Below are 57,074 nucleotides of genomic sequence, written 5' to 3' on the forward strand. Positions count from 1 at the left end.
CGGGAACGCCTTAAGCACCCATCTTATTACGCTAAGTTATTTTCCGTATGAATAATATCGGCGGCAAAAACATATCCGACTCCGCGTATTGTGCGGATTAACGTGGGCTGGTGAGGATTCACCTCTATTTTGCGCCGCAGCCGCATAATCAGCACATCAATGGTTCGGTCGAACACCTCAAGGCTTTCGCTATGGGTTAGCTCAAGCAGCTTTTCCCTGGAAAGTACCTTGCGGGCGTTCTGCACCAGCGACAGCAGTAGCCCATATTCGCCCTGGGTGAGATCAACCTGCTGCTGTTGAGCATTCATTAGCTGGCAGCGCACGGTGTCCAGCCGCCAGCCGTTAAATTGCAGGCCGCTGGTTTTAGCGCCGCTGCTTTCCAGCGCCAGCGCCCCGCTGCGCCTGAGTACCGCTTTTACACGGGCAACCACCACGCGGGCATTAAACGGTTTTGCGATGTAGTCGTCCGCGCCCATTTCCAGCCCTACCACCACATCCGACTCGCTTCCCATACCGGTAAGCATCACGACCGGCAGCGCCGGACGCAGTTTTTGTACTTGCTGGAGCACCAGCAGACCGTTGGTGTCCGGCAGCATCATATCCAGCAGGATAAGTGCGATGGCAGGCTGCCCGGCAACGGCTTCCACGGCCTCGTTTCCGGTGTGGCACACCAGCACATCAAAAACGTGCTCATTGAGCACGTCGCGCAGTACGTCGCAGATGGCCGTATCGTCATCCACCACCAGGATTGCAGGTTTCATTATTTTCTCCGGAGGTGAGCGTTCTTCTAAGTGTGAGCGATTGTTGATTGCGCGCCGGAGAAATAACACAGACGCATGTGGAAATTTCTATCACTGTCACAAATGCCGGGGGTTTCGACACGTCATTTCTGACGACGAGCCTGCTTTCGTCATATTTTTAACCCATCGGCCCCGAAACTGCCGCCCAAAAGCCCTTTACGTGTTGTGGCATAGATAATGCATTCAGAGGTGCACGGATGCGACGGCGTTCCCGTCGTCGTACTCAAATTACAGCACTGACTGGAGCAACATGATGGAAAAAGTCGTCACGGTTTGCCCCTATTGCGCCTCGGGTTGCAAAATAAACCTGGTGGTGGATAACGGCAAAATCGTCAGGGCGGAAGGCGCTCAGGGAAAAACTAACCGGGGAGATCTGTGCCTGAAAGGCTATTACGGTTGGGATTTTATCACTGACACCAAAATTCTTACTCCGCGCCTTAAAACACCTATGATTCGCCGCGAGCGCGGCGGCAAGCTGGAAGCCGTTTCCTGGGATGAAGCCCTGGATTACGTCAGCTCACGCCTGAGCGCAATCAAAGCAAAATACGGCCCAAATGCCATCCAGACGACCGGTTCGTCACGCGGCACCGGGAATGAAACCAACTATGTAATGCAAAAATTTGCGCGCGCCGTTATTGGAACCAATAACGTCGATTGCTGCGCACGTGTCTGACACGGCCCTTCGGTTGCAGGTCTGCACCAGTCGGTCGGAAATGGCGCGATGAGTAACTCAATCGTCGAGATTGAGGATACGGATTTAGTCTTTGTATTCGGGTATAACCCGGCAGTTTCACACCCTATCGTCGCCAATCGTGTGATTAAGGCGAAGCAGAAAGGGGCACAGATTATCGTTGTCGATCCGCGAAAAATCGAAACTTCGCGCATCGCCGATATGCATTTACGCTTGCGGAACGGCTCTAATATTGCGCTGCTCAACGCGATGGGCCACGTCATTATTGAAGAGAAGCTCTACGACAGCGCCTTTATCACTTCACGTACCGAAGGTTTTGATGAGTATTGCAAAATCGTCGAAGGCTATACGCCTGAGTCGGTAGAAGAGATAACCGGCATCAGCGCCGCAGACATTCGCGCTGCCGCGCGTATGTACGCTAAAGCTAAAACGGCCACCATCCTTTGGGGCATGGGCGTAACCCAGTTCTACCAGGGCGTGGAAACCGTCCGCTCGCTGACAAGCCTGGCATTAATGACCGGTAACCTCGGCAAGCCTAACGTTGGCGTTAACCCGGTTCGCGGCCAGAACAACGTTCAGGGCGCATGCGACATGGGCGCACTGCCGGACATGTACCCCGGCAACCAGTACGTCAGAGACCCGGAAACGCGCAGCAAATTTGCCGCCGCCTGGGGAGTGGATGCTCTGCCGGAACAGAACGGTTACCGCATCAGCGAGATGCCGCACAGGGTCGCCCACGGCGAAGTTCGCGCCGCCTATATTATGGGCGAAGATCCGCTGCAAACTGATGCCGAGCTTTCCGCCGTGCGCCAGGCTTTTGCCGACATGGAACTGGTGATTGTGCAGGATATCTTCATGACCAAAACCGCCTCCGAGGCCGACGTTATTTTACCGTCAACCTCATGGGGCGAGCATGAAGGCGTGTTCACCGCAGCCGACCGCGGCTTCCAGCGCTTCTTCAAAGCGGTTGAACCGAAGTGGGATCTGAAAACGGACTGGCAGATTATCAGCGAAATCGCTACCCGCATGGGTTACCCGATGAGCTATAGCAACACCCAGGAAATCTGGGATGAGCTGCGCCATCTGTGCCCGGACTTCTACGGCGCAACCTACGAGAAAATGGGCGAACTGGGCTACATCCAGTGGCCGTGCCGCGATACGTCCGAAGCGGATCAGGGAACCTCTTATCTGTATGAGAGCAAATTCGAGCGCCCTAACGGCCTGGGCCAGTTCTTCACCTGCGACTGGGCTCCGCCTATCGATCGCGTTAGCGAAGAATATCCGATGGTGCTCTCTACGGTGCGCGAAGTCGGCCACTACTCCTGCCGTTCGATGACCGGCAACTGTGCGGCTCTGGCGGCGCTGGCCGACGAACCGGGATACGCCCAAATCCACGCTGAAGATGCCGAAAGACTGGGCATTGAGGATCAGGCGCTGGTGTGGGTGAGTTCGCGCAAAGGTCGGGTTATCACCCGCGCAGAGGTCAGTGAACGCCCTAATAAAGGGGCCGTTTATATGACCTATCAATGGTGGATTGGCGCCTGTAACGAACTGGTGGCGGAAAACCTTAGCCCGATAACCAAAACGCCGGAGTACAAGTACTGCGCCGTGCGCGTTGAGCCGATTGCCGATCAGCAGGCCGCCGAGCAGTACGTGATAGATGAGTACAGCAAACTGAAGGCCCGTCTGCGCGAGAGCGCATTGGGTTAAAATGAAAAAACCTCTCCCGATAAAGGAGAGGGTTTGGACTTAGCTGTTGGCTTTACTGTCAAACTTACCAAAAAGCTCGCGCTCATAGGCCCGAGCTTTTTTACTGTCGAACTTGTGTTCCCATTTAGCAATAACCAGCACCGCCAGCGCATTCCCGACCACGTTCAGCGCGGTACGCGCCATGTCGAGAATTCGGTCAACACCGGCAATAAACGCCAGCCCTTCCAATGGAATACCTACGCTCCCAAGCGTTGCCAGCAGCACGACAAAAGAAACGCCCGGTACGCCAGCAATCCCTTTCGAAGTCACCATCAGCGTCAGCACCAGGATTATCTCCTGCCACAGCGACAGTTCAATGCCGTACAGCTGGGCGATAAAGATAGCCGCGATGCTCTGATAAAGCGTTGAGCCGTCGAGGTTAAACGAATAGCCGGTTGGCACCACAAAACTCGTTATCGACGCCGGAGCGCCATAGGCTTCCATCTTCTCAATAATGCGAGGCAGTACGCTTTCCGAGCTGGCGGTTGAGTAAGCCAGAATCAACTCATCCTTCAGAATGCGCATCAGGATAGTAATTTTCAGCCCGCAGAGACGCGCCACCGCACCCAGTATCACAAACGCGAAGAAGATAATGGCGACATAAACCAGCACCACCAACTTCAGCAGAGGCCAGAGCGAAGCGAACCCAAAGTTCGCCACGGTAACGGAAATCAGCGCAAAAACGCCGACCGGCGCATAGCGCATTACCATATGCGTGACTTTAAACATGGTTTCGGAAATAGAGCGGAATACGGTAACCAGCGGCTCGCGGTGGGTCGCCGGTAGCGATGACAGCCCCAGACCAAACAGCACCGAGAAGAAGATTATCGGCAGCATTTCACCCTTCGCCATCGAGGCGATGATATTGGTCGGCACCAGAGACAAAATGGTGCCCATCAGGCCGTGAGCGTGGCTTTGAACATCCTGGGCGGTGCTCTGGTATTTCGAAATATCCACGGTAGCAAGCTGCGACATATCAATGCCGTGACCCGGCTGGAACACATTCGCAAGCGTAATGCCCAGAATGATGGCAACCGTCGTGATCACTTCGAAATAAATGATGGTCTTCGCCCCAATTCGGCCAAGCTGTTTTGCGTCGCCAACGCCTGCGATACCTACCACCAGGGTAGAAATAACAATCGGCACGACGATCATTTTGATCAGGTGAATGAAGATATCACCCGCCGGTGACAGCAGGTTAGCAACCAGCCACTCTCGGCTATCACTTTGATAATGAAGAAAACTTCCTAGAATAATGCCCAACACCAGCGCGAGCAAAATTTGCCAGGCCAGGCTGATTTTAAAGTTTTTCATAACGACTACAGTTCCTCAAAAAAGCGCCATTCCCATGCTGTTGACCAAGGAGAACGTCACAAACTGAAAGGGGGTATGACAAACGTCAGGTGTTACGTGGGGTTTTTTAAAGCTCGGTATCAGTATCATCCCGATAGCATGCTATGCAACCATTCATTTTCAGAGCTATACACTCACATTCTTTACACAAACAGGATTTTCATCGAGCTTATCACCATAACCTATTGTTATGGAAAAAGTTTTACTATCAATTTTCGCAATAATCATCAAAAGCAATTATTTCTTACGATTCATCCGTTTGAACATTTTTTACGCAATAATTTTAATGCGTGATCTGCCGCCCAAAAAGTAAACAAAGCTGCCAACACCCCTACAATTAACGTTTGTGTGACATATTATTAACATCCTAAAGGAGAAAAAAAGCCATGAGCCAAGTACACAAACATGCTATTCCCGCAAACATTGCGGACCGTTGCCTGATAAATCCGGAGCAGTACAAAACGCTGTATCAGCAGTCGATACAGGAGCCTGATGAATTCTGGGGCCAGCAGGGTAAAATCCTCGACTGGATAAAGCCCTACAAAAAGGTGAAAAACACCTCTTTCGCGCCGGGAAACATCTCTATCAAGTGGTATGAGGACGGTTCGCTCAATTTAGCGGCGAACTGCCTCGACAGGCACCTGGAAGAACGAGGCGATCAAACTGCAATTATCTGGGAAGGTGATGACGCAACTCAGAGTAAAAACATCACCTATCGCGAACTACATCGCGATGTCTGCCGTTTTGCCAACACTCTGGTAGACCTGGGGATTAAAAAGGGTGACGTCGTTGCTATCTACATGCCAATGGTGCCTGAGGCAGCCGTAGCGATGCTGGCCTGCGCGCGTATTGGTGCGGTGCATTCCGTTATCTTCGGCGGTTTCTCACCTGAAGCGGTTGCCGGGCGTATTATCGACTCAAGCTCGAAGCTGGTTATCACCGCCGACGAAGGTGTTCGCGCGGGGCGTTCCATCCCGCTGAAAAAGAACGTCGACGACGCGCTGAAAAATCCAAACGTCAAAACCGTTGAGCACGTTGTGGTCCTGAAACGTACCGGCGGCAAAGTTGACTGGCACCAGGATCGCGACCTGTGGTGGAGCGACCTGGTCGCCAACGCCAGCGACCAGCATCAGCCGGTGGAGATGAATGCCGAAGATCCGCTGTTCATTCTCTACACCTCCGGCTCCACCGGTAAACCAAAAGGCGTACTGCACACCACCGGCGGCTATCTGGTTTACGCCGCAACCACCTTCAAATACGTTTTTGACTACCATCCGGGCGATGTGTACTGGTGTACCGCCGACGTGGGCTGGGTCACCGGGCACAGCTACCTGCTTTATGGCCCGCTGGCCTGCGGCGCAATTACGCTGATGTTTGAAGGCGTGCCGAACTGGCCGAAGCCAAACCGCATGGCCCAGGTGGTAGACAAGCACAAAGTGAATATTCTCTACACCGCGCCAACGGCTATCCGTGCCCTGATGGCCGAGGGTGATAAAGCAACCGAAGGCACCGACCGTTCCTCGCTGCGCATTCTTGGCTCGGTAGGCGAGCCGATTAACCCGGAAGCCTGGGAGTGGTACTGGAAGCACATCGGCAATGAAAAATGCCCGGTGATGGACACCTGGTGGCAGACGGAAACCGGCGGCTTCATGATTACCCCGCTGCCGGGCGCGACCGAGCTGAAAGCCGGTTCAGCAACCCAGCCGTTCTTTGGTGTTCAACCTGCGCTGGTGGACAACGAAGGTAACCCGCTGACTGGCGCGACCGAAGGCAACCTGGCGATTACCGACTCCTGGCCGGGCCAGGCCCGCACGCTGTTTGGCGATCATGAGCGCTTCGAGCAGACCTACTTCTCCACCTTCAAAAATATGTATTTCAGCGGAGATGGCGCACGCCGCGACGAAGACGGTTATTACTGGATAACCGGCCGCGTGGATGACGTGCTCAACGTTTCCGGCCACCGCCTCGGCACTGCGGAAATCGAATCTGCCCTGGTTTCGCACCCTAAAATTGCCGAAGCCGCCGTTGTCGGCATCCCGCATAACATTAAAGGCCAGGCGATTTACGCCTACGTCACGCTGAACCACGGCGAAGAGCCTACACCGGAGCTGTATACCGAAGTACGCAACTGGGTTCGCAAAGAGATTGGCCCGCTTGCCACGCCGGACGTACTGCACTGGACCGACTCGCTGCCAAAAACCCGCTCCGGCAAGATAATGCGCCGCATTCTGCGCAAAATTGCCTCCGGCGATACCAGCAACTTGGGAGACACCTCAACCCTCGCCGACCCTGGCGTGGTAGAGAAACTGCTGGAAGAAAAACAGGCTTTAACCATGCCTTCATAACTCCCCACCCTAACCCTCTCCCGCTCAGGGAGAGGGAATAATAATTACCTACCTTACCTCTGGAGACTCTGTGATGAATGACACCATTTATCAGCGGATAGAAAGCAGTGCGCATTTCAGGGAGCTGGTCACTAAAAGGCAACGGTTTGCCGCCATCCTGTCACTAATTATGTTAGTGATTTACGTTGGTTTTATTCTGCTGATCGCTTTTGCGCCAGCGTGGCTCGGTACGCCCTTGCATCCGGGCACCAGCGTGACGCGCGGCATCCCTATCGGGATAGGCGTTATCGTCATCTCTTTCCTGCTCACCGGTATTTACGTCTGGCGCGCTAACGGCGAATTTGACCGCCTGAACAAAGAAGTGCTGCGCGAAGCGGGGGTTAAATGAAACGTTTACTTGCGGTTTCTACCGCCCTGCTGCCCACCGGCGCTTTAGCCGCCGACGCCATAACCGGTGCCGTTCAGCGCCAGCCAACTAACTGGCAGGCGATTATTATGTTCCTGATATTCGTCGCTTTCACGCTGTACATTACCTACTGGGCTTCTAAACGCGTTCGCTCTCGCAGCGATTATTACACCGCTGGCGGGAACATCACCGGCTTCCAGAACGGACTGGCGATTGCCGGCGACTTTATGTCTGCGGCCTCGTTCCTCGGGATTTCGGCGCTGGTTTATACCTCCGGCTACGACGGGCTGATTTACTCGCTTGGTTTCCTGGTCGGCTGGCCCATTATTCTGTTTTTGATTGCCGAACGTCTGCGCAACCTCGGGCGCTATACCTTCGCTGATGTTGCCTCGTACCGCCTCAAACAGGGGCCTATCCGCACGCTTTCCGCCTGTGGTTCGCTGGTGGTCGTGGCGCTTTATCTCATTGCCCAGATGGTCGGCGCCGGTAAGCTTATCCAACTGCTGTTCGGCCTCAACTACCACATTGCGGTAGTGCTGGTTGGCGTCCTGATGGTGATGTATGTCCTGTTCGGCGGCATGCTGGCCACCACATGGGTACAGATTATCAAGGCGGTGCTGCTGCTGTTCGGCGCAAGTTTTATGGCCTTTATGGTGATGAAGCATGTCGGCTTTAGCTTTAATAACCTGTTCAACGAAGCCATGGCGGTTCACCCTAAAGGTGCGGCCATCATGAGCCCCGGCGGGCTGGTGAAAGACCCGATATCCGCCCTGTCTCTTGGCCTTGGCCTGATGTTCGGCACCGCCGGTTTGCCGCATATCCTGATGCGCTTCTTTACCGTGAGCGACGCTCGTGAAGCGCGTAAAAGCGTGTTTTATGCCACCGGTTTTATGGGTTACTTCTACATCCTGACCTTTATTATCGGTTTTGGCGCCATTATGTTAGTGGGCGCAAACCCGGCGTTCAAAGACGCCGCTGGCGCGCTGATTGGCGGTAACAATATGGCGGCGGTTCACCTCGCCGATGCGGTTGGCGGCAATCTGTTCCTCGGCTTTATTTCTGCCGTTGCCTTCGCCACTATTCTGGCGGTCGTTGCGGGTCTGACGCTTGCCGGTGCTTCTGCGGTTTCTCACGATCTTTACGCCAACGTGTTCCGCAAAGGTGCTTCAGAGCGCGACGAGCTGAAGGTGTCGAAAATTACCGTGCTGGTGCTCGGCGTGGTTGCCATTCTGCTGGGGATTTTGTTTGAAAATCAGAACATTGCCTTTATGGTCGGGCTGGCATTCTCGATTGCCGCAAGCTGTAACTTCCCGATTATCCTGCTGTCGATGTACTGGTCGAAGCTGACCACGCGCGGCGCGATGGTGGGTGGGTGGCTGGGTCTTCTGACCGCGGTGGTGCTGATGATCCTCGGCCCGACGATTTGGGTACAAATCCTCGGCCATGAGAAAGCGCTGTTCCCGTATGAATACCCGGCTCTGTTCTCTATTCTGGTGGCCTTCGTCGGGATCTGGTTGTTCTCAATCACCGACAATACGGCGGCAGGTAAGCTTGAGCGCGAGAAATTCCGTGCGCAGTTTATTCGTTCTCAGACCGGCATCGGCATCGATCAGGGCCGTGCCCATTAGTAAGTAAGCGCTTACCGGGGCAACTCGCCCCGGTAGGTTAAAACATCAGCAGGCTAACCAGCGGCGCAACCAGCACCGTCACCACGCCGGAAAGCATCATCACCAGGCTGGCAATCACCCCTTCCTGAGGGCCAAGCTCGTAAGAGCGTGCGGTTCCCGCCCCGTGAGAGGCCGCGCCAAACCCGGCACCTTTAGCAATCCCTTCCCGAATCGACAAGCGCAAAAACAGTACGTCTCCCACCGCCATGCCAAACACGCCGGTGATGACCACAAACAGCGCCACCAGCTCTGGCTCTCCGCCAATGGGTTTTGCCGCCGCCAGGGCAAAAGGCGTGGTAATAGAGCGCACAGCAAGACTGCGCTGAATGTCGTCCGGCAATGTCAGCAGTCTCGCCAGCCAGATTGAGCTGGTTACCGCCACAACCATCGCGGTCATCACCCCTGCGGTGAGCGACATCCAGTGGCGTTTAATCACCCTGAGGTTGTCATAGACCGGCACCGCGAAGGCGATAGTGGCAGGCCCCAGCAGCCACAGCAGCCAGTGCGCCTCCCCCATATAATTGCTGTAGGAGATATGCCCAAAAATCAGCATCGCCACCAGCAGCAGCGGGGTAAAAACCAGCGGCATCAGCGGCAATTTGCGAAAACGGCGGTAAAGGCGTTTGTTGGCAAAATAGAAAATGAGCGTCACCGCCAGGCACAGCAGGCTAAGCTGGAAATTAGTCATGTTTAGTCTGCCTGCGGGCTTCGCGCGCCAGTTCAAAGCGGTAAACTTTTTCCACCACCCATGCCGTGCTGCCGAGCACCAGCAGCGTGCTGACCGCAATCACCACGAAGATGCGCCAGCCGTCCACCATAAGCAGTTGGGCGTAGTTAACTACCGCGACGACCGCCGGTACAAAGAACAGCAGCATTTCCGCCAGCAGCCACTTTGAGCCTTCTCGTACCCATTTCAGCGGCACGATGCGGAAAATAATCAACGCCAGTAACAACAGCATGCCAACCAGGTTGGCGGGAAGCGGCAAGTGCCCCCAGGACACAAGCTGTTCGGCAAAAACAAAAAGCCCGGCGTACAGCGCGACCTGGACGGGAACCCGCAGGCTATGAATTACAGCAGGCGTAAAACGACCTAACGCCAGAGCCATGATATGCATTCTCCAAAAAATACCAGCCACGATTATAGATAGCGGTTAATCGCTACTGAAATGAATTAAAATCATTGCATGCATAGTCAACAGGAATAGTTATGGACATCAGAACGCTGCGTTACTTCGTTGAAGTGGTACGCCAGCAGAGCTTCACTCGCGCGGCGGAGAAAATGTTCGTCACGCAGCCGACCATCAGCAAGATGCTGCGTAATCTCGAAGATGAGCTGAACTGCACGCTGCTGATCCGCGACGGCCGCCGCCTGTTGCTTACCGATACCGGGCAGGTGGTATTCCAGCGCGGGCTGGCTATTCTGGCCGAGTTCCGCCAGCTGGAAGCCGAGCTTAACGACATCAAGCAGCTCACCAACGGCGTATTACGGCTGGGTATTCCGCCAATGGTCGGCACCCTGATGACCGGCCCGATTGGCGTTTATCAGCATCGTTATCCCGGCGTTGAATTTAAGATCTCCGAGTTTGGCGGCCTGACTGTCCAGCAGGCTGTACTTAACGGCGAGCTGGATTTAGCGGTCACCGCCATGCCGGTTGAGGACGAAAGCGTCTTCACCATGCTGCCGCTGTTTCGCCACCCGCTTTGCGTGCTGGTGCCCCGCTCAGGCCCGTGGCTGGGCCGCACCAGCGTTGACCCGGCGGAACTTGCCGAACACCCGCTGCTTATCTACAACGAAGATTTTTCCCTTAGCCGCCAGCTGATGCAGCTTTTTGAGTCCCACGGGTTTACGCCGCGCATCGCGGTACGCAGCGGGCAGTGGGATTTCCTGGCCGCAATGGTCCAGGGCGGCGTGGGCATCGCCATCCTTCCCGAGCCAATTTGCCAGAAGCTGGATCACACCACGCTGATGTGGCTCCCGCTGAACAGCGATTTAAGTTGGCAACTGGGCATGATTTGGCGTGAAGGGGTTTATATTTCGCAGAGCGCGCAGGCGTGGATAGATTGTTGCAGAGAGTTCTGGCCCGCACTTGAGGCAGGCCAGAACTAAGCGGTTTACTGACGTTCGATCAGCAGAGCTTCAAGCAGGTCGAGATCGTGCAGCAGCTTTTGCAGGGTCTCGTTGCTGATTTGCTGGGTAGCACGCAGATGGTAAAGCTCCGCGCGCTCCGAACGCAGCGCGGTGAGGCGGAAGCGGCGTTCAAGATTCTCTTCCAGCTCGCTGCTTTCAACATCATTACGCCCGTCGGCGCGGCGGCGTAAGTTGCCGATAACCCTTGAACTGACCTCTTTCAAAAGCTGGTCATCTATGTTCTCTTCGCTATCCGCTGCAAGGCGTTCTTCCATTTTCTGAATGGCAACGATCGCGACTTCAGCCGTTGCCGAACGCGCCAGCCGCTCTTCCTTACGCGCTACCGTTTTGTCCCCCACTTCGACGTTTCTCAGCAGGATAGGCAACATAATGACCCCGGCAAACAGCGAGAACAGGATAACGCCAGCGGAGAGGAAGATAAGCTCATAGCGAGCCGGGAACGGCGTACCGTCTCCCAGGAACAGCGGAATAGAGAGCACACCGGCGAGAGTAATTGCTCCGCGTACCCCGGCGAAAGAGGCGATGCACAGCTCACGCGTGGTAAACGAGCCAAACTCCAGCGGGCGCTTTTTCATAAAGCGAAGGCTAATGCGCTTCATCGACCACAGCCACAGGAAACGCACGGCAATCAGCGCGAAATAAATCATGCCCACGTCGAGGAACAGCATCCACAACTCTACGTTCGGGTCGGCATTTGCCGCCGCTACGGAGGTCTCAAGAATGCCGGGCAGTTGCAGGCCCAACAGCAGGAACACCATGCCGTTGAAGACAAATTCCAGCATCGCCCAGACGCTGTTTGCACGCAGGCGCATAGCGAGCGGTGCGCTGCGTAACACGCCGGACCGGGTAATGGTCATCCCCGCGGCAACCGCAGCCAGGATGCCCGAAACGCCAATATGTTCGGCAATCAGATAAGAGGCGAACGGTAACAGCAGCAGCAGCAGAATTTGAGTTGCCGGTTCATCGCCGCTCCAGCGGCTCATCAGGCGCAGCGACTTACCGTACAGCAGGCTGACGGCAATCCCCGCCAGCAGGCCGCCAATCGCTACCTTAAAGAACTCAAGCGATGCTCCGCCAACGGTGAACACCATTGTGCCCACGGCGACGGCGACCGCCATCTTCAGCGATACCAGGCCAGAGGCGTCGTTCATCAGCGCCTCGCCCTGCAAAATCCCCATGATTTTTTTCGGGATGCGCCCTTCGCCAACAATCCCAGACAGCGCCACGGCATCCGTCGGCGACAGCACCGCCGCCAGCGCAAAAGCAGGAATTAGCGGAATACCCGGCACCAGGAAGTAAATCAGGAAGCCGATCCCGACCACGGTGACCAGCACCAGCACCAGCGCAAGGCCGATAATCTCCCGCCCATGGTTAAGAAACTCATGGGTCGGCGTTTTCCAGCCGTCGGCAAACAGCAGCGGCGGGATAAACAGCACCAGGAACAGTTCCGGGTCAAATTCAACGTGCAGGCCAAAATGCGGCCACGCCAGCAGCGCGCCAATGGCGATTTGCATCAGAGGGAGCGGGATCTGGAAGGGCAACATGCGTGTTGCCACTCCGGAGAGCGAAACCACGAGGGTCATAATGAGGATGGTAAAGAAAATTTCCATGTTTTCCTTGTAAGCGATGTGTGAAGTGCCACCTTTGAAGGTTGTTTTAATAATAAAACAACTTTTTGCACCACATTGGAACCGGAAATGCCCGAAGAGAGGAAAAGCGGCGGGTTACAGAACGCAACCCGCACGAATTGAAAATCAGATTGCCCAGCCACCGGCGTAGAACGCCACCAGCGCCACGGCAATAACCACGGTGCCGATATTCAGCTTGCGCCATTCGCCGGACACTACGCGGCCGATAACCAGAGAAGCAAAGCCGATCATGATGCCGGTAACGATATTACAGGTCAGCACGATGAAGACCGCAGTTATCAGGCCAGCCATCGCATCTACGAAGTCGGCAAAGTCGATTTTTGCCACGTTGCTCAGCATCAGCAGGCCAACATACATCAGCGCCGGAGCGGTTGCGTAGGCAGGAACCAGATAGGAGAGCGGGGAGAGGAACAGGATAAGCAGGAACAGCACGCCAACGGTGATGGCTGTCAGGCCGGTTTTACCGCCCGCCGCCGTACCCGCTGCGGACTCGATGTAAACCGCAGCCGGAGCCGCACCCACCAGACCTGAGAACACGCTGCTCAGGGAGTCAGTTGTCAGCGCTTTGCCGCCGTCGATAATCTGGCCGTCTTTATCCAGCAGGTTTGCCTGACCGGCAACCGCGCGGATAGTGCCGGTTGCGTCAAATACCGCGGTCATGACCAGCGCCAGTACGCTTGGCAGCACAATCGGGTTCAGCGCGCCCATGATGTCGAGGCTGCCAATCAGCGAATTGCCTTTATCATCGCTCAGGGAAGGCATAGCGAAGATACCGGAGAAGTGAACATTCGGGTCAAAAATCAGGCCGATGATCGAAACCCCGATAATGGTCAGCAGAATACCGCCCGGTACTTTCAGTTTTTCCAGGCCGATAATCACCGCCAGGCCAATCAGCGACATGATTACCGGGAAGCTGGCAAAGTGGCCCAGCGCAACCGGCAGACCGTCCAGCGGGTTCTTGATAACCAGGCCCACGCCGTTAGCGGCAATCAACAGCAGGAACAGGCCGATGCCAATCCCGGTGCCGTGGGCAACGCCCATTGGCAGGTTGCGTAAAATCCAGCTACGAATGCCGGTGGCGGAGATAATGGTAAACAGCACGCCCATCAGGAATACCGCACCGAGTGCAACCGGCACGCTGATGTGCTGGCCGAGCACCAGGCTGAAAGCGGTGAATGCGGTCAGCGAGATGGCGCAGCCGATGGCCAGCGGCAGGTTTGCCCACAGTCCCATCACGATGGAGCCAACGCCCGCAACCAGACAGGTGGAGACGAAGACCGCCGCCGGAGGGAAACCGGCTTTGCCGAGCATGCCCGGGACCACTATCACGGAGTAAACCATGGCGAGGAAGGTTGTCAGACCGGCGACAACTTCCTGGCGCACGGTACTGCCACGTGCAGAAACTTTGAACCAGGCGTCGAGTGAGCCGCCGGCACGCGGAGAAGGTGTAGACATAGTGAAAAATCCCCTGAGATTTTTAGAATGACGTTTGCCCGGGCGGTGGACAACCCGCTGCCAGTTAAACGTTGTCTCCCTGCGCTACGATTGTGACAAAAGGGGTGTCACAAAAAAGCAAACGTTTAACTCCGCACAGACAAATCGGTGTATCAGAATTAAGGCAAACGATTATCCAGCCTTCCTTACGGGATTTTCAACCTAACTTTTGCGCTTTTCGTGGAAAATATGCCCAGCTGATGAATAAATCACCGCATCATGCGCAAACGTTATCGTCGATGCGCAATTTCGCAACAAAACAGCAAACTGTTGGCGCAGTTTTCACCCGATTCAAAAATTAGTCGCCGGGGATCTCAAACGGCCCACCCTGGTTCAGCGCCCGCTGCCACGCAGGCCGCATTTGCACGTTTTTCATCCATGCCTGGGTATGCGGCATATCATTCACCTCCCCGCGAGCAAGGAGCGCGGCAACCGGGAAGCTCATCTGGATGTCCGCCGCGCTGAACTGCTGCCCGGCAAACCACGGGAACTGGCTCAGGTGCCCTTCAACGTAGCGAGCATGGGTGGCAATTTGCTTATTGAGATACGCCTTTTGCACTCCCTGCCCCAGCGCTTTGCCGACCGGACGCAGCGGCCAGGGAACCGGCGCTTTACCCAGGCGACTAAAGACCAGCTTCAGCAACAACAGCGGCATGAGCGACCCTTCGGCATAATGCAGCCAGAATCGATATTGCAGCTTGTCGTTTATCTCTGCGGGCTTAAGGCGGCCCTCTTTGTCGTAACTTTCCTGCAAGTATTCGAGGATTGCGCCTGACTCCGCGAGGATGTGGCCGTTATCTTCCACTACCGGCGATTTACCCAGCGGGTGAATTTTCTTTAACGCCTCCGGCGCCAGCATGGTCGGTTCACGCTGATAGCGAATGATTTGATAAGGCAGCTCCAGCTCTTCGAGCATCCAGAGAACGCGTTGTGAGCGAGAGTTATTGAGATGATGAACCGTCAGCATTCGGTAACCTTTTGTTTAGCCTGATGGAGTAACTATAGGAAACACGCTCCCGAAAAGCCCGTCAAAAAATGTACAAAAAAAGAGCAAATTGACCTTGCGAAGTTCGGGGTGGGGCCTACACTTTAATTATCAACGCAGACCGGAACCTCCTGAGAAAGCGTAATTGAGGGGCGTTGACGTCGGGGGAAACCCTCCTGCCAGAGCGGGATAGAGCGAAAGACAAAGACCGGGAATAAAACTAAAGCGCCCTTGTGGCGCTTTAGTTTTTTATGCAGTGAGAGATTTAGTCTTCCAGCAGGCGGGCACCGGTGCCCTGCTCGCCGAGTTTGTCGCCAGGGTTACGCAGCGGACAGTCCACCCCGGACAGACAGCCGCACCCGATGCAGCCGTTTAGCTCATCACGCAGCGCGGTCAGCGTGGCAATGCGGTGATTCAGCTCCTCACGCCATTGCGAAGAGAGCTTCTTCCAGTCGTTTTTGTTGATCGAATGCCCGTCAGGCAGCACGCCAAAGGCGTCACCTACGGTGCTGAGCGGAATGCCGATGCGCTGGGCTATTTTGATTATCGCCACCGTTCGCAGCACATCGCGCTGATAGCGCCGCTGATTGCCCGCGTTCCGCGTACTTTTAATCAACCCTTTGCTTTCGTAAAAATGCAGCGCGGAAACCGCCACGCCGCTGCGCTTTGCTACTTCGCCCGGCGTTAACAACGTTTTTAGTCGAGAGATTTTCTTTTCCACAATGCTCTTTACCTCAAGTTAACTTGAGGAATTATACTCCGGCTCAACGAAACTTGCTAACCCGTAAATGAGGACGACTCATGGCTCACCAGGACATCATTTATACGCTGACTGAATGGATTGATGAACATATTGACCAGCCGCTTAACATCGACGTGGTGGCAAAAAAATCCGGTTATTCAAAGTGGTATTTGCAGCGAATGTTCCGCACCGTGATGCATCAAACGCTGGGCGACTATATTCGCCAGCGCCGCCTGCTGATGGCGGCTACCGAGCTAAGAACCACTCAGCGGCCAATTTTTGATATCGCTATGGACTACGGCTACGTCTCGCAGCAAACCTTCTCCCGCGTGTTTCGCCGTGAATTCGACCGCACGCCAACGGACTACCGCCATCAGGCCTGAGTGGCTCGCCCGGAAGCAAGGTTGATGCCGCCTGGCGTGTACAGCCAGGCAATAAATTCCTGAGGTGGAAGCGCCTTCGCAAAATACCAGCCCTGGCAGAACTCCACGCCGTGCTCCACCAGCCACGCAAGCTGTGCTTCGGTTTCCACGCCTTCGGCGATAGTCGTCAGGTTAAGGCTGTGGGCTATTTCAATAATATGTTCTACCAGTAAGTGGCTGGCTCGCTCGCTGGTGACCGAATCAATAAAGCTTTTATCGATTTTTAAGATATCGACGTTTAAATATTGCAGGTTGTGCAGGTTCGAATAACCGGTGCCAAAATCATCAATCGCTACTTTAAACCCGGCATTACGAAACTCCTGAATAACCGGCCTGGTTTTTTCAACATCAATAAATCCACGCTCGGTAACTTCAATTTTTATCTGCCCGGGCCTGATGTTATAGGTTTTAATGCGCTCGGAGAGAACATTAATCAGGCGTGAAGAGTGAAAATCCGCCGCCGAAAGATTTATCGAAACGTACAGCCCCGGATGGTCCGCCAGAAACTCACCAAAGTCTTTAAATACCGCATCCACCACATAGTCTGATATTTTGTGAATCAAGCCTTCAGATTCAGCCAGCGGAATAAATGTGCCGGGGCTGATGGTCTGCCCGTTAAAATTAACCCAGCGCAGTAGCGCCTCTGCCCCAACGCAGTGGCCGTTCTGAATATCAATTATCGGCTGGTAATGAAGCTTAAGCTGTTTTCTGGCCAGCGCTCTTTGCAGCATACGACGTGGTGAATTAAGCTGCTGTCGGGTTCGCGACCACATCATAAGAATTATAAGACTGCAAATAACACCCAGCGGCAAAGTCAGCGTCAGCTGGTGATACCACTGGCGGTTAAATAGCGTTTCTGAAGTCGAAACAATGACCGCTATCGGTCTTTTTGCCGAATAGTTAATGGTGTAAAAGCGGTTATCGTGGGTAAAGGTTTTCTCTCCACGCAGAATAAAGCCGTGCAGCAGATCGCTATCGGCGCCGGGGCTTAAAGAAAAGAAACTCCTGGTGACGGTATCAAACACGCCGTAGACCAAAGAATCGTCCTCAGACAAAACTTCCGACCAGGTAAGTGGATTAATTACCGCGATATAATTACCACGCCGCATATAAGTCATTTTATGACCGGCGTAAAAAGGCGTATCCAGATAATAGTTAATTGCCACATCTGGCTTGCGGGTATAGGTCGGCGGAGGGGCAGGAATGGGTTTTAACGGTTTATAGCTGGTAGAACAAAGCAGCTGATTGCCTTTAGCGTAAATTAAGTCGGCGACAAAAAGTTTACTGCGCACAATATCCAGCATGTTAGCCATATGTTCCGGGCTACATATATTTCCAGAAAAATTCTCGGCTTCGCTGCGGGCGTCATTAACGTGGCTGATGACAATTTCCGTCTTTTCCATCACCAGCTTGCCAAAAGAGTGCAGATGCTGCTGGGTGTCACTGGTTGCGCGCATATGCGCAAAATAGATAGCCAGCATAACCGGCAGGCAAACCATCAGGACAAATCCTGATGTGCGCAACACCTTTAAATAGACTCGTTTCACCATGATGCCCACATGTCCCTGCTATTAACCGCTCATTTTTTATGTCTTACCGGAACCACCTGATGACCGCCGATTACGTTGCATCATAAAGCCTGTTTTAGCAATAGGATTCAGGCGTTAACTCAGCGAAAATTAATTTGCGCAACAATAAGATAAGTTAAATCGGGAGACTGTTTAGCTTAAGATTTGACCTGCCGAGTGAATATGATTTTTTCTGGGGTTAAAGCAGCAGGGAATGATTATTTAAACGAAATTGCGGTAAACGTCAGATAAACAAAATGTTCACCGCTGCGCGGCTAATTCCAGCTTAAAAAGACGCCTTTCCGGCGATAAAAACGACGAAAAAACACGCTCAAAACTGGTGATTAAATGCCCAACAGTGATAGACTTCACATTATTGATGCAACAAACAAGAAAGTTGCAGTGATCGAGGAATAAGGTGAATGGCAACAATTACTACCGGCGTTTTTTTGCTGCGCTGGCCGCTGGTCAGTGCCGTTTTGATGTTTCTGGCAAGTAGCCTCAATATCCAGTTTCGCCGCTCCGACTACCGGATACTGGCATTTGCCTGCAGCGGGCTGGGCATCGCCGCGTCATGCTGGTTTGCTATGGGTTTATTGGGCCTGACGCTGGAGGATTTCCCGCTTATCTGGGCATCCTTTAAGCAACTGCTGGTGAACGTAATCTCACGCATGCCGGCAGAATGGCCAACCATGATGCCCTGACGGGGCCTCATAAAAGCCGCTGCTGCCAGCGGTTTTTTATTATTCAGGCGCTAAAACCACTCTGCAATAATATTCCCCGGGCGCTATCGGAGCCGAGAAATGCCCACAGCGGCCTTGCCCGTTCATCGCACAGTGCCACGCCGTAATTCGCTTCAATATTATAAGGCTGAGGAATTTCAAACACTCTCAGCTCCTTATGCTGTTTTAAAACACCGGCATAGCTACGATAGCCAATAAAGAGATCGGCCTGGCCGCTGCCGATTAACCACGCGGCGGCAAGCTCTCCCTGCGGAACCGGTTTGCTGTCCGGCCCGCCAACCAGCGGTATGGCCCGGTGGTGTAGCTCAACGCCAAATCGCGACTGCAACCCGGCAAATAGCTGCCAGGTGTAATCACCTGAAGGGTCGCTGCCGGGCGTGGAAGTGGCAATGCGAAGCGCGGGATTAGCCAGCAAGCTTAGCCAGTCGCTCTTCTCCTCCACCACTTGCGCCGCCGCCGTCACACAGAGCGTGTTCCCGGCAAAACGCTGAACCGCAGAAGCTATCCCCTGCTCCAGCAGCGCCTGAGGATGAGCCATATTCGCCGAGGCAAACAGGCTGCAATATTCACCAGCCTCAATACGTTCCCTCAGCATACCTGCCGGAGCAAACCGGGTATCAACATGGATGCCGGTTTCACGGCAGAACTGCGCCATCAGCGTCTGCCAGGCAAGGCGCAGGCTTCCCGCCGCCAGCACCTGCAAATCCATCACTCAACGCCCTCATAATGCGTACGATAAAAACGCTGATACCAACTGTCGGCGATTTTCTTCATATCAATGTCGCGGAATTTTTCCGGGTAGAGTTTTTTCGCCATCCATAGCTCGCCTATAGCCATCGCCTCCGGCATCGGGTAGCCCCAGGCCTTGGCGTACTCCGGCATAAGCCAGACGCGGTGGTTCTTCACCGCATCAATAGTCTGCCACTGCGGATCGTTTTTGATTTCATTCACTACTTTCGGGTAGCGATCCTGCACGAAGATCGTCTGTGGATCCCAGGCGATCACCTGCTCCATTGATACCTGTTTGAACCCTTTAACGGTGGCTGCTGCAACGTTTAGCGCCCCCGCATGGGCCATCATCAAGCCCGTGTATTTACCGGAACCGTAGGTCGTCAGGTCAGGGTTAGCCATATAGGCCCGAACGCGCTGGCTTTCAGGGATGTCTTTCAGCCGCTCGCTGACAAGCTTACGCTCGGCGAAAGTGGCCTCCACAAGCTCTTTAGCCTGCTGCCGTTTGTTGACCACTTCGCCAATCAGCGTGATGCCCTCTTTAAGACCCAGGTTATAGGCCTGCTCTTCATCGCCCATAGAAGGATTCAGCTTGTCCTGCTCGCCCGGCTTGTCGTGCCGCAGGGAGATCGCTATCACCGGAATGCCGAGCTTGCTGATGCTGTCGATCATCTCCTGCGGCGCGTAGTTGGTGACAAAGACCGCCTGCGGATGTAGCGCCACCAGTTTTTCCGCGTCAACGTGGGTCAAATCACCAAGCTGAGCCTTATGCTCAAGCTCAGGAGCCAACCGGGAGTAGCCGTCGCCCAGTTGCTGCTTCCAGTTAGCCAGAATGCCGACCACTTTGTCGGTGGCGTTCATCTGTACCAGCAGGTTGAGGGTTTGATGCTGCAACACCACCACGCGGTCAACCTCATCGGGAATAGTCACCTGGCGGCCAAGTTGATCGGTTATGGTGCGGTTCGCCAGCGCGGCGAGCGGGGAAAGCAGTAACAGAGCGCCTATAGTCAGGCGGCGAGTCAATAAATTCACGGCGGGAGTCCTGATAATCGTTGTGCATTGAAATATACAGCGATGACTCCCCCGCGCCCAGCGATTTTAAGGGGTAGAGGCTACGCCGGAACCAGGCTTGCCGTTCCGCCGCCAAAAGACCAGTCCTCAGGATTGTTATGCCGGATAACCACCATAACGTCATTGGGATGGATCCCTGGTTTGGCGGCCAGCCTCTCCGTAAGCACCTGGTAGAAGCGTTTTTTAGTTTCGATACTGCGCGGCTTTCCCGCCGTAATCTCAACCAGCAGCCATGCATTACTGCGCGGGCCAGCCATATAATGACGGTCAAAACGCAGTTCCGTTTCAGCCAGTTGATGAACAACCTGGAACAGGTCATCAGCAGGCACGTCAAAAGCTTCGACCAAAGCCTGCTGCACGCTGGCCGAAACCGCATCCAGATGTGCTGTCGTTTTCCCTTTAAGTAAGCTGAGATGAATAATCGGCATATTATTTCTCCTCGTTGCTATCGGCGATAATCAGCCGATCAAAAGCCAGTAATGCACTGTGCGCTGCGGGCCAGCCGGCATAAAAGGCGAGATGGGTAATCAGCTCGCTAATTTCCTCGTCACGAACACCATTTTGACGTGCCAGGCTCAGATGAAAAGGAAGCTGTTCAGGCCGGTAAAGCGCCAGCAATGCCGCCACGGTTATCAGGCTGCGGTCGCGTTTGTTAAGCTCCGGTCGCTCCCAGATATCTTTAAATAACAACTCGGTACTCAGGCTGGCAAGCTTAGGAGCCCTGCTCAAAACCCGCTGAATCTCTTGTATTTCCTCGCTCATGATGTCTCCTTATTGGCGTTGACAAACTGAGCATACTCATCAACTATCATTCCAAAAATCAGATAATTTTTTACTAACAATCCCGTTTTTTGGAACTATGGCGATGACTCATTTAGATCTCGATGTTCTGCAAACCTTTGTCTCAGGCATTGAACTGGGCTCGTTTTCACGGGCAGCGGACAGGCACGGGCGCTCCACCTCTGCGGTCAGCGCCCAGCTCAAAAAACTGGAGGAGCAGGTTGGTGCCCCGGTTGTTAAAAAGGCGGGCCGCGGCCTGGCGCTGACGCCGACAGGTGAAATCGTTTTTAGCTATGCAAAACGCCTTCTGGCGCTCAATGATGCCGCAATAGTCGCCGCCAGCGGCGCACGGCTGGGCGGCAAAGTGCGAGTGGGTTTTCAGGAGGATTTTGGCGAAGGTGTTTTAACCGACATACTGGGCGACTTTACCCGGGCTCAAAGCGCCGTGATTGTTGAAGCCAGAATTGCGCGCAATGCGGAGCTGGAATCGGCCGTTCAGCGTTCACAGCTGGATATGGCTTTACTTTGGCAAACGAATACCGGCTCCCTTCAGAACGAGTTGGGAAAAATCCCTCTGCACTGGATAGGTTCCGCCGAACGAGTAGCAGAGTGCCTTGCCGCCGGACAACCGCTTCCCCTTGCGCTCTTTGACGCCCCCTGCATACTTCGTACCCGCGCCCTCGAAGCCCTGGACGCAGCCGGTATTAGCTGGCGGATTGCATTCACCAGCAGCAGTCTTAATGGCCTCTGGTCGGCAGCCCGTGCCGGGTTAGGGATTACCGCACGTACGCTGGTGGGTAAACCTGACGATTTAGCGGTTCTCCACACCCTTCCCCGCCTCCCTGCTCTGGGCCTCTGCCTGCAACATGGCTCGTCCGGTGACAAGCCCACGCTGGATTTTTTGACCAAACTTATCGAAGAACGTATAGCCATTTTTTACCGCTAAACGCCGCCATAGCTTCCCGCTGCACGCCAAAAATAAAACCTCTGTTGCCGATGAATTTCCCCCGGTAACTTTTTGTGCTTAATTGTTTCCAGATAGCTCCCGATCTGGTCTGGCCAGATTGGAGCAATAAGAAAAATAGAGGCCTTACGGCGGCTTTTTTCCCTGCAATTGCCAATAGTTGGCAGATCCGATGTCTGGATATCTGCGAAACGTTTCATCAACCATTTGATTTTAAATTAAAAATATCGAGGAAAATAAATGATTGAGCGGGGGGGTAAAAAGCCATATATTGGCCGCGTTTTACGCACCCTGAATAACATTTAGTTTACTTAATTCAGCCGTTGCGCTTCTGCCGACGGTTGTAGGAGAGATATGATGACGGATAAAGTCCGTATTGATACTTTAGATGCACAATCTGCAAACGCTACCAACGAAACCTATTTGGCAAGACAGGCTGAATTCGAATCGAATGTCAGAAGTTACCCGCGCAAATTACCGTTCGCTATAGCCAAAGCCCAGGGCGCCTGGATAATTGACGTTGAGAATAATCGTTATCTCGACTGTCTGGCCGGTGCGGGAACGTTGGCGCTTGGCCATAACCATCCTGATATCCTGCAAAGCATCCAAAATGTCATTACCAGCGGCTTGCCGTTACATACACTCGACCTGACGACCCCGTTAAAAGACGAGTTCTCCGAATACCTGCTGTCCTTGCTGCCGGGCCAGGGTAAAGAATTTTGCCTGCAGTTCTGCGGCCCTTCCGGCGCTGACGCAGTAGAAGCGGCGATTAAGCTGGCTAAAAAGCACACCGGCCGCAGCGGCGTTATCAGCTTCTCCGGCGGCTATCACGGCATGACTCACGGCGCGCTGTCGGTAACCGGCAACCTCTCTCCGAAAGAGGCCATCAACGGCCTGATGCCGGAAGTCCAGTTCCTGCCGTACCCGCACCAGTACCGCTGCCCGCTGGGCATTGGCGGTGACGCCGGCGTGAAAGCGCTGACCTACTACTTCGACAACTTGATCAACGACGTTGAAAGCGGCGTGCGCAAACCTGCGGCCGTTATTCTCGAAGCGGTTCAGGGCGAAGGTGGCGTGAACCCGGCTCCGGCCGAGTGGCTGCAACGCATTCGTAAAGTGACCAAAGAGCACGGCATCGTGCTGATTATCGACGAAGTTCAGGCTGGCTTTGCCCGCACCGGCAAGCTGTTCGCCTACGAACACGCCGGTATTGAGCCAGACATCATCGTGATGTCCAAAGCCGTTGGCGGCGGTCTGCCGCTGGCCGTGCTGGGCCTGAGAAAAGAGATCGATGCCTGGGAGCCTGGCCACCACACCGGCACCTTCCGCGGCAACCAGCTGGCAATGGCGACCGGCCTGACCACGCTGAAATACCTGAAAAACAACAAAGTTGCAGACAAAGTTGCCGCTCAGGGCGAATGGCTGAAAGGCAAACTGGTTGAGCTGCAAAAGCGCTACCCGGTTATCGGCCACGTTCGCGGCCTGGGCCTGATGCTCGGGATTGAAATCGTTAAGCCTGAAGAAGCCCAGGATCATATGGGTTGCTACCCGGCCGACGGCGCGCTGTCTGCTCTTATTCAGAAGAAATGCTTCGAAGCGGGCCTGATTCTGGAGCGCGGTGGCCGTAACGGCTGCGTGCTGCGCCTGCTGCCATCTCTGTTGATCACTGACGATGAGCTGGAAATTTTCCTGAGCAAATTTGAACAAGCCTTGTTAGCCGCTGGCGCCAAAGCTGTCTGACCGGAGTGAATAATATGTCCCGATCTAACCCGATTCTGGCCTCCTCAGCGCAGAGCATTGAGGAATACCAGCAGGCGATCGCCCAGACCAGCCAGGCCGTAGTGGAATGGTTGCAGCAGCCTCAGATGTACCAGGGCAAAACCGTCGCCGAGCTGAAAGAACGTATTCAGCTCGACTTCAATCCTCAGGGCCTGGGCAACCAGGTCGCGATTGAACGCGCGATTGAGTATTTCCTGAAAGACAGCCTGCTGGTGCACCATCCGCAGTGCGTGGCGCACCTGCATTGCCCTAGCCTGGTGGTAAGCCAGGCCGCGGAAGTGCTGATTAACGCCACCAACCAGAGCATGGACTCCTGGGACCAAAGCCCGTCGGCCACCATCATTGAGATGAAGCTGATTGAATGGCTGCGCGCGCAAGTTGGCTACCCGGCTGGCGACGCGGGCGTGTTCACCAGCGGCGGCACTCAGAGCAACCTGATGGGTCTGATGCTGGCGCGTGACGCTTACTTTGCGCGTCAGGGTCACTCCGTCCAGCAGGACGGTCTGACCGGCGACATCCGCAAAATTCGGGTGCTGTGCTCTGAAAATGCCCACTTCTCCGTGCAGAAAAACATGGCGCTGATGGGCATGGGCTACCAGTCCGTCACGTTGGTGAAAACCGACGAGTTTGCCCGCATGGACGTTAGCGACCTGGCGAACAAAATCGCTCAGGCAAAAGCGAACGGCGAGCAGATTATGGCGATTGTCGCTACCGCCGGGACAACCGACGCCGGTGCTATCGATCCGCTGCGCGAGATTGCTAAGCTGGCTGCCGAACACAAAATCTGGGTACACGTTGATGCGGCCTGGGGCGGCGCACTGCTGCTTTCCGAAAAGTATCGCGATTACCTGGACGGCCTGGAGCTGGTGGACTCCGTGACTCTGGACTTCCACAAACAGTTCTTCCAGACCATCAGCTGCGGCGCGTTCCTGCTCAAGGATGAACGCCATTACGAGCTGATGCGCTACCAGGCTGCATACCTGAACTCCGAGTTCGACGAAGAGCAAGGCGTGCCAAACCTGGTCTCCAAATCTCTGCAAACAACCCGCCGCTTTGATGCATTGAAGCTGTGGATGGGTCTGGAAGCCCTGGGCCAGAAACAGTATGCCGAAATCATCGATCACGGCGTGACCATGGCGCAGAACGTAGCGGCCTATGTGGCTGACCATGCTTCTCTGGAGCTGGTGATGCAGCCGCAGCTGGCAAGCGTGCTGTTCCGCTTCCGCCCTGCAAGCCTTGCTGGCTACAGCGACGCCGAAGTGGCGCTGCTGAACCAGAAAATCGGCGATGCATTGCTGGAGTCCGGCCGCGCCAATGTCGGCGTGACCGAGCACCAGGGCGTTACCTGCCTGAAGCTGACCCTGCTGAACCCAACCGTGACGCTGGAAGACGTAAAAGTCCTGCTGGCGCTGGTTGAGAAAACCGCAGAGCCGCTGCTGAACGCCTAAGCGTTTGTACTCAGAGAAAAGCCGATGGTGAGCAATCGCCATCGGCTTTTTATTTTATTCAGCCAGTAACGCCCGCAGCCAATCCTCAACCTTCTGAGTGGGAATATTTTTCCCGAAATTATACGTTTTCTCCATCGGCCACCAGACACCTTCTCCGCGCGCGAAGGCGGTGCGATAACGCAGCATCTGCTCATCCGGATGACGTCCCAGTTCGCTTTGCAAATCCGGCAGGCTGAGCACCGCTTTGCTAAAGCCCGTTCCGCTAACGCTTTCGACAATCTCTGCCAGTTTGCCGTAGCTAAGCGTTTCGCCCGCGATAAAAACCACCTGATTAACGATGCGCGGCTCCTCGAGATAAATGGCCGTCGTTAAACGCCCAATATCTTCCGGAGAAGTGACCGTTACCTGAGTCTGCCAGCTGCCCAGAGCGTTGATTGTCCGGGCCTGCAAGTTCACCACGTCGAACGCGGGCTCAAACAAGAAACTGGTAAACATGCCGGTAGAAACAATCACCCACTCGGTAGAAGACTGGCTGCGCAACAATGTCCTGACATCATGCTGCTCATCCCACACCGGCTGGCCGCTGCCTTTGCCCACCACATCGTAATCGACGCCAAACTGCCACGGAAAATAGCGTTTAACGCCCGCCTGAATCACCGCCGTGGTGATTTTCAGCTGTGTCCCCGCCCCGGCAACAAACCCCATGCAGTTGATGACGGTGTCGAATTGCTGGAACAGCGGCACCAAAGCGTCGCTCTCGCTGGCCGCGATATCCAGAGCGATAAAATCAGTGCCCGCAGCCGCGTATTTCTTATATTTTTGCGAAAGAAGCTGCCCGTTTTCGTCGAGCGAACCTGGCGAAACGCCTGCCGTAACAATGTGTCCGTGAGAAGCCGCCGCCGGAAGCAATGCGTCCAGAACTGCGGCACCCAACTGTCCCACACCAAGCACCAATATTTTTTCATCCGTATTTGCTACATTGACGATCATCTTTCATTCCCCAGCGTTTAATAGCAGCAATATTGCTGCATATCCGGGGAGTCTACTGTTATGGCTGATTGCCGATAAGCTGCCGAAACCGGGTTAAACTGTTCGTATAAATGGAACAATCTCGATAAATCGTGGGGGATGACATGGATAAACTGGAAGCGATGCGCGTATATAGCCACGTTGTTGAGACACAGAGCTTTGCCAGAGCAGCTGAATTATTGGGGCTGCCGAGATCGACCGTCTCCCGCACCATAAAAGATCTGGAAACCGGGCTTGGCGTACAGCTTATGCAGCGCACCACTCGCAGGCTGAGCGTCACTTCGGATGGCCAGAATTATTATGCTGAATGTAAAAAAATTCTCGGCGACATTTTAGCCCTGGAATCCTCATTTCCGGGGAGAAGCGGGCAGCCCAAAGGCCGCTTTAAAGTAGGGATGCCGCAGTCTCTGGCCAGGCACTGTATTTTACCAGGCGTCGCAGAATTTCTTGAACGCTATCCTGAGCTTGAGCTAATTCTCTGCTCCAGCGATCGGGTAGTAGATCTGATTCAGGAAGGGTTCGACTGCGTTATCAGGACGGGCAGCGTGGAAGATTCCACAACGCTGGTTGCCCGCCAGCTCGCCCAGTTCAAATGGTCGGTGCTGGCCTCCCCGCAGTACATTGCCCGGCACGGTAAGCCTGCCCGCTTAGAAGACCTCAAAAATCACCACGCCGTTGGCTACCTCACTCACAGTACGGGTCGCACAACCGAGTGGAGCTTTATTGATAAAGACGGTGTGGTGCCGGTACGGATGAAAGAGACGCTAACTGTTGATGACACCGACGCGTATATCCAGGCCGGTCTTCAGGGAATTGGCCTGATTCGCGTTGCCAGCTATTTAGTGAAACCTTACGTTGAGGCCGGTGAGTTGCTCCCCTGCCTGGAAGAACACGCCGTCGATATGCCGCTGTTTCTGGTTTACCCGCAAAGCCGCCATGTTTCCCCGGCTGTTCGGGCTTTTTACGACTGGAGCAAGATGATGTTGGGCATGCAGGCAGTAGAGCAGTAAGCCAGCCCCTTTATCAGGGCAAAACGGCAGCAAGCTTTCGCTTCACGGAAAGTAGCGTGCGCCGCCTGATCCAGCCGCTGGCCGGGCGAATGAGCATCCAATAAAGGCCAAATAGCACCTTCACGCGCGGAGTCGGGCAATAGACGAAGGTTTCGGTGCGTAATACTGCCGCTCCACTGCTCTCCTTTGTGACGTCAAAGCGCAATACCAGTTTGGCCGCATTTGGGTCGGTAAAGCGATGAAAAGCTTCAGCATCCGCCAGGCATTCAACACCCAGCAGCGGCCTCCAGAAACGCCCGGCCAGCCCGAAAGAAACTTCGTCGCCGTTTTGGTGAAGCGGAGTAAAGGAGCCAAATCCAAATGAATCTGCCGGGTCAACGCTTTCTGCTTTCGAAAAAGCCCGGCGCAGGCGGCGGGGCAGCTGGCGCAGGCTGAGCAACCGGCGGATCACCGGATCTTCTTCCATATCCAGCGCCAGAACGGCCTGAATAATCGCTTCAGGCGAGCCATCGACAGGTGGTGACAAGTGCTTTTCGTAAAAGCTAAACGAAGGCAAATGCGGGGTTGCCCCTTCCTGCTGCTGACATTCACGTTTACTGACGTATCCCAAAAATGCCACGGTATTTCCCTTATCGTTAAAACACCCTTTCCAGCATAGCCCAGCCGCCAGAATACAAAAAACCCTGCCGGAGCAGGGTTTTGTCTGTTCTTAATATACAGGTCTGGAACCTGAATTCATCAGAACGGGATATCGTCGTCGAAGTCCATTGGCGGTTCGTTAGACGGAGCTGGTGCGCTCTGCTGCTGCGGACGAGACTGCGCGCCGCCGCTGAACTGGTTGCCGCCCTGTGGCTGCTGAGGCTGACCCCACCCGCCCTGCTGCTGGCCGCCGCCGTTGCCGCCTGCCGGTGCACCGCCGCCCTGACGGCCGCCGAGCATCTGCATGGTGCCGCCAACGTTAACCACGACTTCGGTGGTGTATTTTTCTACGCCAGCCTGGTCGGTCCATTTACGGGTTTGCAGTGCGCCTTCGATGTAAACCTGAGAGCCTTTACGCAGGTATTCACCGGCCACTTCTGCCAGTTTGCCGAACAGCACAACGCGGTGCCATTCGGTTTTTTCTTTGGTTTCGCCGGTTTGCTTATCACGCCAGGACTCTGACGTGGCCAGTGTAATGTTGGCAACTGCGCCACCATTTGGCATATAGCGTACTTCCGGGTCCTGACCCAGATTCCCAACGAGAATCACCTTGTTTACGCCTCTGCTGGCCATGTTCGTGTCTCCTGAAACGTTTATAGATAGTCTAAACCGGGGATTCTACACTATGCCACCCACAATGTTTATAGCTGCGAGGGACATTCCAGAATGTCGGGTAAGTATAGCTCGTTTCATTAAAGCACTGGATATCCATTCAGGTTTTATTGTGTCATAATTAGCCGTTTCTGGCCGTCGGTTGTTCCTTTATATACCAGGCGCATGTAGTCATCATTCCGGGAAAGGTGAATGGATAAGATCGAAGTTCGGGGCGCCCGCACCCACAATCTCAAAAATATCAACCTCGTCATCCCGCGCGACAAGCTGATCGTTGTCACCGGGCTGTCGGGTTCAGGCAAATCCTCACTGGCATTTGATACCCTGTACGCAGAGGGGCAGCGCCGCTACGTCGAGTCTCTCTCCGCCTATGCGCGTCAGTTCCTGTCGCTGATGGAGAAGCCGGATGTCGACCATATCGAAGGGTTGTCGCCTGCGATTTCTATTGAACAGAAATCCACGTCCCATAACCCGCGTTCAACCGTCGGCACTATCACTGAAATCCATGACTACCTGCGTCTGCTGTACGCCCGAGTAGGCGAGCCACGATGCCCGGATCACGATATCCCGCTGGCGGCACAAACCGTGAGCCAGATGGTCGACAACGTGCTGGCGCAGCCGGAAGGCAAGCGCCTGATGCTGCTGGCTCCCATCATTAAAGACCGCAAAGGCGAGCACGCCAAAACGCTGGAAAACCTGGCAAGCCAGGGCTATATCCGCGCGCGTATCGACGGCGAGGTGTGCGACCTTTCCGACCCGCCAAAGCTGGAGCTTCAGAAGAAGCACACCATCGAAGTCGTTGTTGACCGCTTTAAGGTGCGCGAAGACATCGCCCAGCGCCTGGCCGAGTCATTTGAAACCGCGTTGGAGCTGTCCGGCGGCTCTGCGGTAGTGGCCGACATGGACGATGAAAAAGCGGAAGAGCTGCTGTTTTCCGCCAACTTTGCCTGCCCGGTGTGCGGCTACAGCATGCGCGAGCTTGAACCACGCCTGTTCTCCTTCAATAACCCGGCTGGGGCCTGCCCGACCTGCGACGGCCTGGGCGTACAACAATATTTTGACCCGGACCGCGTAGTGCAGAACGGTGAACTGTCTCTGGCTGGCGGAGCCATCCGCGGCTGGGATCGCCGTAATTTCTACTACTTCACCATGCTGCGTTCCCTGGCCGAGCACTATAAGTTTGACGTTGAAGCACCGTGGAACGAGCTGAGCGACACGGTGAAAAAAGTCGTGCTGCACGGTTCAGGTAAAGAAACGATTGAATTCAAATATATGAACGACCGCGGCGATACCTCCGTGCGCCGTCATCCGTTTGAAGGCGTGCTGCACAATATGGAGCGCCGTTATAAAGAGACGGAATCCTCCGCCGTGCGTGAAGAGCTGGCGAAGTTTATCAGCAACCGTCCTTGTGCCAGCTGCGAAGGCACTCGCCTGCGTCGCGAAGCTCGCCACGTCTTCGTTGAAAATACCGCGCTGCCGACAATTTCCGACATGAGCATCGGCCATGCGATGGAATTCTTCCAGAACATGAAGCTCAGCGGCCAGCGCGCGCAGATCGCAGAAAAAGTGCTGAAAGAGATAGGCGACCGCCTGAAGTTCCTGGTGAACGTCGGCCTGAACTATCTTTCTCTCTCCCGTTCGGCGGAAACGCTCTCCGGCGGCGAGGCTCAGCGTATTCGTCTGGCGAGCCAGATTGGCGCCGGGCTGGTTGGCGTCATGTATGTGCTGGATGAACCGTCTATCGGCCTGCACCAGCGCGATAACGAGCGCCTGCTGGAAACGCTTATCCATCTGCGTAACCTCGGCAACACGGTGATTGTGGTTGAGCACGATGAAGATGCTATTCGCGCCGCCGACCATATTATCGATATTGGCCCTGGCGCAGGCGTACACGGCGGCCAGGTGGTCGCTGAAGGCACCATGAAGGATATTATCGCGGTGCCGGAATCCCTGACGGGGCAGTTCCTCAGCGGTAAACGCGAGATAGCTGTTCCGAAAAAACGCGTTGCCGCAGATCCGGAAAAGGTGCTCAAGCTGGTCGGCGCGAAGGGCAACAACCTGAAAGATGTCACACTGACGCTGCCGGTTGGGCTATTTACCTGCATCACCGGCGTTTCCGGCTCGGGTAAATCGACGCTTATCAACGATACGTTGTTCCCGATTGCCCAGCGCCAGCTGAATGGCGCAACGATTGTCGAACCGGCCCCCTACCGTGAAGTTCATGGCCTGGAGCATTTCGACAAAGTTATCGACATCGACCAGAGCCCGATAGGCCGTACTCCGCGCTCCAACCCGGCGACCTACACCGGCGTTTTCACGCCCGTGCGCGAGCTGTTTGCTGGCGTGCCGGAAGCACGTTCTCGTGGCTATACGCCGGGGCGCTTCAGCTTTAACGTACGCGGTGGGCGCTGCGAAGCCTGCCAGGGTGACGGCGTAATCAAAGTCGAGATGCACTTCCTGCCGGATATTTACGTGCCGTGCGACCAGTGCAAAGGCAAGCGTTATAACCGCGAAACGCTGGAAATTAAGTACAAGGGCAAGAGCATTCACGAAGTGCTGGATATGACGATTGAAGACGCGCGCGCGTTCTTTGATGCGGTTCCGGCGCTGGCGCGTAAGCTGCAAACGCTGATTGACGTTGGCCTGTCCTATATTCGACTTGGCCAGTCGGCAACCACGCTTTCAGGCGGTGAAGCACAGCGCGTTAAGCTGGCGCGAGAGCTGTCCAAACGCGGCACCGGGCAAACGCTGTATATCCTCGATGAGCCGACGACCGGCCTGCACTTCGCGGATATCCAGCAGTTGCTGGAAGTCCTGCATCAGCTCAGGGATCAGGGCAACACCATCGTGGTGATTGAGCATAATCTCGACGTGATTAAAACCGCAGACTGGATTGTGGACCTGGGGCCGGAAGGCGGCAGCGGCGGCGGCGAGATTCTGGTCTCCGGCACGCCGGAAACCGTCGCCACCTGCAAAGCTTCTCATACCGCACGCTTCCTCAAGCCCTTGCTGAAGTAGTCACTCCGATAGTTGCTGCCTGACCTGTTCAGGCAGCAACGTCAGCGCCTGCTGATACGAAGCATCCACCAGATAGTAAATTTGCGATCCCGGCAGAGAACCGTCCAGATACAGCGTGCTCCAGTGGGTTTTATTCAGATGAGCGCTGGGAAAAACATCCTGATGTTCCTGCCGCAGTAAATCAGCCAGCTCCGGCGTTGCCTTAAGCGACACGGCCGGGCGCTGCCCATCGGCGTGTACCATCGCAAACAGCACATCGGCAACCTTAATTTGAGTCGCTTTCCAGTCGCTGTGCACGCTTTGCGCGGCACCGGGTTTATTCATGCAATATTCTAAAAGATCCGAATTCGTCATCTTGATTTCCTCGTCCTGAATAGCCTTTGCCCGGAAAAGCCCGCGGCAAAACTAATTGTGTGCCAAAAGCGCACAATCGACGAGGAGGTTGATTAAAAAAACGGCAGATAATTTATTTTAGCTGCCGTTTTCCGAAGCAGAGTTAATACTCGGAGTTAACGATGACTTCTTCACCAAATGAGCCAGCTTTTGGCAGCGGCTGATAGCTGGAATTAGAAGCTCGCAGGATACGAATACCGCGAGCGCCGACTTCCTGCGCTGCCGTGATGTCGTTATCCGAGTCACCGTAGAAGATCTTGATTTTCTTATCTTTCAGCCACTGAGTCTTGGTGTTCTGGCCTTCTTTATCTCCGGCAAAAATAACCGGATTAACGTTTGGTTCCGGGATCAGGAAGTCGTTTTGCAGCGTTTTGGTCACGGTTTCAGTTTTGGTCTGGCTGCGTCCGGTAACAAAGTAAACGCTGTCGCCACGCTTGAGGTGCATGGTTATCAGGCTTTTCGCCACCTCTTTCGGCATGCTGAATTCATCCCAGCCGTTGTTCATTTTTTCCCAAAACTCAGGGTTCTTCAGGTAATCCTGCTTGCCGGGAGAATACTCTTTCTGCCCGCGATAAAAGCCGGGGCTAGAAAACAGGACGGTGTCATCAATATCAAAGCCAACTGCCATAGGCGCGCGCCCCAGCAGGCTATTTTCTATTTGCGCCACGGAAACCCAATGCACCGGCACCTGCTGTGCCAGTTGAGCCACGGTTACGCCAGGGTTAAGCGGGGCGGGAACGGATTCCTTCGCCATCACGGAATGATTAAGGCCGACCAGCAGGCAGACGGCACTCAGTGCCAAAGCAATCTTACGCATTGTTTTCCCTTTCTATTTTATTGGTTTTAATCGTTGTTAAATTGCGCAAACGGATAATAAAGCATCCCGACCATACCTGCCGGAGCCTGATATATAAAGGTTTTATTTGTTTTATATCGGAGAAGACAGAAGAGATCACAGAACCTGGGAAATAATGCCCCTCTACTAAAGAAGAGGGGCAAGAAGAGATAGTTAGCAAGTACTTACATTACAGCGGCGAACGCCTGCGCCACGCGCTGCACGTTGCCGTGGTTCAGGCCAGCCACGCAGATACGGCCGCTGGCCAGCAGATAGATGCCAAACTCTTCGCGCAGGCGATCTGCCTGAGCAGCGCTGAGCCCGGTGTAGCTGAACATACCGCGCTGTTTCACCAGATAGTCAAAATTACGCCCCGGCACCGCTTTCGTCAGCACTTCAACCAGCACCTGGCGCATTTCCAGAATACGCACACGCATGGTTTCCACTTCGGCAATCCAGCTGGCTTTCAGCTTCTCGTCATTCAGGACGGTAGCGACAAGCTGTGCACCAAAGTTTGGCGGGCTGGAGTAGTTGCGGCGCACGGTGGCTTTCAGCTGCCCCAGCACACGGCCCGCGGCATCGCTATCTTCGCAGACTACGGAAAGGCCGCCTACGCGCTCGCCGTAAAGGGAGAAGATTTTAGAGAACGAGTTGCTGACCAGCATCGGTAGCCCGGCCAATGCAATGGCGCGGATAGCGTAAGCGTCCTCTTCAATCCCGGCACCAAAGCCCTGATAGGCGATGTCGAGGAACGGGATCAGATTACGTGCTTTGAGGATTTCAACTACCGCGTCCCACTGGCCGTTGTTCAGGTCGGAGCCGGTTGGGTTATGGCAGCACGGATGCAGCAGAACAATGCTTTTTTCCGGCAGCGTGTTCAGTTTTTCCAGCAGTGCTTCGAAGCGCACGCCGTTGGTTTCGCTATCAAACCAAGGGTAGGTATTAACGGTGAAACCCGCGCCTTCAAAGATGGCTACGTGGTTTTCCCAGGTCGGATCGCTGACCCAAACCTGAGAATCAGGGAAATAAGATTTCAGGAAATCGGCACCCACTTTCAGGGCGCCCGAGCCGCCGAGAGTCTGAATGGTGGCAATGCGGCCTTCGATCAGAGCCGGGTGTTCGGCACCAAACAGCAGCGGTGCGATGGCGCTGCGGTAGCCGTTCAGTCCTTCCATCGGTAAATAGAGAGAAGCGCCGTGAGGCTGCGCATTCAGGCGAGCTTCAGCTTCCGCGACAGCCTGCAGCTGCGGGATAACCCCGTCTTCATTGTAATAGAGGCCGATGCTGAGGTTGACCTTGTCGCTGCGAGGATCGACTTTGAAGCGTTCCATGAGGGAAAGGATGGGGTCGCCAGCATAGGCGTCAACTTTTTGAAACACGGTGAGGTTCTCCTGGTTTACAGTTCGCGGATTTCCACTGTAAACCAGGCGAGGACAATCAGTCCAGATACTTCATCGTCACCCTTGAGGTCAGGCGGGTGATAAGTTCGTAAGCACTTACATTCGTATATTCTGCGATGCGCTCGGCCGGTAATCCTTCGCCCCACAGCACCACGTTATCACCCGGTTTTTCGGCTGCATCGGGGCCAAGATCGACGCAAATCATATCCATTGCCACGCGGCCAACCAGAGGAACTTCCCTGCCGTTCACCAGCACCGGCGTACCCGAAGGCGCGCTACGAGGATAACCGTCTCCGTAACCCATAGCGACAACGCCGAGGCAGGTATCACGCCCGGCAATCCAGGTGCCGCCGTAGCCCACCGGTTCGCCCGCTTTGTGTTGGCGCACGGCTATCAGGCTGGAAGTGAGCGACATTGCTGGCTGGAACCCAAAATCTTCGCCCCACGGCTTCTGCTCCAGCGGAGAAACGCCGTACAGGATAATACCCGGGCGGACCCAGTCCATATGCGATTCCGGCCAAAGCAAAATACCCCCGGATGCAGCTATCGAACGCTGGCCGGGTTTGCCTGCGCTAAAACTATTAAAGATATCGAGCTGGCGCGGCGTGGCATCCGAGTCCGGCTCATCTGCGCGGGCAAAATGGCTGACTATATTGACCGGCTGACGGACGTTTTTGCAATGCGTGAGGCGCTGGTAGAAAGCTTCGGCGTCTTCCGGGCGCACGCCAAGGCGGTGCATGCCTGTATCCAGCTTCATCCAGACGGTAATGGGCTGGCTGAGTTCGGCCTGCTCCAGCGCTTCAAGCTGCTGGATGCTGTGCACTGCGGTATGAAAATTTTGCGCGGCAATCGTCGGCAAATCGCCGTCGTTAAAAAACCCCTCCAGCAGCAGAATCGGTTTTTCTATTCCGCCAGCCCGGAGGCGCAGCGCTTCTTCAAGGCGGGCAACGCCGAAGGCATCGGCGTCATCTAAAGTGCGGGCGGTCTCCAGCAGACCATGCCCATAGGCGTTTGCTTTCACTACCGCCACCATACGACTGTTCGGGGCCAGTTCGCGCAGGCGTTGCAGGTTGTGTCGCAGAGCGCGGCGGTTAATTACGACGGTTGCCGCTTGCATGTTCGTTCCTTGCTCAATGTTTGGATTAATTTGTGCAAATCCTCTAAATCATTCAGGTCACAGCAAGGCGGCAAGAGAACTCAGCCCGATGAGCTTACTAAAGTAAGTGATTCGGGTGAGTGAGTGCAGCCAACGCAGTTGTGGCTTGAGGGATGACGAGGATTTTTATTCTTCGTCGTACTGCGGCCCGGTGTAGTTATCGAAGCGCGACCACTGGCCGTTAAAGGTCAGGCGCACGGTGCCGATTGGGCCGTTACGCTGCTTACCGATGATGATTTCGGCGATGCCTTTCAGGTCGCTGTTTTCGTGGTAAACCTCGTCGCGGTAGATGAACATAATCAAGTCAGCATCCTGCTCGATGGACCCAGATTCACGCAGGTCGGAGTTGACCGGGCGTTTTTCGGCGCGCTGCTCCAGAGAGCGGTTAAGCTGAGAAAGCGCAACAACCGGCACCTGAAGCTCTTTCGCCAGCGCCTTGAGGGAGCGTGAAATTTCGGCAATTTCCAGGGTACGGTTATCAGACAGCGAAGGTACACGCATCAGCTGAAGGTAGTCGATCATTATCAGGCTCAAGCCTTCATGCTCGCGGTAAATACGGCGCGCGCGGGAGCGGACTTCGGTCGGCGTCAGGCCTGAGGAGTCATCAATATACATATTGCGCTTCTCCAGCAGGATGCCCATGGTGCTGGAAATGCGCGCCCAGTCCTCGTCATCCAGCTGGCCGGTACGAATTTTGGTCTGATCCACACGCGACATCGACGCCAGTATACGCATCATGATCTGCTCGCCGGGCATCTCAAGGCTGAAAATCAGTACCGGCTTGTCCTGCGTCATCGCGGCGTTTTCACACAGGTTCATCGCGAAAGTGGTTTTACCCATCGACGGACGGGCCGCAACGATAATCAGGTCAGAGCGCTGCAGGCCGGCGGTTTTCTTGTTGAGATCCTGGTAGCCGGTATCCACGCCGGTTACGCCATCGTGCGGCGTCTGATACAGCGATTCAATACGCGAAACCGTGGCCTCGAGGATCTGGTCGATGCTTTTCGGGCCTTCATCTTTATTAGCCCGGTTTTCGGCAATCTGGAACACGCGGGATTCGGCGAGGTCCAGCAGGTCTTCGCTGCTGCGCCCCTGCGGGTCATAACCGGCATCGGCAATTTCGTTAGCTACCGCGATCATTTCGCGCACAACCGCACGTTCACGAACGATGTCTGCATAAGCGCTGATGTTCGCCGCACTTGGTGTATTTTTTGACAATTCAGCGAGATAAGCAAAACCGCCGACGCTCTCCAGATTTCCCTGTAGCTCAAGGGATTCGGAAAGCGTAATCAGGTCGATGGGTTTGCTCATTTCGAGCAGGCGCTGCATTTCGGTAAAGATCATGCGGTGCGGTCGGCTGAAGAAGTCGTTGGCGACGACGCGCTCGGCGACGTTGTCCCAGCGTTCGTTATCCAGCATTAAACCGCCCAACACCGACTGCTCCGCCTCAAGCGAGTGCGGCGGCATTTTCAGCCCTTCCACCTGGCGGTCGCGGGGTTCGTTCGGTTTGTTGAAGGGTTTATTTCCTGCCATAGTGAGGGAGTTACCAAATTCATAGTGAGAGACCCGGAAGTATAACCATTCTTGTCACTCTTCGACACAAGGAGTTTCCATGGCAACGCGCATAGAATTTAGCCAGCACGGCGGGCCTGAAGTGCTGAAGTCGGTTGAATTTACACCGAAAGATCCTACAGAAAACGAAGTTCAGGTGGAGAATAAGGCGATAGGCATCAACTATATCGATACCTATATTCGCAGCGGACTTTACCCGCCTCCATCGCTGCCCAGCGGGCTGGGAACCGAAGCCGCAGGCGTTGTCAGTAAGGTCGGCAGCCAGGTCACGCACCTGAAAGTCGGCGATCGCGTTGTTTACGCCCAGTCCGGGCTGGGAGCCTACAGCAGCGTGCATAATGCTCCTGCCGACAAGGTCGCTAAAATTCCAGATGCTATCTCATTCGAACAGGCCGCGGCTTCGTTTCTGAAAGGCCTGACGGTGTTTTATCTGCTGCGCAAAACCTATGAAATCAAAGCCAACGAAACCTTCCTGTTTCACGCGGCGGCGGGCGGCGTGGGGCTGATTGCCTGCCAGTGGGCGAAAGCGCTCGGCGCGAAGCTGATTGGTACGGTGGGTTCCGCGCAAAAAGCCGAACGTGCTCAGCAGGCCGGGGCCTGGAAGACGATTAATTACCAGCACGAAAACATATCTGAACGCGTGAAAGAGCTGACCGGCGGGAAAAAGGTCGCGGTGGTTTACGATTCGGTGGGTAAAGAGACCTGGGAAGCTTCGCTCGACTGCCTGCAGCGCCGCGGGCTGATGGTCAGCTTCGGCAACTCATCTGGCCCGGTGACCGGCGTCAACCTCGGCATTCTGAATCAGAAAGGGTCGCTGTACGTCACTCGCCCGTCTCTGAACGGTTATTTGACTACCCGAGCAGAATTTGACGAAGCCTGTAACGAGCTGTTTTCGCTAATTGCCAGCGGAGCAATCAAGGTGGATGTGGCTGAAAACCAGAAATTTGCGCTGAAGGATGCGGTGCTTGCTCACCGAACGCTGGAAAGCCGTGCAACTCAAGGCTCAAGTTTGTTGATCCCTTAGAAAGAATTAGGGCTTCCCGCAGGAAGCCCTTTCTTTTTTTGTTCGTGCCGTATGTAGGGTACAGCGCGATGAATTCTGTTACTGCGAAAAGATATTCTCAGATTTGATGGCTAATTGAAACGGCCCCGCCGGGATTAAGTGCAGGCTTGTGATCGGCTCCGCAATACCCAAATTAACCCGGCTTATTCCGTCTCTACGGCTAACGTTTGTCGGCCACCAGAGACAGCGCGTGTTCCACAACATCAATCCCTGCCCCAGCTTTGTGGGCATTTTCACTTAAATAGCGCCGCCACTGGCGCGCTCCCGGAATACCCTGGAACAGGCCGAGCATATGTCGGGTGACGTGGCCAAGATAAGTGCCGTTTGCCAGTTCGCGCTCAATATAAGGATACATCGCACGTACAACGGCAACCGGATCGCGGTCTTCTACGTCCGCGCCAAAAATCTCACGGTCGACCGTGGTCAGCAGGCCAGGATTTTGATAAGCCTCGCGCCCGACCATTACGCCATCCAGGTGCTGGAGGTGCGTTTTGGCTTCTTCCAGCGTTTTTACCCCGCCGTTGATAGCCATCGTCAGGTGCGGGAAGTCACGCTTAAGCTGGTAAACACGAGGATAGTCCAGCGGCGGTATTTCACGGTTCTCTTTCGGGCTAAGGCCAGAAAGCCAGGCTTTACGCGCGTGGATGATAAACATCTCGCACTCGCCCTTACCGGCTACGGTGCCGATAAAGTCACACAAGAACTCGTAGCTGTCCTGGTCGTCAATACCGATACGGGTTTTTACCGTAACCGGAATCGAAACCACATCGCGCATCGCTTTTATGCAGTCGGCAACCAACTCCGCGTCGCCCATCAGGCAGGCGCCGAAGCGGCCATTTTGCACGCGGTCTGAAGGGCAGCCAACGTTGAGGTTGATTTCATCGTAACCCCTGGCTTCGGCAAGTTTTGCGCACTGTGCCAGAGCCTGCGGGTCGCTGCCGCCCAGCTGCAACGCGACGGGATGCTCCTCTTCGCTATAGGCCAGATAGTCCCCTTTGCCGTGAATGATCGCCCCGGTAGTCACCATTTCGGTGTACAGCAGCGTGTGGCGAGACAGCTGACGCAGGAAATAGCGGCAGTGGCGGTCGGTCCAGTCCAGCATCGGAGCAATAGAGAAACGATGCGGCTGAAAAGGAGTCTGGTTGCTTTGTGAGGACATACGTTTACGCGGGCTACGGTTTAAAAAGGGTCGCTACTATAGCATAAAGCAGCACCGGAGCATCTGCCTGCCCCGGTGAGCCTCATTAGAAAGTCACGCTCAGCTGTGCGCCTGCGCCCCAGGTCTTTTCTTCGCCGTACAATCCCATCAGATCGACATGTACGCGTTTGCCCGGCGCGAAGCCAATGCCGCCGGTGAAGACATTGCTGTCGTTGTTCTTCATATCCGCGCGGTAACCTGCCCGCAGCGCCAGCCAGGAAAGCGGCCTGACTTCTGCACCTACGCCAACATATTGGGAATTAGCTTCGCTCTTGAAACCTTTCGTTTCGGTAAGGTCGCCGTCGGCGCTGAGCGTAACAAGTTCGTTATGCCAGGCTACGCCAGCAGTCACCAGAGGGCTAATCTGGAAAGTATCTTTGTAGCTGCGGGTTTCACCGGTGCGCCCGCTGGTGATGCGAATATCTTTGGTGTCGATATCGCGTGAAACCAGGTTCTGACCGCTCAGACCTACGGTCCAGTTTTGCCCTAAGTCTGCGGCAACGCCCGCATCAAGGTTAAAGCCGGTATCGTCGTTGCGATATTGCCCTTTTTTCCAGTCACCGCTGTCATAGGAGTAAATCGAAGTCGTGTAATTATACAGCCAGGTTTTCTGCAGTTTTGGCGTCACACCAACCGAAACCGGCACGCCGCCAACATCGAACTTATGCGCCAGAGCGATCCCGTAATCGGAAACAATTGCAGCCCGCCCGGAGGCAGTAGAATTCAGATTACTGGTGATACGGTTAGAACCATTAAGCGCGGCATCAATCGCCACGCTTCCGGCAACCAGGCTGGAGTTCTGAATACTGCGCAAATAGTCGATGTCGTTCTGGTCGATAGAAGAGCTGACTCTGGCCCGCGCGTAGGCTTTAGTGACGAAGGCGACGGACAGCGTGTCATTGGGAATGCTGACAGCGATACCTGCGGCAGCTTTAGCGTTTGCCGTTTCACCGCGTAAATCTTCCAGTTCACCGGCTAAATCGCCCGCCGCGCTGCGGAACTGATTTAATGTTCCGCCGGGATTTAAAATTATATCTCGCGGCGTTAACGACCCGATGGCGAGTTTATAGTTATCAACTTTGTCGCTGATATCATCAATTTTGTCCTGGAGATTGTCTTTATCGGTTATTTGCGCCCCCACCGTCGGGAGAATAACCGTAATATTGTCATCAGGTTGAGAGTTTGCTAATAACGCCGGGTTGATCAATACGCCGCTACCATAGCTGGCAGAAGCCACCCCTGTTCCGCCCATCGCATCGTTGCGCGCTTCGGACCAGGTGCCTGCCGCCCCGGCCTGATTAGCAATAAATAACGTTGCGGCGAGTGTCGCCACCGAAGATTTTATTTTATTCATTCACAGCACGCCTGTCTGATTGTCAGATTAAGTAATTCACCCCCGACAGTTATGACTGAACAGAGGCGGACTATTGCTGTGAATAGCGCGATAAAAAGATGGATATTTAAGCCATCAGCATCCCCAATATATCCTTAGGGTTCGAGTCTTATTGTTTCCTTGCTAATTAATTTATAGTTTACCCTTCGGCTTTCGTGAAGGCAGACCGTTATGCGGGCCAAAGAATTGCGGCGGATGATCGATCCAGCGATCCTTACGCTGCATGGCATAAGACTGGTTTAGCGGGTAATAAATTTTATTTTCGGCCTTATTAGCCTCCCCCACGACTAACAGTCGAACATCCTGCTCAGTATTATTAATGAAGGTATGGCAAATACCGGTTCCGGCGGGGAAACCGACGCTATCACCCGGTTCAAGCCGCCACAGGTGGCCGTTAATCCACACTTCAGGGTGCCCTTCGAGCACATAGGCAAACTCCTCTTCGCTGCTTTCTGCATGAGGGTAAGAGGTTCGTCTGCCGGGGGGAATACGTTCATGGTGAATGCCGAGTCGCGTCAGTCCTAAATTCCGGGCCAGCGGAGCGCCAACGGAAAAGCGTTCCGGGCTGTCCGGGTAGCTTGAGTCATCTGCGCCTTCAAGTTCGCGCCAGTGGCGAATACAATCTGGTTTTTGCATAACATCCTCCGGGGTAGATAGGGTCATTATGTACCAGGATTCGGCGTTTTATCCGCATTATGGTAAAGTATCAGGTCAATGACCGGGAGAGGCTGATGGATACCACCACAACGCAAAACGTGTTAGCACAGGCAGAAAAGCTGTGCCTGCAACGCAATGTACGCCTGACGCCACAGCGTCTTGAGGTGCTGCGCCTGATGTCCGAGCAAACCGGAGCCATCAGCGCCTATGACCTGCTCGATCTCCTGCGCGTCAGTGAGCCTCAGGCGAAGCCTCCGACCGTTTATCGTGCGCTGGACTTTCTGCTGGAGCAGGGCTTTGTGCATCGCGTGGAATCCAATAACAGCTATGTGCTGTGTAATTTCATCGAAAGCCCTACCCACTCTTCGGCCATGTTTATCTGCGACAGATGCGGCTCGGTGAAAGAGCAGGCGGCTGAGGGTGTGGAAGATATTATGCAAAATCTTGCGTCAAAGATGGGATTTGCGCTGCGCCACAACGTGATTGAAGCGCATGGTTTGTGCTGTGACTGCGCAGAAGTTGAAGCCTGTCGGCATCACGATGCCTGCGGCCACGACCACACGGTGCAATCGAAGAAAAAACGTTAGAAGGGTTGGTACATCCTTGTACCCGGGTAGGATAGCCTGTGAGCATTAGCACATTTGAGAGGCTGGCAGGCTACCAGCGATAGTCATTCCTGGACTCCCAGTCCTTCACTTCTTTCTCTGCCTGGTCTTTGGCATAGCCGTAGCGTTCCTGGATTTTACCCACCAGCTGGTCACGCTTACCTTCGATAACGGTCATATCGTCATCGGTCAGCTTGCCCCATTTCTCTTTAACCGTACCTTTGAACTGTTTCCAGTTACCGCCGAGTTCGTCCTTATTCATAGTCGTCTCCTCATCGTTCGGTTTAGGTTCTGAACATATCAGCCGTTGGGTGCTTTCCTTTGAACAGTCACCCACTATCTGCTGAACGTGAGATTAATTGTAGTTAATGATTTCGACCTCTGGGAAAAAATAAGAATCTTTAACCATTCAGAGAGAAATCACTACTGCCTGCCGTCGGCGGGAAACCAGCTGTTATTACGCCAGTGGCGACGCCAGATAAAACCGAGCGAAAGGCCGCGCAGCGCCAGAAACACCGCCAAAGCCAGCCACAGCGCATGGTTGCCAAAGAGAGGCAGTGTCAGCAAGGTTAGACCAAACCCCAGCGCCGCAACGGCCATGCTGTTACGCATTTCAGCCCCACGCGTAGCGCCGATAAACATTCCGTCCAGCAGGTAACACCAGACGCCAACAACCGGCAGTATGATTTGCCATGGCAGATAGCTATTCGCCAGCTGGCGTAGCTCTGGTAGCGAAGTCAGCATCGAGACTATCTGCTCGCCCGCCACGGCATAAACAGCGGCGAAAGCCAATGCAACCAGCCCGGCCTGCCTGCATGCCGCTCCCCAGACCTCGAGAAGCTGCCCGCGATTACGGGCACCATACGCCTGCCCGGAATGCGCCTCAACGGCATAAGCAAATCCGTCCAGCGCGTAGGCGGTAAAGGTCAGCAGCGTCATCAAAACCGCATTCAACGCGACAATTTCGCCCCCCAGCCGAGCGCCAAAAATGGTCATTGAGGCAAAGCAAACTTGCAGCAGAAGCGAGCGCAGCATGATGTCACGGTTGAGGGCCAGCAGCCTTCGCAGATCTCCTCGCCATGCCATCTTCAGGCATGACCAATCAATACCGCGCAGCTTTAACACCCTGTGTACCATCGCTAAGCCGATGATAAACGTCGCATACTCGGCAATAACGGTCGCCAGTGCGGCCCCCTGCACGTTCATATGCAGGCCCATGACAAGCCAAAGGTCGAGCACGATATTCAGCAGGTTACCCACCACCAGCAAAATAACCGGGGCGCGAGCATACTGCACGCCGAGCAGCCAGCCCAGCAGCACCAGATTAGCCAGCGACGCCGGAGCGCTTAGCCAACGAATTTCAAGAAAACGCCGGGCCTGATAAAGCACCTCTTCGCTGCCGCCGACAATATGCAAAGCAAGACCGATTAGCGGCCCGCGCAGCACCATAATGGCCAAACCGGCGGCCAGCGCCAGTATCAGCGGCTGAAGCAAAGCGCGGGCGAGACGCAGCGGATCGTTAGCGCCAAACGCCTGAGCCGCAAGCCCGGTAGTGCTCATACGCAGAAACAGCAGCAGCATAAACAGGAAACTGGTCGCGGTTGCGCCTATCGCCACGCCGCCCAGATAGGTCGGGCTGTCGAGATGACCAATAACGGCGGTATCAACCAGCCCCAGCAGCGGCACCGTGATATTGGAGAAAATCATGGGAAGCGCAAGACGCCACAGCGCACTATCCGTCGACGAAAAAAATCGCATCAGAGTGACCCAGGAAAATAATGAGGGGGAATAGAGCGGGTGGTACGGCGTGTTACCGCACCACCGAAAGACGTGTTACAGCCATTCGCCGTTGCGGATTACGCCCACGGCCAGACCTTCAATGCTAAAGTTTTGCTCGCGCAGATCGACAACGATAGGCTGAAACTCGCTGTTTTCAGGCAGTAGCTGAACGGTGTTGCCCTGTTTTTTCAGACGTTTAACGGTCACTTCGTCGTCAATACGCGCCACCACAACCTGGCCATTACGTACGTCCTGCGTTTTATGCACCGCCAGCAGGTCACCATCCATAATGCCGATGTCTTTCATCGACATGCCGCTCACGCGCAGCAGGAAGTCGGCATTCGGTTTAAACAACGACGGATCGACCTGATAATGGCCTTCGATATGCTGCTGCGCCAGAAGCGGCTCACCGGCGGCAACGCGCCCGACCAACGGCAGGCCGGTTTCTTCTTCAACCAGCAGGCGAATGCCGCGCGACGCGCCGGAAACAATCTCAATGACCCCTTTGCGGGCCAGCGCTTTGAGATGTTCCTCAGCGGCGTTTGGAGAACGGAACCCCAGACGTTGTGCAATCTCGGCGCGCGTAGGTGGCATGCCGGTTTGGTTGATATGATCCCGAATGAGATCAAACACCTCTTGCTGCCTGGTAGTTAGTGCTTTCATTCCGCCCCCTGGGTGTTTATACAGTTATGCTGTGAGTATATACAGCCCCGGGTGAATTTGAAACCACAAATTAAGCAAAAACCAGCCACTTAACCGATTATGGAAAGCCTATCGCAAATGTGACCAAAGCAGCGTGACCCAGGTGACAACCGCCAGAATAATCGCAATCAGTACGGCGGCAGACCCCATATCTTTGGCGCGCCCGGAAAGTTCGTGGTAGTCGGTGCCTACGCGGTCGACCAATGCCTCGATGGCGCTATTCAGAATTTCAACAATCATCACCAGCACCACGGAGCCAATCAGCAAAATGCGGGTGATCGGGTCAACGTCCAGCCAGCAGGCGATTATAATAGCAATTACCGCGGCCACGCCCTCCTGACGAAATGCAGCTTCGTTTATCCAGGCCGCACGCAGCCCCTTCCACGAGTAGCCTGCAGCCTTAATAATGCGGGTGATGCCGGTGGTATTATTCGCCATTCAAGGAAACCTTTTTAAATATTGAGCGTCAATGCTCATTGAGTCTAAATCGCAGCGCCACAGAAATTCCCCGGAGTTTCTGATATCCTTGCGGCGCATTTGCATTATTAACCTGAGGCTTTACATCATCTATGTCAGGCTGGCCAAGAATTTACTACAAATTACTGAATTTACCATTAAGTGTTCTGGTAAAAAGCAAGTCTATCCCGGCGGACCCACAAACCGAACTCGGTCTGGATCCCTCGCGCCCAATTATGTATGTCCTGCCTTATAACTCGAAGGCAGACCTACTGACCCTGCGCGCCCAATGCCTGGAGCATGACCTGCCCGATCCGCTGGAACCTCTGGAAATTGACGGCGCACTGCTGCCGCGCTACGTGTTTATTCACGGCGGGCCGCGCGTCTTTACTTACTACACGCCAAAAGAAGAGTCGGTAAAACTGTTCCACGATTATCTGGACCTGCACCGCAGCAATCCCGATCTCGATGTACAGATGGTGCCGGTTTCCGTGATGTTTGGCCGCTCACCCGGCCGCGAGAAAGGGGAAGTTAATCCTCCTCTGCGCACGCTAAACGGCGTACAAAAATTCTTTGCCGTTTCGTGGCTGGGTCGCGACAGCTTTGTGCGCTTCTCTCCCCCTGTTTCGCTGCGCCGTATGGCAACCGAACACGGCACTGACAAAATCATCGCCCAGAAGCTGGCTCGCGTCGCGCGTACCCACTTCGCTCGCCAGCGCTTAGCTGCCGTTGGGCCGCGTTTGCCGGTGCGTCAGGACTTGTTTAACAAGCTGCTGGCATCGAAAGCCATTGCACGTGCGGTAGAAGATGAAGCGCGCAGCAAGAAAATTTCTCACGAGAAGGCACAGCAGAATGCCGTCGCGCTGATGGAAGAGATTGCGGCTAACTTCTCCTATGAGGCCGTTCGCCTGACGGACCGCGTACTGGGGCTGACCTGGAACCGTCTCTATCAGGGCATTAACGTGCACAATGCCGAGCGCGTGCGCCAGCTTGCTCACGACGGCCACGAAATCGTCTATGTGCCGTGCCACCGCAGCCACATGGACTACCTGCTGCTCTCTTACGTGCTTTACCACCAGGGGCTGGTGCCGCCGCATATTGCCGCCGGTATTAACCTGAACTTCTGGCCAGCAGGCCCGATATTCCGCCGCCTGGGTGCGTTCTTTATTCGCCGAACCTTTAAGGGCAACAAGCTCTACTCTACGGTATTCCGCGAGTACCTCGGCGAGCTATTCAGCCGCGGCTATTCGGTTGAGTATTTCGTGGAGGGGGGGCGTTCACGTACCGGCCGCCTGCTTGACCCGAAAACCGGCACCCTGTCGATGACCATTCAGGCCATGCTGCGCGGTGGCACCCGCCCTATTACGCTGGTGCCGATTTATATCGGCTACGAGCATGTGATGGAGGTCGGAACCTACGCCAAAGAGCTGCGCGGCGCGACCAAAGAGAAAGAAGGCTTTATGCAAATGGTCCGCGGCCTGAGCAAGCTGCGTAATCTGGGTCAGGGCTATGTGAACTTCGGTGAACCGCTGCCGCTGATGACCTATCTGAATCAGCACGTTCCTGAGTGGCGCGACTCTATCGATCCAATCGAATCGATTCGCCCGGCCTGGCTGACGCCGACGGTTAATGAAATTGCGGCTGACCTGATGGTGCGCATCAACAACGCAGGCGCGGCAAATGCCATGAACCTGTGCTGTACCGCGCTGCTCGCTTCGCGCCAGCGTTCTCTTACCCGCGAACAGCTGACCGAACAGCTGGACTGCTACCTGAATCTGCTGCGTAACGTGCCTTATTCTCCGGACGCGACGGCGCCAACGGTCACGGCCGATGCGCTTATCGACCACGCGTTGCAGATGAACAAGTTCGAAGTTGAGAAAGACACCATCGGCGACATCATCATTCTGCCGCGCGAGCAGGCAGTGCTGATGACCTATTACCGCAACAACATCATGCACATGCTGGTGCTGCCTTCGCTGATGGCCTCTATTATCACCCAGCATCGCCATATCTCGCGTGCCGAGCTGCTGCGTCAGATAGAAGTTATTTATCCGATGCTTAAGGCCGAACTGTTCCTGCGCTGGGAGAAGAGCGAGCTGGGCGCTGAAATCGATGCAATGATTGCGGAGATGGAGCGTCAGGGGCTGGTTGTTGTTGCCAATGATGAAGTGCAGATCAATCCGAACCGCTCACGCACCTTGCAGCTTCTGGCGGCGGGCGTGCGCGAGACTATCCAGCGTTATGCCATTACCTTCTGGCAGTTGAGCGCCAACCCGGCGATTAACCGCGGCACCCTGGAGCGCGAAAGCCGCACCGTGGCGCAGCGTTTGTCGGTCCTGCACGGTATTAACGCCCCGGAATTCTTTGATAAAGCCGTCTTCACCTCGCTGGTACTGACCCTGCGCGATGAAGGCTACATCAGCGATACCGGCGACGCGGATGCGGCCGAAACCATGAAGGTTTACCAGATGCTGGCAGATCTCGTTACCTCGGACGTGCGCCTGACCATTGAGAGCGCGGCGTCCCAGGACGCGGTTTCTTAAAATGCAAAAAGGCGGGTGAGAAACCCGCCTTTTTTATTGTTGGCCCGAATCAGAAGTGCAGGTAGCTCAGCACCAGCCCGATAAACAACACCAGACCCACATAGTTATTATTCATAAACGCTTTAAAGCAGCCTTCACGCTCACGTTTGGCAATCAGCTTCTGCTGGTGAACAAACAGCCCGCCGGCCAGTAGAATCGACCAGTAAAATGTGCCGCCCAGACCGTTTAGCCAGCCAACCATCGCCATCAGCACCATCGTGGCAACCTGCAAAATCCCGATAATCAGTTTGTCATTACGGCCAAACAAAATCGCCGTCGATTTAATGCCAATTTTCAGGTCATCATCGCGGTCAACCATCGCGTATTGCGTATCGTAAGCTACCGCCCAGCAAATATTCGCCAGGAACATCAGCCAGCAGCTCAGCGGCACGGACTCACTAACCGCGGCAAACGCCATGGGAATGGACCAGCCAAACGCCGCTCCCAGCACCACCTGCGGCAGATGGGTGTAGCGCTTCATAAACGGATAAATCCAGGCCAGCGCCAGCGCCGCAACGGACAGCAAAATCGTCATCGTGTTCAGCGTCAGCACCAGCACAAAAGCCAGCGCCACCAGCACCACAAATAGCGTGCGGGCTTCTTTCTCGCTTACCGCTCCGCTGGGTATTGGGCGCTGAGCCGTACGCTTAACGTGACCGTCAAATTTGCGATCCGCATAATCATTAATCACGCAGCCCGCGGCGCGCATCAGCCAGACTCCGGCAATAAATACCGCCAGAATTGTCAGCGGCGGCATGCCCGGCGAAGCGACCCACAGCGCCCACAACGTCGGCCACAGCAGCAGCAGCGCGCCTATCGGCTTATCGGTACGCATCAGCCGGTGGTAAGCCAGAAGTTTTCCCTGGCTCAAACTCCATTCCATTATTTTTCCTCCTCATACAGCGGAGACGCTGGCAGGAACAGTTCGGTAAGCAGCAGTGGCTTGCCGGAGAGCCTCAGGCGGGAGCGACGCCCCCACAGTTCGGCGCTGCGGCCAACCTGGATATAATCTCGCGTCAGGGTCGATGAGCTAAACAAGTAGCGGCCCAGCGGCGTGCTACCCAGCTTCTGCAACGCGAGTTCCGGCCCGTCGAGCGTGGTTTCTGGCACTACGGTGCGACCAAGCAGCCATGGCACCTCATCCCCGCAGAGAATGATTTCCCGCAGCCAGTAGCGCCCGGTATGGGGCAGCAGTTCAGCCTCGGGCACATCATCGCTATTCGGGTCGATAAAACCTTCACGCACAATGCGTACGGTAACTTTTGAGCAGTGCTGTTCGAAGCGCTTCGTCATCGAATCTTCCAGCAGCAGCCAGTCGAGATAAGCGGAGCTAAGCCCTTGCGGGACCTCCGTAAAGAAATTCAGAGCGCGCAAAGGCGACAGCGCGTCGGACATGGGGATGCTCTCCGATACATAACCTGAAGGCATTGTAACGCAGAACGCCGCCGTGCGGCAGGCAATGGCAACACTGGCCGTAAATATCGCAACAATTGAGCAACAGCAGCTCAAAGCCGTCGGGCTACGGAGAAAAAAAAGGTGCGCCGGAGCGCACCAATACTTCAAGCATCAGCAACGTGGGGAGATGGTTACCCCTTGCCTTTTACACTGCTGATAAAAGTTTTACGGGCGGAGGTGGAACCCAGGCGCTCGGCTTCATTCAGCAGTTTCAGGGCTTTATCGATGTCGCCTTTATCCACAGCCTGTTTAATCGCGTGGTTAAAATAGCTTTCAGTATCGTTGAGCACCGGCTCACTCTTCGCGGCAGGTGCCGGAGCAGGTGCTGCCACAGGTGCAGAAGCGGCGGTCGGTGCGGAGTAAGCCGTCGGAGGAGCGACGTTGCCTACCACAACAGGTTTGGCATCGGACCCGCCGAAGATCTTGCCAATCATGATGTTGCCGCTGTTTTGTTCAGTTTTGACTTGTACCGTCAGCGCGCCCTGCCCGGCATGGCGGGCAACCGGGTCAGCAACATCAGGAATGGCGTTGCTTGCTCCCTCAGCGTAGAGCTTCGCCGGGTTAATCATACGGGTAGTTTCGGTCAGATCGCGTTTGGTGGTGTACACCAGCATATAGATCTGTTTCTGGCCCATCATCGGGGTCAGTTTCATGACGTTTTCCAGACGGTTGCCGGAGGTCATTCCCGGTTTTTGATACTGGAAATAGCTGCTCGGGAAGAAAGCAGAAGGCTGCATTTGAGCGTCAAGAATCAATACGTTTGGTGCGTAAACGCTTAAGTCTTTCACCACGCTGGAGAGCGTAATTTCGAGCGAGCCCTGATCGGCTGGCAGCACGAAGGCGGCTACGCCCCCGGTAAGGTCACCCGCGTTAATACCGGCCGATGACGCATCCAGAACAACATTCTGGCTGACTGGCGGCATCAGAGGTATCCACGGCAGACTCTGTAATTTTTCCGCAGGAATAGCCGGTGCGGTTGAGACGTTTTGTGGGTTAATCGCGGTATTCGCAGCAAAAGCAGCCGGCACGGACGATAAGCCCAGAACAGGAAGCAGGCAAAGCGCAAGAAGATGTTTTTTCATTGTTTTATCCTCGAAGCGAACCCGCCTCCTTCAGGCAAAAAAGAGACGGGTCAGGCATGTGAAACTGGCGGGTGCTAAGCACCCGCGCAGCGGGTTAACTTACCACCAGGCTTCCATCTGGATCCCGAAGGTCACTTCGCTATCGTTGCCGCGGCTAAAGGTACGGGCGCTGGTATCGCTGAAAGCAATACCGGATGGCGTATTCGCGACGTAGTTAGCATCGCTGGCATTACTGGAGGAATAACCCCACTTCTCATCCCACTTGGCGTAGGTCGCGAAGACGCGGATAGCCGGACGAGACCAGATGCTGTTGCCCGCCTGCCACTGCTGTGCCAGGGTAATTTTGTACTGGTTGTTGCTCTTGTCGGTCAGCTGAGACTTCACGTTGTCGTAGCCCGCTTCCAGCAGGGTGCTCATGATTGGCGTCCATTTGTACATTGGGCGCACGCCAACGGTCCACCATTTGGTGCCGTTGTTATCATCACGGTTGAGATCCTGGTACATACCTACGTACATCAGGCCCCAGGTATCGTTGAAGTCGATAGCACCGTGGTCGATCACGCGCAGCATTTTGCCGTCGTTGTTTCTGGAAGTATCAGGGCGGCCGGTACCATTGGTTTGCGCCATGGCGTTAGTACCGTACTGCACCACAAATTTGTTCAGGCTGGTACCCAGGAAGGTCTGGGTATGTTCCACGGTGCCCAACCAACCATTTTTAGTCGCATCCTGCACGCCAAAATCGTAGTGCTTGGTGGTGTTGGCGCGACCGTAGTCAAAACCAACTTCCAGAGAACCACCTGGGTTAACTTGCATCTGGCCTAAACGCACGTCGAAGATATCGTTCGCCAGATCTTTATTTTTGGTTTGGCCGTTGATAAAGGCCTCTGAACCACCGGCTTCACCATTACGGGTTGCAGCCAGGGAGATTTTACCGAAGCCCAGGTCGATATCTTCGATACCGCCGCCAGGGCCTGAAATATCCCAGTAGTAGAAGTCAATCATGTGGACGTCATGACGTTTGTAGTAACGTTTACCTGCCCAAATATTCGCACCCGGCAGCGCGTCGATCAGGTTTTTACCCACAACGTTCATCTGGCGCACGCGTGGGCCTCCGTCGGTGTCTTCAACGTCGTTCAGCTGGCTGGTGGCGTAACCGATCATGGTGTCAACGTAGAAGCTTTTTTCACCTTCTTGCCAAACTTGCTGACCTAATTCAACTTCAGCATAAGTTTCGCATTCGTTACCCAGACGGTATTTAGAACCCGCGCCTGTCGCTTTAAAACACTGCTGCTCGCCGCCGCTACCTGTCCAGCCAATACCAGAACGTGCATAACCCTTGAAATCAACGGCGCCGGCCTGTGCAGACACGATGCCTGCAATAACGGCAACCGCCAGTGGGAGTTTGCGCAGAGTAATCATCATTCTATCTCCTGAGATCATTGCTTTTCTTTTTTATGGGAATGCTTAAACGCCGGGCTCTTGATGCAACCGACGACATGCGGTGCCATCTTCTCGGAACAGATGGCAACGCTCTGGCGGCAGGCCAATAGCGAATGTGGCACCCTCTTTTACCAACACCACGTCATTCTGGCGGTAGACCAGGTTCTGACGAATGGCGGGGATTTGGATGTGAATCTGAGTCTCATGTCCCAACTGCTCAACGACCTGCACTTCCCCTTCCAGGGTGACATCAGCAATGTCGCTCGGCAGCAGGTGTTCCGGGCGGATGCCAAGTGACATATTGGCCCCCACCTGAACATCGCGGCTTTCTACCGGCAGCCATACGTGCTGGCGGTTCGGCAATTCCACCTGCACCTGGTCAATGGCCGTAGCGGTCACTTTTACCGGCAGGAAGTTCATCTTCGGTGACCCGATAAAGCCCGCCACGAAGCGGTCTGCCGGGTAGTGGTACAGCTCTAACGGTTTGCCGACTTGCGCTACGCGCCCGGCATCCAGCACCACAATTTTGTCGGCCAGGGTCATCGCTTCCACCTGGTCATGGGTCACGTAAATCATCGTGCGGCCCAGCCGCTTGTGCAGACGGGAAATCTCAATGCGCATCTGTACGCGCAGCGCCGCATCAAGATTTGAAAGCGGCTCATCCAGCAGGAAGACTCGCGGCTCGGCCACCAGGGTACGGCCAATCGCCACGCGCTGACGCTGCCCGCCGGAAAGTGCCTTCGGGCGGCGCTCCAGTAGATGCGCGAGCTGTAAGGTTTCGGAAACCTGAGTGACGCGCTGGTTGATATCGTCTTTTTTTGCCCCGGCAAGCTTCAGGCCAAAGGACATGTTTTCCGCGACAGAAAGATGGGGGTAGAGGGCATAGGACTGGAACACCATTCCGACGCCACGCTCGGCGGGAGGAATGTCATTCATGCGTTTTTCACCAATCAGCAGTTCGCCGCTGGTGATGGTTTCCAGGCCCGCAATCATACGCAGCAGAGTTGACTTACCGCAGCCAGAAGGTCCGACAAAAACCACGAACTCTCCTTCATTGATGTCGAGATTAATATCTTTCGATACCACCACGTCACCCCAGGCTTTTGTTACGTTCCGCAGCTGTACGCTTGCCATTACCACTCCCTTATTACTGCCGCCTGCCGCCGGGCAGGTGATTCAAGATGTGTCCGACTATGAGGGATGGCTACATTTGGTAAATCCTCCACCCTTCGGCTTTTTTGTGGGGGAGGAGGCGGGAGGATGAGAGAGGGGTATCTGCAACCGGTTACAGGCACGGCAAGGGATTTTCGTGATCGTGGCGTCAGTTTTCAGCGCGTTTTTATGTGCTCCAGGACACATAACGGCCAGTTATGCAAAGCAGATCACAGATAACCACCCAGGGGCGTAGAGCAAAGGAGGATGAGAAGCGCTTGCCATCTCCGCAGACTTAACAACGTTAATCTGCACTACCCTATAAAGCGCAAACCACCACTCAAAGGATGGGAACATGAAAATTAAAACCGGCGCCCGCATTCTCGCCCTGTCAGCTCTGACAACGATGATGCTTTCCGCCTCTGCACTGGCAAAAATCGAAGAAGGCAAACTGGTCATCTGGATTAACGGCGATAAAGGCTATAACGGCCTGGCCGAGGTCGGTAAGAAGTTTGAGAAAGATACCGGTATTAAAGTCACCATCGAACATCCTGATAAACTTGAAGAAAAATTCCCACAGGTGGCTGCGACGGGTGACGGCCCGGACATCATCTTCTGGGCACACGACCGCTTTGGCGGGTATGCGCAGTCTGGCCTGCTGGCCGAAATCACCCCGGATAAAGCCTTCCAGGACAAACTCTATCCGTTCACCTGGGACGCGGTTCGCTACAACGGCAAATTCATCGCTTACCCGGTTGCGGTAGAAGCCCTGTCGCTGATTTATAACAAAGACCTGGTGCCAAATCCGCCGAAAACCTGGGAAGAAATCCCGGCACTGGATAAGGCGCTGAAGGCAAAAGGCAAAAGCGCCCTGATGTTCAACCTGCAAGAACCGTACTTCACCTGGCCGCTAATTGCCGCGGACGGCGGTTACGCCTTCAAGTTTGAAAACGGCAAGTACGACGTGAAAGATGTCGGCGTAGACAGCGCGGGCGCAAAAGCGGGTCTCGGCTTCCTGGTTGATATGATCAAGAACAAAGAGATGAATGCCGACACCGACTACTCCATCGCCGAGGCGGCCTTTAACAAAGGCGAAACCGCAATGACCATCAACGGCCCGTGGGCCTGGTCCAACATCGACAAGAGCAAAATCAACTACGGCGTAACGCTGTTGCCAACCTTTAAAGGCAAGCCGTCTAAACCGTTTGTTGGCGTACTCAGCGCGGGGATTAACGCCGCCAGCCCGAATAAAGAACTGGCGAAAGAGTTCCTTGAAAACTACCTGCTCACCGACCAGGGTCTGGCCGATGTGAACAAAGACAAACCGCTCGGCGCGGTGGCGTTGAAATCCTTCCAGGAACAACTGGCAAAAGATCCTCGTATTGCCGCCACCATGAATAACGCCCAGAAAGGCGAAATCATGCCGAATATTCCTCAGATGTCTGCCTTCTGGTATGCGGTTCGTACCGCTGTAATCAACGCCGTTAGCGGCCGCCAGACCGTTGATGCTGCGCTGAAGGATGCTCAGGGACGTATTACTAAGTAAGCCTTGCCCCTCACCCCGGCCTCTCCTCAAGGTGAGAGGCGGAATTCGGATGGGTTCCGGCTCTCTCCCTCAGGGGAAGACGGAAATAAAAAGTCAGGCCCTTTCTGTTCCCTCTCCCCCGTGGGGAGAGGGTTAGGGTGAGGGGAAACAATACGCTGTAGAGGAAGACCCCATGGATGCAGTTAAAAAGAGCCGCTGGTGGCAAAGCGAGGGACTGAAGTGGTCACTCATCGGCGCATTAGCCCTGCTGGTGGGCTATCTTGTGGTTTTAATGTACGCCCAGGGGGAGTACCTGTTCGCCATTATGACGCTGATATTAAGCTCACTTGGCCTCTATATTTTCGCCAACCGTAAGACCTACGCGTGGCGCTATGTTTACCCCGGTATGGCCGGTATGGGGCTGTTCGTCCTGTTTCCGCTTATTTGCACCATCGCCATCGCCTTCACCAACTACAGCAGCACCAACCAGCTGACATTTGAACGCGCCCAGCAGGTACTGTTGGACCGCCAGTATCAGGCAGGCAAAACCTTCAATTTCGGCCTTTACCCGGAAGGAAGCGAGTGGAAGTTAGCGCTTACTGACGGAGAAACCGACACTCATTATGTCTCCGATAAATTTGCTTTTGGCGGCGAGCAAAAAATTCAGCTAAAACAGGCTGACGCCCTGCCGGAAGGCGAGCGCGGTAACCTGCGTGTGATTACCCAAAACCGCCAGGCGCTCGGCCAGATAACCGCCGTCCTGCCGGATGAAAGCAAAGTAGTGATGAGTTCATTACGCCAGTTCTCCGGCACGCGTCCGCTCTATACCCTGGCGGACAACGGTGAACTCACCAATAACCAAAGCGGCGTAAAATACGCGCCAAATGAGCACATCGGCTATTACCAGGCGATTAACGCCGACGGCAGCTGGGCCGGTGAACAGCTAAGCCCCGGCTACACCGTTACCATCGGCTGGAAAAACTTCCTGCGGGTGTTCCACGACGACGGCATCCAGAAACCGTTCCTCGCCATCTTCGTCTGGACGGTTATCTTCTCTGTACTGACGGTGATTCTGACCGTTGCGGTCGGCATGGTGCTGGCCTGCGTGGTGCAGTGGGAATCGCTGAAAGGCAAAGCCGCTTACCGCCTGCTGTTGATCCTGCCGTATGCGGTGCCTTCGTTTATTTCGATTTTGATTTTCAAAGGCTTGTTCAACCAAAGCTTCGGCGAAATCAACATGATGCTGAGCGCGCTGTTTGGCATTAAACCGGCATGGTTTACCGACCCGATAACCGCCCGCTCGATGATAATCATCGTCAATACCTGGCTTGGCTATCCGTACATGATGATTTTGTGCATGGGGCTGCTGAAGGCCATTCCCGATGACCTCTATGAGGCCTCGGCCATGGACGGCGCGGGGCCGTTCCAGAACTTCTTTAAAATTACTTTGCCGCTGCTTATCAAGCCGCTAACGCCGCTGATGATTGCAAGCTTTGCGTTTAACTTTAACAACTTTGTGCTTATCCAGCTGTTGACCAACGGCGGGCCGGACAGACTTGGCACCACCACGCCAGCCGGCTATACAGACCTGCTGGTGAGCTACACCTACCGCATCGCCTTTGAGGGCGGCGGCGGCCAGGACTTCGGCCTCGCCGCGGCTATCGCTACGCTTATCTTCCTGCTGGTTGGGGCGCTGGCCATTGTGAACCTGAAAGCCACCCGCATGAAGTTTGATTAAGGAACCTGACTATGGCTATGGTGCAACCCAAATCTCAAAAGCTGCGTCTGTTTGTCACGCATCTGCTGCTGCTGTTATTTATTGCGGCAATCATGTTCCCGCTGCTGATGGTTATTGCCATTTCGCTGCGGCCCGGCAACTTCGCCACCGGCAGCCTGATCCCCGATCAGGTTTCGTGGGAGCACTGGAAGCTGGCGCTTGGCTTTAGCGTCGAGCATGCAGATGGCCGCGTGACGCCGCCGCCGTTCCCGGTCCTGCTGTGGCTGTGGAACTCGGTAAAAATTGCCGGCATTACGGCGATTAGCATCGTCGCCCTTTCCACCACCTGCGCTTACGCCTTCGCCCGCATGCGGTTCCCGGGGAAAGCGACGCTGCTGAAAGGCATGCTCATTTTCCAGATGTTCCCTGCGGTGCTGTCGCTGGTGGCGCTGTATGCCCTGTTTGACCGCCTGGGTCAGTACATTCCGTTTATCGGCCTGAATACCCACGGCGGGGTTATCTTTGCTTATCTGGGCGGGATTGCGCTGCACGTCTGGACGATTAAAGGCTACTTCGAAACCATCGATGGTTCGCTTGAGGAAGCCGCCGCGCTGGACGGAGCAACGCCGTGGCAGGCGTTCCGACTGGTGCTGCTGCCGCTATCGGTGCCGATTCTGGCGGTGGTGTTTATTCTTTCGTTTATCGGCGCGATTACCGAAGTGCCGGTGGCTTCTTTACTGCTGCGCGACGTGGACAGCTATACGCTGGCCGTAGGTATGCAGCAATACCTCAACCCGCAAAACTACCTGTGGGGCGACTTTGCCGCCGCGGCGGTACTCTCCGCTATTCCGATTACCCTTGTGTTCCTGCTGGCGCAGCGCTGGCTGGTTAGCGGCCTGACCGCTGGCGGGGTGAAAGGTTAAAGTTTATCCCTGAAAGTCACTTGCTTCATCTTTATGCCATACCACTGCAACCCTCACTTTGACCTTCGTAATACTTCAGGCGGCCTA

General features: G+C 54.9%; 51 protein-coding genes. 18 read left to right on the top strand and 33 right to left on the bottom strand.

Going from position 1 to position 57,074, the window contains the following annotated elements; all coding sequences use genetic code 11:
• Window positions 1-26: 26 nt before the first annotated feature.
• The gene (locus ACG1VR_RS21335) at window positions 27-761 is read right to left on the bottom strand and encodes a response regulator (protein ID WP_395489749.1); all 735 of its coding nucleotides are present in this window, start codon (window positions 759-761) and stop codon (window positions 27-29) included.
• Window positions 762-1,053: 292 nt separating this feature from the next.
• On the opposite strand from ACG1VR_RS21335, the gene fdhF reads away from it, so the two are divergent.
• Entirely contained in the window at window positions 1,054-3,201 is a 2,148-nt protein-coding gene (gene fdhF / locus ACG1VR_RS21340) for a formate dehydrogenase subunit alpha (RefSeq protein ID WP_395491132.1), read from the top strand.
• A 39-nt stretch (window positions 3,202-3,240) separates the two neighbouring features.
• Here fdhF and gltP read toward each other — a convergent pair whose 3' ends face one another.
• A complete protein-coding gene (gene gltP, locus ACG1VR_RS21345) occupies window positions 3,241-4,554 on the bottom strand; it encodes a glutamate/aspartate:proton symporter GltP (protein WP_395489750.1) in 1,314 nt (437 codons plus the stop codon).
• A 425-nt stretch (window positions 4,555-4,979) separates the two neighbouring features.
• On the opposite strand from gltP, the gene acs reads away from it, so the two are divergent.
• The 3 genes from acs (at window position 4,980) to actP (ending at window position 8,972) form a co-directional block, all read left to right on the top strand.
• Complete coding sequence (gene acs, locus ACG1VR_RS21350; RefSeq protein ID WP_395489751.1) at window positions 4,980-6,938, top strand: acetate--CoA ligase; 1,959 nt, start codon at window positions 4,980-4,982, stop codon at window positions 6,936-6,938.
• Window positions 6,939-7,011: 73 nt separating this feature from the next.
• On the top strand, window positions 7,012-7,326 hold the full coding sequence (locus tag ACG1VR_RS21355; RefSeq protein ID WP_016517467.1) for a DUF485 domain-containing protein: 315 nt from the start codon (window positions 7,012-7,014) through the stop codon (window positions 7,324-7,326).
• Entirely contained in the window at window positions 7,323-8,972 is a 1,650-nt protein-coding gene (gene actP / locus ACG1VR_RS21360) for a cation/acetate symporter ActP (protein ID WP_172568561.1), read from the top strand. The genes ACG1VR_RS21355 and actP overlap by 4 nt, the downstream gene beginning before the upstream one ends.
• 37 nt (window positions 8,973-9,009) lie before the next feature.
• Here actP and ACG1VR_RS21365 read toward each other — a convergent pair whose 3' ends face one another.
• Window positions 9,010-9,699, bottom strand: coding sequence for an LrgB family protein (locus ACG1VR_RS21365; protein WP_016517465.1), 690 nt, complete (start codon window positions 9,697-9,699; stop codon window positions 9,010-9,012).
• Window positions 9,692-10,117, bottom strand: coding sequence for a CidA/LrgA family protein (locus ACG1VR_RS21370; protein WP_395489752.1), 426 nt, complete (start codon window positions 10,115-10,117; stop codon window positions 9,692-9,694). Before ACG1VR_RS21370 ends, ACG1VR_RS21365 begins: the two co-directional genes overlap by 8 nt.
• 101 nt (window positions 10,118-10,218) lie before the next feature.
• Between ACG1VR_RS21370 and ACG1VR_RS21375 the strand changes: the two genes are divergently transcribed.
• A complete protein-coding gene (locus ACG1VR_RS21375) occupies window positions 10,219-11,118 on the top strand; it encodes a LysR family transcriptional regulator (RefSeq protein ID WP_395489753.1) in 900 nt (299 codons plus the stop codon).
• 5 nt (window positions 11,119-11,123) lie between these two features.
• Here the strand turns inward: ACG1VR_RS21375 and ACG1VR_RS21380 are convergent, their stop codons facing one another.
• The 4 genes from ACG1VR_RS21380 to soxR all read right to left on the bottom strand — a co-directional run bounded on the left by ACG1VR_RS21380 (window position 11,124) and on the right by soxR (window position 16,009).
• Window positions 11,124-12,770 (bottom strand): Na+/H+ antiporter, encoded by a 1,647-nt coding sequence (locus ACG1VR_RS21380; RefSeq protein ID WP_016517462.1) that lies wholly within the window; start codon window positions 12,768-12,770, stop codon window positions 11,124-11,126.
• A gap of 144 nt (window positions 12,771-12,914) precedes the next feature.
• Window positions 12,915-14,264: a guanine/hypoxanthine transporter GhxP gene (ghxP, locus tag ACG1VR_RS21385; protein ID WP_016517461.1), complete on the bottom strand. Its 1,350-nt coding sequence runs from the start codon at window positions 14,262-14,264 to the stop codon at window positions 12,915-12,917.
• A gap of 337 nt (window positions 14,265-14,601) precedes the next feature.
• A complete protein-coding gene (locus ACG1VR_RS21390) occupies window positions 14,602-15,270 on the bottom strand; it encodes a glutathione S-transferase family protein (protein WP_395489754.1) in 669 nt (222 codons plus the stop codon).
• 283 nt (window positions 15,271-15,553) lie between these two features.
• Window positions 15,554-16,009 carry a redox-sensitive transcriptional activator SoxR gene (gene soxR / locus ACG1VR_RS21395; RefSeq protein WP_016517458.1) on the bottom strand — a complete coding sequence of 152 codons (456 nt, stop codon included), beginning with the start codon at window positions 16,007-16,009 and terminating at the stop codon, window positions 15,554-15,556.
• An 80-nt stretch (window positions 16,010-16,089) separates the two neighbouring features.
• Here soxR and soxS point away from each other — a divergent pair, with 80 nt between their 5' ends.
• Window positions 16,090-16,413: a superoxide response transcriptional regulator SoxS gene (gene soxS, locus ACG1VR_RS21400; RefSeq protein WP_016517457.1), complete on the top strand. Its 324-nt coding sequence runs from the start codon at window positions 16,090-16,092 to the stop codon at window positions 16,411-16,413.
• On the opposite strand, the gene ACG1VR_RS21405 is transcribed toward soxS, so the two are convergent.
• The gene (locus ACG1VR_RS21405; RefSeq protein ID WP_395489755.1) at window positions 16,404-18,002 is read right to left on the bottom strand and encodes an EAL domain-containing protein; all 1,599 of its coding nucleotides are present in this window, start codon (window positions 18,000-18,002) and stop codon (window positions 16,404-16,406) included. The genes soxS and ACG1VR_RS21405 overlap by 10 nt on opposite strands.
• Before the next feature lie 440 nt (window positions 18,003-18,442).
• Between ACG1VR_RS21405 and ACG1VR_RS21410 the strand changes: the two genes are divergently transcribed.
• The gene (locus ACG1VR_RS21410) at window positions 18,443-18,724 is read left to right on the top strand and encodes a YjcB family protein (RefSeq protein WP_016517454.1); all 282 of its coding nucleotides are present in this window, start codon (window positions 18,443-18,445) and stop codon (window positions 18,722-18,724) included.
• 43 nt (window positions 18,725-18,767) lie between these two features.
• Here the strand turns inward: ACG1VR_RS21410 and modA are convergent, their stop codons facing one another.
• From modA to ACG1VR_RS21430, 4 genes are all read right to left on the bottom strand, one after another.
• Complete coding sequence (gene modA / locus ACG1VR_RS21415; RefSeq protein ID WP_395491133.1) at window positions 18,768-19,472, bottom strand: molybdate ABC transporter substrate-binding protein; 705 nt, start codon at window positions 19,470-19,472, stop codon at window positions 18,768-18,770.
• Complete coding sequence (locus ACG1VR_RS21420) at window positions 19,472-20,524, bottom strand: ABC transporter substrate-binding protein (protein WP_395489756.1); 1,053 nt, start codon at window positions 20,522-20,524, stop codon at window positions 19,472-19,474. The genes modA and ACG1VR_RS21420 overlap by 1 nt, the downstream gene beginning before the upstream one ends.
• A gap of 80 nt (window positions 20,525-20,604) precedes the next feature.
• The gene (locus tag ACG1VR_RS21425) at window positions 20,605-20,991 is read right to left on the bottom strand and encodes a tautomerase family protein (RefSeq protein ID WP_279050446.1); all 387 of its coding nucleotides are present in this window, start codon (window positions 20,989-20,991) and stop codon (window positions 20,605-20,607) included.
• Between the two features lies 1 nt (window position 20,992).
• A complete protein-coding gene (locus ACG1VR_RS21430; RefSeq protein WP_395489757.1) occupies window positions 20,993-21,325 on the bottom strand; it encodes a carboxymuconolactone decarboxylase family protein in 333 nt (110 codons plus the stop codon).
• A gap of 97 nt (window positions 21,326-21,422) precedes the next feature.
• On the opposite strand from ACG1VR_RS21430, the gene ACG1VR_RS21435 reads away from it, so the two are divergent.
• The 3 genes from ACG1VR_RS21435 (at window position 21,423) to ACG1VR_RS21445 (ending at window position 25,534) form a co-directional block, all read left to right on the top strand.
• Window positions 21,423-22,289, top strand: coding sequence for a LysR substrate-binding domain-containing protein (locus ACG1VR_RS21435; protein ID WP_395489758.1), 867 nt, complete (start codon window positions 21,423-21,425; stop codon window positions 22,287-22,289).
• Window positions 22,290-22,664: 375 nt separating this feature from the next.
• On the top strand, window positions 22,665-24,047 hold the full coding sequence (locus ACG1VR_RS21440) for a diaminobutyrate--2-oxoglutarate transaminase (protein ID WP_039897806.1): 1,383 nt from the start codon (window positions 22,665-22,667) through the stop codon (window positions 24,045-24,047).
• 14 nt (window positions 24,048-24,061) lie between these two features.
• The gene (locus tag ACG1VR_RS21445; protein ID WP_395489760.1) at window positions 24,062-25,534 is read left to right on the top strand and encodes a pyridoxal phosphate-dependent decarboxylase family protein; all 1,473 of its coding nucleotides are present in this window, start codon (window positions 24,062-24,064) and stop codon (window positions 25,532-25,534) included.
• Window positions 25,535-25,588: 54 nt separating this feature from the next.
• On the opposite strand, the gene ACG1VR_RS21450 is transcribed toward ACG1VR_RS21445, so the two are convergent.
• The gene (locus tag ACG1VR_RS21450; protein ID WP_395489761.1) at window positions 25,589-26,524 is read right to left on the bottom strand and encodes an aromatic alcohol reductase; all 936 of its coding nucleotides are present in this window, start codon (window positions 26,522-26,524) and stop codon (window positions 25,589-25,591) included.
• 143 nt (window positions 26,525-26,667) lie between these two features.
• Between ACG1VR_RS21450 and ACG1VR_RS21455 the strand changes: the two genes are divergently transcribed.
• A complete protein-coding gene (locus ACG1VR_RS21455) occupies window positions 26,668-27,573 on the top strand; it encodes a LysR family transcriptional regulator (protein WP_395489762.1) in 906 nt (301 codons plus the stop codon).
• Window positions 27,574-27,586: 13 nt separating this feature from the next.
• On the opposite strand, the gene ACG1VR_RS21460 is transcribed toward ACG1VR_RS21455, so the two are convergent.
• Both ACG1VR_RS21460 and ssb1 read right to left on the bottom strand, forming a co-directional pair.
• Window positions 27,587-28,192 carry a hypothetical protein gene (locus ACG1VR_RS21460; protein ID WP_395489763.1) on the bottom strand — a complete coding sequence of 202 codons (606 nt, stop codon included), beginning with the start codon at window positions 28,190-28,192 and terminating at the stop codon, window positions 27,587-27,589.
• 119 nt (window positions 28,193-28,311) lie between these two features.
• Window positions 28,312-28,845 (bottom strand): single-stranded DNA-binding protein SSB1, encoded by a 534-nt coding sequence (ssb1, locus tag ACG1VR_RS21465; RefSeq protein ID WP_172568572.1) that lies wholly within the window; start codon window positions 28,843-28,845, stop codon window positions 28,312-28,314.
• A gap of 231 nt (window positions 28,846-29,076) precedes the next feature.
• Between ssb1 and uvrA the strand changes: the two genes are divergently transcribed.
• Window positions 29,077-31,902, top strand: coding sequence for an excinuclease ABC subunit UvrA (gene uvrA / locus ACG1VR_RS21470; RefSeq protein ID WP_395489764.1), 2,826 nt, complete (start codon window positions 29,077-29,079; stop codon window positions 31,900-31,902).
• On the opposite strand, the gene ACG1VR_RS21475 is transcribed toward uvrA, so the two are convergent.
• The 5 genes from ACG1VR_RS21475 to dnaB form a co-directional block, all read right to left on the bottom strand.
• Window positions 31,903-32,256, bottom strand: coding sequence for an MmcQ/YjbR family DNA-binding protein (locus tag ACG1VR_RS21475; protein ID WP_172568573.1), 354 nt, complete (start codon window positions 32,254-32,256; stop codon window positions 31,903-31,905).
• A gap of 142 nt (window positions 32,257-32,398) precedes the next feature.
• Complete coding sequence (gene aphA, locus ACG1VR_RS21480; RefSeq protein WP_016517438.1) at window positions 32,399-33,112, bottom strand: acid phosphatase AphA; 714 nt, start codon at window positions 33,110-33,112, stop codon at window positions 32,399-32,401.
• Between the two features lie 203 nt (window positions 33,113-33,315).
• Window positions 33,316-34,509: an amino acid aminotransferase gene (locus ACG1VR_RS21485; protein ID WP_395489765.1), complete on the bottom strand. Its 1,194-nt coding sequence runs from the start codon at window positions 34,507-34,509 to the stop codon at window positions 33,316-33,318.
• Window positions 34,510-34,567: 58 nt separating this feature from the next.
• Window positions 34,568-35,647 carry an alanine racemase gene (gene alr / locus ACG1VR_RS21490; RefSeq protein ID WP_172568575.1) on the bottom strand — a complete coding sequence of 360 codons (1,080 nt, stop codon included), beginning with the start codon at window positions 35,645-35,647 and terminating at the stop codon, window positions 34,568-34,570.
• Between the two features lie 165 nt (window positions 35,648-35,812).
• Complete coding sequence (dnaB, locus tag ACG1VR_RS21495) at window positions 35,813-37,219, bottom strand: replicative DNA helicase (protein WP_016517434.1); 1,407 nt, start codon at window positions 37,217-37,219, stop codon at window positions 35,813-35,815.
• A gap of 79 nt (window positions 37,220-37,298) precedes the next feature.
• Here dnaB and ACG1VR_RS21500 point away from each other — a divergent pair, with 79 nt between their 5' ends.
• Window positions 37,299-38,282, top strand: coding sequence for a quinone oxidoreductase (locus ACG1VR_RS21500; protein WP_395489766.1), 984 nt, complete (start codon window positions 37,299-37,301; stop codon window positions 38,280-38,282).
• Between the two features lie 199 nt (window positions 38,283-38,481).
• Here the strand turns inward: ACG1VR_RS21500 and dusA are convergent, their stop codons facing one another.
• From dusA to ACG1VR_RS21515, 3 genes are all read right to left on the bottom strand, one after another.
• The gene (gene dusA, locus ACG1VR_RS21505) at window positions 38,482-39,480 is read right to left on the bottom strand and encodes a tRNA dihydrouridine(20/20a) synthase DusA (RefSeq protein ID WP_395489767.1); all 999 of its coding nucleotides are present in this window, start codon (window positions 39,478-39,480) and stop codon (window positions 38,482-38,484) included.
• Window positions 39,481-39,565: 85 nt separating this feature from the next.
• A complete protein-coding gene (locus ACG1VR_RS21510; RefSeq protein WP_395489768.1) occupies window positions 39,566-40,873 on the bottom strand; it encodes a conjugal transfer protein TraF in 1,308 nt (435 codons plus the stop codon).
• Window positions 40,874-41,044: 171 nt separating this feature from the next.
• The gene (locus tag ACG1VR_RS21515; RefSeq protein ID WP_039897797.1) at window positions 41,045-41,548 is read right to left on the bottom strand and encodes a cupin domain-containing protein; all 504 of its coding nucleotides are present in this window, start codon (window positions 41,546-41,548) and stop codon (window positions 41,045-41,047) included.
• Window positions 41,549-41,643: 95 nt separating this feature from the next.
• Here ACG1VR_RS21515 and zur point away from each other — a divergent pair, with 95 nt between their 5' ends.
• Complete coding sequence (zur, locus tag ACG1VR_RS21520; RefSeq protein WP_039897795.1) at window positions 41,644-42,156, top strand: zinc uptake transcriptional repressor Zur; 513 nt, start codon at window positions 41,644-41,646, stop codon at window positions 42,154-42,156.
• Window positions 42,157-42,226: 70 nt separating this feature from the next.
• Here zur and ACG1VR_RS21525 read toward each other — a convergent pair whose 3' ends face one another.
• From ACG1VR_RS21525 to ACG1VR_RS21540, 4 genes are all read right to left on the bottom strand, one after another.
• Window positions 42,227-42,436 (bottom strand): CsbD family protein, encoded by a 210-nt coding sequence (locus tag ACG1VR_RS21525; RefSeq protein WP_016517428.1) that lies wholly within the window; start codon window positions 42,434-42,436, stop codon window positions 42,227-42,229.
• Window positions 42,437-42,597: 161 nt separating this feature from the next.
• Window positions 42,598-43,932, bottom strand: a complete 1,335-nt coding sequence (gene dinF, locus ACG1VR_RS21530) for an MATE family efflux transporter DinF (protein ID WP_395489769.1) — start codon at window positions 43,930-43,932, stop codon at window positions 42,598-42,600.
• A gap of 75 nt (window positions 43,933-44,007) precedes the next feature.
• On the bottom strand, window positions 44,008-44,616 hold the full coding sequence (gene lexA, locus ACG1VR_RS21535) for a transcriptional repressor LexA (RefSeq protein WP_016517426.1): 609 nt from the start codon (window positions 44,614-44,616) through the stop codon (window positions 44,008-44,010).
• A gap of 108 nt (window positions 44,617-44,724) precedes the next feature.
• On the bottom strand, window positions 44,725-45,093 hold the full coding sequence (locus tag ACG1VR_RS21540; protein ID WP_016517425.1) for a diacylglycerol kinase: 369 nt from the start codon (window positions 45,091-45,093) through the stop codon (window positions 44,725-44,727).
• A gap of 131 nt (window positions 45,094-45,224) precedes the next feature.
• On the opposite strand from ACG1VR_RS21540, the gene plsB reads away from it, so the two are divergent.
• Window positions 45,225-47,654, top strand: a complete 2,430-nt coding sequence (plsB, locus tag ACG1VR_RS21545; protein WP_172568580.1) for a glycerol-3-phosphate 1-O-acyltransferase PlsB — start codon at window positions 45,225-45,227, stop codon at window positions 47,652-47,654.
• A gap of 49 nt (window positions 47,655-47,703) precedes the next feature.
• Here plsB and ubiA read toward each other — a convergent pair whose 3' ends face one another.
• The 5 genes from ubiA to malK all read right to left on the bottom strand — a co-directional run bounded on the left by ubiA (window position 47,704) and on the right by malK (window position 52,804).
• Window positions 47,704-48,576 (bottom strand): 4-hydroxybenzoate octaprenyltransferase, encoded by an 873-nt coding sequence (ubiA, locus tag ACG1VR_RS21550; RefSeq protein WP_395489770.1) that lies wholly within the window; start codon window positions 48,574-48,576, stop codon window positions 47,704-47,706.
• Window positions 48,576-49,088: a chorismate lyase gene (gene ubiC, locus ACG1VR_RS21555; RefSeq protein ID WP_016517422.1), complete on the bottom strand. Its 513-nt coding sequence runs from the start codon at window positions 49,086-49,088 to the stop codon at window positions 48,576-48,578. Before ubiC ends, ubiA begins: the two co-directional genes overlap by 1 nt.
• 191 nt (window positions 49,089-49,279) lie before the next feature.
• Window positions 49,280-50,230 carry a maltose operon protein MalM gene (gene malM, locus ACG1VR_RS21560; RefSeq protein ID WP_016517421.1) on the bottom strand — a complete coding sequence of 317 codons (951 nt, stop codon included), beginning with the start codon at window positions 50,228-50,230 and terminating at the stop codon, window positions 49,280-49,282.
• Between the two features lie 99 nt (window positions 50,231-50,329).
• Window positions 50,330-51,670, bottom strand: coding sequence for a maltoporin (locus tag ACG1VR_RS21565; protein WP_016517420.1), 1,341 nt, complete (start codon window positions 51,668-51,670; stop codon window positions 50,330-50,332).
• 24 nt (window positions 51,671-51,694) lie between these two features.
• The gene (gene malK, locus ACG1VR_RS21570; protein ID WP_016517419.1) at window positions 51,695-52,804 is read right to left on the bottom strand and encodes a maltose/maltodextrin ABC transporter ATP-binding protein MalK; all 1,110 of its coding nucleotides are present in this window, start codon (window positions 52,802-52,804) and stop codon (window positions 51,695-51,697) included.
• 373 nt (window positions 52,805-53,177) lie between these two features.
• On the opposite strand from malK, the gene malE reads away from it, so the two are divergent.
• The 3 genes from malE to malG all read left to right on the top strand — a co-directional run bounded on the left by malE (window position 53,178) and on the right by malG (window position 56,987).
• Window positions 53,178-54,368 carry a maltose/maltodextrin ABC transporter substrate-binding protein MalE gene (gene malE / locus ACG1VR_RS21575; protein WP_016517418.1) on the top strand — a complete coding sequence of 397 codons (1,191 nt, stop codon included), beginning with the start codon at window positions 53,178-53,180 and terminating at the stop codon, window positions 54,366-54,368.
• Between the two features lie 172 nt (window positions 54,369-54,540).
• Window positions 54,541-56,085, top strand: a complete 1,545-nt coding sequence (gene malF, locus ACG1VR_RS21580; protein WP_395489771.1) for a maltose ABC transporter permease MalF — start codon at window positions 54,541-54,543, stop codon at window positions 56,083-56,085.
• 11 nt (window positions 56,086-56,096) lie between these two features.
• Complete coding sequence (malG, locus tag ACG1VR_RS21585; RefSeq protein WP_172568584.1) at window positions 56,097-56,987, top strand: maltose ABC transporter permease MalG; 891 nt, start codon at window positions 56,097-56,099, stop codon at window positions 56,985-56,987.
• Window positions 56,988-57,074 lie beyond the last annotated feature (87 nt).

The sequence above is a fragment of the Cedecea davisae genome (genome assembly GCF_044095835.1).
GTDB lineage: Bacteria > Pseudomonadota > Gammaproteobacteria > Enterobacterales > Enterobacteriaceae > Cedecea > Cedecea davisae.

Excerpts from the sequence above, each read along its gene's own strand:
- ACG1VR_RS21335 (WP_395489749.1), bottom strand. The coding sequence starts at position 761 with ATGAAACCTGCAATCCTGGTGGTGGATGACGATACGGCCATCTGCGAC.
- gltP (WP_395489750.1), bottom strand. The coding sequence starts at position 4,554 with ATGAAAAACTTTAAAATCAGCCTGGCCTGGCAAATTTTGCTCGCGCTG.
- acs (WP_395489751.1), top strand. The coding sequence starts at position 4,980 with ATGAGCCAAGTACACAAACATGCTATTCCCGCAAACATTGCGGACCGT.
- ACG1VR_RS21355 (WP_016517467.1), top strand. The coding sequence starts at position 7,012 with ATGAATGACACCATTTATCAGCGGATAGAAAGCAGTGCGCATTTCAGG.
- actP (WP_172568561.1), top strand. The coding sequence starts at position 7,323 with ATGAAACGTTTACTTGCGGTTTCTACCGCCCTGCTGCCCACCGGCGCT.
- ACG1VR_RS21365 (WP_016517465.1), bottom strand. The coding sequence starts at position 9,699 with ATGACTAATTTCCAGCTTAGCCTGCTGTGCCTGGCGGTGACGCTCATT.
- ACG1VR_RS21370 (WP_395489752.1), bottom strand. The coding sequence starts at position 10,117 with ATGGCTCTGGCGTTAGGTCGTTTTACGCCTGCTGTAATTCATAGCCTG.
- ACG1VR_RS21375 (WP_395489753.1), top strand. The coding sequence starts at position 10,219 with ATGGACATCAGAACGCTGCGTTACTTCGTTGAAGTGGTACGCCAGCAG.
- ACG1VR_RS21380 (WP_016517462.1), bottom strand. The coding sequence starts at position 12,770 with ATGGAAATTTTCTTTACCATCCTCATTATGACCCTCGTGGTTTCGCTC.
- ghxP (WP_016517461.1), bottom strand. The coding sequence starts at position 14,264 with ATGTCTACACCTTCTCCGCGTGCCGGCGGCTCACTCGACGCCTGGTTC.
- ACG1VR_RS21390 (WP_395489754.1), bottom strand. The coding sequence starts at position 15,270 with ATGCTGACGGTTCATCATCTCAATAACTCTCGCTCACAACGCGTTCTC.
- soxS (WP_016517457.1), top strand. The coding sequence starts at position 16,090 with ATGGCTCACCAGGACATCATTTATACGCTGACTGAATGGATTGATGAA.
- ACG1VR_RS21405 (WP_395489755.1), bottom strand. The coding sequence starts at position 18,002 with ATGGTGAAACGAGTCTATTTAAAGGTGTTGCGCACATCAGGATTTGTC.
- ACG1VR_RS21410 (WP_016517454.1), top strand. The coding sequence starts at position 18,443 with ATGGCAACAATTACTACCGGCGTTTTTTTGCTGCGCTGGCCGCTGGTC.
- modA (WP_395491133.1), bottom strand. The coding sequence starts at position 19,472 with ATGGATTTGCAGGTGCTGGCGGCGGGAAGCCTGCGCCTTGCCTGGCAG.
- ACG1VR_RS21425 (WP_279050446.1), bottom strand. The coding sequence starts at position 20,991 with ATGCCGATTATTCATCTCAGCTTACTTAAAGGGAAAACGACAGCACAT.
- ACG1VR_RS21430 (WP_395489757.1), bottom strand. The coding sequence starts at position 21,325 with ATGAGCGAGGAAATACAAGAGATTCAGCGGGTTTTGAGCAGGGCTCCT.
- ACG1VR_RS21435 (WP_395489758.1), top strand. The coding sequence starts at position 21,423 with ATGGCGATGACTCATTTAGATCTCGATGTTCTGCAAACCTTTGTCTCA.
- ACG1VR_RS21440 (WP_039897806.1), top strand. The coding sequence starts at position 22,665 with ATGACGGATAAAGTCCGTATTGATACTTTAGATGCACAATCTGCAAAC.
- ACG1VR_RS21445 (WP_395489760.1), top strand. The coding sequence starts at position 24,062 with ATGTCCCGATCTAACCCGATTCTGGCCTCCTCAGCGCAGAGCATTGAG.
- ACG1VR_RS21450 (WP_395489761.1), bottom strand. The coding sequence starts at position 26,524 with ATGATCGTCAATGTAGCAAATACGGATGAAAAAATATTGGTGCTTGGT.
- ACG1VR_RS21455 (WP_395489762.1), top strand. The coding sequence starts at position 26,668 with ATGGATAAACTGGAAGCGATGCGCGTATATAGCCACGTTGTTGAGACA.
- ssb1 (WP_172568572.1), bottom strand. The coding sequence starts at position 28,845 with ATGGCCAGCAGAGGCGTAAACAAGGTGATTCTCGTTGGGAATCTGGGT.
- uvrA (WP_395489764.1), top strand. The coding sequence starts at position 29,077 with ATGGATAAGATCGAAGTTCGGGGCGCCCGCACCCACAATCTCAAAAAT.
- ACG1VR_RS21475 (WP_172568573.1), bottom strand. The coding sequence starts at position 32,256 with ATGACGAATTCGGATCTTTTAGAATATTGCATGAATAAACCCGGTGCC.
- aphA (WP_016517438.1), bottom strand. The coding sequence starts at position 33,112 with ATGCGTAAGATTGCTTTGGCACTGAGTGCCGTCTGCCTGCTGGTCGGC.
- alr (WP_172568575.1), bottom strand. The coding sequence starts at position 35,647 with ATGCAAGCGGCAACCGTCGTAATTAACCGCCGCGCTCTGCGACACAAC.
- dnaB (WP_016517434.1), bottom strand. The coding sequence starts at position 37,219 with ATGGCAGGAAATAAACCCTTCAACAAACCGAACGAACCCCGCGACCGC.
- ACG1VR_RS21500 (WP_395489766.1), top strand. The coding sequence starts at position 37,299 with ATGGCAACGCGCATAGAATTTAGCCAGCACGGCGGGCCTGAAGTGCTG.
- dusA (WP_395489767.1), bottom strand. The coding sequence starts at position 39,480 with ATGTCCTCACAAAGCAACCAGACTCCTTTTCAGCCGCATCGTTTCTCT.
- ACG1VR_RS21510 (WP_395489768.1), bottom strand. The coding sequence starts at position 40,873 with ATGAATAAAATAAAATCTTCGGTGGCGACACTCGCCGCAACGTTATTT.
- ACG1VR_RS21515 (WP_039897797.1), bottom strand. The coding sequence starts at position 41,548 with ATGCAAAAACCAGATTGTATTCGCCACTGGCGCGAACTTGAAGGCGCA.
- zur (WP_039897795.1), top strand. The coding sequence starts at position 41,644 with ATGGATACCACCACAACGCAAAACGTGTTAGCACAGGCAGAAAAGCTG.
- ACG1VR_RS21525 (WP_016517428.1), bottom strand. The coding sequence starts at position 42,436 with ATGAATAAGGACGAACTCGGCGGTAACTGGAAACAGTTCAAAGGTACG.
- dinF (WP_395489769.1), bottom strand. The coding sequence starts at position 43,932 with ATGCGATTTTTTTCGTCGACGGATAGTGCGCTGTGGCGTCTTGCGCTT.
- lexA (WP_016517426.1), bottom strand. The coding sequence starts at position 44,616 with ATGAAAGCACTAACTACCAGGCAGCAAGAGGTGTTTGATCTCATTCGG.
- ACG1VR_RS21540 (WP_016517425.1), bottom strand. The coding sequence starts at position 45,093 with ATGGCGAATAATACCACCGGCATCACCCGCATTATTAAGGCTGCAGGC.
- plsB (WP_172568580.1), top strand. The coding sequence starts at position 45,225 with ATGTCAGGCTGGCCAAGAATTTACTACAAATTACTGAATTTACCATTA.
- ubiA (WP_395489770.1), bottom strand. The coding sequence starts at position 48,576 with ATGGAATGGAGTTTGAGCCAGGGAAAACTTCTGGCTTACCACCGGCTG.
- ubiC (WP_016517422.1), bottom strand. The coding sequence starts at position 49,088 with ATGTCCGACGCGCTGTCGCCTTTGCGCGCTCTGAATTTCTTTACGGAG.
- malM (WP_016517421.1), bottom strand. The coding sequence starts at position 50,230 with ATGAAAAAACATCTTCTTGCGCTTTGCCTGCTTCCTGTTCTGGGCTTA.
- ACG1VR_RS21565 (WP_016517420.1), bottom strand. The coding sequence starts at position 51,670 with ATGATCTCAGGAGATAGAATGATGATTACTCTGCGCAAACTCCCACTG.
- malK (WP_016517419.1), bottom strand. The coding sequence starts at position 52,804 with ATGGCAAGCGTACAGCTGCGGAACGTAACAAAAGCCTGGGGTGACGTG.
- malE (WP_016517418.1), top strand. The coding sequence starts at position 53,178 with ATGAAAATTAAAACCGGCGCCCGCATTCTCGCCCTGTCAGCTCTGACA.
- malF (WP_395489771.1), top strand. The coding sequence starts at position 54,541 with ATGGATGCAGTTAAAAAGAGCCGCTGGTGGCAAAGCGAGGGACTGAAG.
- malG (WP_172568584.1), top strand. The coding sequence starts at position 56,097 with ATGGCTATGGTGCAACCCAAATCTCAAAAGCTGCGTCTGTTTGTCACG.